This window comes from Lipingzhangella rawalii, from assembly GCF_031628175.1.
Classification (GTDB): domain Bacteria; phylum Actinomycetota; class Actinomycetes; order Streptosporangiales; family Streptosporangiaceae; genus Lipingzhangella_A; species Lipingzhangella_A rawalii.
In genome coordinates this window covers 40,759-98,429 of sequence record NZ_JAVLVT010000009.1, presented here as the reverse complement: position 1 = coordinate 98,429, position 57,671 = coordinate 40,759, and the positions used below count along the sequence as shown (strand labels likewise).

The window sequence follows — 57,671 nt, the reverse complement described above, 5'->3', positions numbered from 1 at the left end:
CGAGTTCGCCACGCTGCACAACGCCCAGGAGGTTCGCCGTAAGGGTGTCCTGATCGGCGACCGGGTGGTACTGCGCAAGGCGGGGGATGTGATTCCCGAGGTGCTGGGGCCGGTGACTGAGGTGCGGTCGGGGACCGAACGGCCGTTCGAGATGCCGGAAACCTGCCCGGAGTGCGGTACGGAACTGCGTCAGCAGAAGGAGGGGGACGTCGACCTTCGCTGCCCCAACAGTCGCTACTGTAAGGGCCAACTTCGCGAACGACTCTCCTTCGTCGCCAGCCGCAAGGCCCTGGATATCGAGGCCCTCGGCTATGTGGGGGCCACGGCCCTGACCCAACCGCTGGAACCGGCGCAACCTCCGGTCCGGGACGAGGGAGATCTGTTCCACCTCACCACCGAGCAGTTGCTACCGATCCGAACCCTGGTCCTGGATCCGGACACCACCGAACCCAAACTCGACCCCAGGACCGGTGAGCCGAAGGTCGTGACCTTCTTCGCGAACAAGGAGGGGGAACCGAAGAAGATCGTCTCCACCCTGTTCGAACACCTTGAAGAGGCCAAACAGCGTCCGTTGTGGCGGATTCTCGTCGCCCTGTCCATCCGGCACGTCGGTCCGACCGCGGCGCAGGCCCTGGCTCGCCACTTCCGCTCCCTCGACGCGATCGCCGCCGCGGACGAGGAGGACCTGGCCGCCGTGGACGGGGTGGGGCCGACGATCGCCCAGTCGGTGGTGGAGTGGTTCAGCGTGGACTGGCACCGCGACATCGTGGCGAAGTGGCGTGCCGCCGGGGTCCGAATGGCGGATCCTCGTCCCGAGGGGGACGCGGAAGGCCCTGGTCCGCTGAACGGCTACAGTGTCGTGGTCACCGGTTCGCTCGGCGGATTCACCCGGGACACGGCCAAGGAGGCGATCCAGGAGCGGGGCGGAAAGGTTACCGGATCCGTGTCCAAACGCACCGACTTCGTGGTGGCCGGTGACAATCCCGGCTCCAAGTACGACAAGGCGCTCCAGCTCGGGGTGGTGGTCCTGGACGAGGCCGGGTTCCAGCTGCTGTTGGACGCCGGTCCCGACGCGGCCCGCGCCAACGCCGAATCCGGCGCAGCCAACGGAGGCTGAGCGCTAGCTGGTGAGCGCTAGCTGGACTGTCCCGCGAGGTGAGGTACGCGGTTTGCGGAAGGCCCGCTGATCGCGGTGAGGCAGAAGGGACGACGGGCCTCCAGGCGCGTCCCGCCCCTAACGCCCCCATCGGCCTTTCCGCACCCTCATGGGCTGGGGGCGTCCCCGAGACGCCAGAGCCGCCGCAACTCCACCCCCGTGGGGTGCAAGAGCGGATGCTGCGTGGAGTGGCGAACTTCGCACACACCCGTGCGCCTACCCAAAGCTGGGTAAAGGTTGCACTGTGCAATCAATCGGCCACAGCGATAGGTTACCCTTGCGTTGACTGTCGCCACGCGGCACGTGCGCGTTGATTGATGACAGGAAGTTTGCTATAGGCGACGGAAGGTAACCGAACTGCGTAAGCTGGAGACGCACCTTCCGCAGTTCACTTGAGGCGGCGATGGGACATCCGACGGGAGCCCGCCCGTTCGGGCCACGGTTCGGGACGCCGCTGTGGCTGTACCTTGCAGGTACCACGGCGGCCGGTCTCGCGTTGCTGGGATTGGCCGTGTACTCGCTCGGCATGGACTCCATGGTGCAGCTCGCCCAACAGCCGCTGCTGTGGGTCGTCCTGTGCATGGTCGTGCTGGGCGAGCTCCGGCCCATAGCCCTGCCGAACTCTCCCCGGGACAGTGGGGCACCGACCTCGCTACCCTTCGCCTTCGCCCTGGTGATCTTCTTCGGCTTGCCCGTGGCCGCGCTTGTCCAGGCCCTGGCCTCGATCACCTCGGGGGTCGTGCAGCGCAGCGGTCCGTACCGGATCGCCTTCACCGTGGCCCAGTACACGCTCAGCCTCGGGGTCGCGGACGGGATTATCCGTGTCCTGTATCCGGCACCGAGCATGTGGATCCCCGAAGGGCCCCAGCTGCTGGTGGTTGCGGCCGCGGGTGCCGCCTACTTCGTGGTCAATCTCCTGCTGGTCGAGTGCGCCTCGGCCATGCACGAACGCGTTCCCCTGCGCCGCACCCTCACCAAGAACCTGGGGCATCGCGTATTCGTGGCAAGCGTGCTGTTGAGCCTGTCCCCGCTCGTCGTGGTGGCGATGGCCCACTCGGTGTGGCTCGTTCCGCTGTTCTTCTTCCCGTTGGCCGCGCTGTACACGAGCGCGACCCTGTCCCTGAAGCGGGAGCATCAGGCCAATCACGACGAGCTCACCGCGCTGGCGAACCGCAAGCTGCTCGTCCTACGGACCGAGGAGGCGCTTGAGGAGGCGCGTCAGCATGGTGGCCGAGTGGGGCTGCTGCTGTTGGATCTGGACCGGTTCAAGGAGGTCAATGACACCCTCGGACATCCCATCGGTGACCGGCTGTTGCGCCTGGTGGCCCAGCGGCTGACCAACAGCGTGCGTCCCGGGGATCTCGTGGCCCGTCTGGGCGGCGACGAGTTCGCGGTCCTGCTGCCACGTATCCGCGACGCCGTCTCGGCTCGGGAGGTGGCCGCCCGGCTGCGCGTGGCCCTGTCCGAGCCGATCCGGCTGGACGGAATGGATTTCGACCTTGAGGCGAGTGTGGGCATCGCGCTGTATCCCAGCCACGCCACGGACTTCGAGCTGCTCATGCAGCGGGCCGATGTGGCCATGTACGTCGCCAAGGAGCGACGTAGCGGGGTCGAACTGTACGCCCCGCACAACGACCGCAACTCCACCGCACGTCTCGGCCTGTTCAGCGAGCTGCGGCGCGCCCTGGTGGAGGAGGAACTGGAGATGCGGTACCAGCCGGCCGTGGATATCGCCAGCCGCCGGGTCGTGGGGCTGGAGGCCCTGGTCCGCTGGCGTCATCCCCAGCGGGGGCTGTTGCCACCGGAGGAGTTCATCCACGTGATCGAGCACTCCTACCTGATGCGTGGCTTCACCCACGAGGTTCTGGAACTCACCCTGCCGCAGGTCGCACGGTGGTGGTCCGAGGGGGTGTGTGTCCCGGTGGCGGTGAACCTCTCACGGCGGGAACTCCTGGATCCGTCCCTGCCGGACATCGTCGCATCGGCCATCCGCCGCCACGAGGTTCCGCCACACGCGCTGCGCTTCGAGGTCAGCGAACGGGTCCTGGTCCAGGAGGCCGAGGCGGTGGTTCCGACCATGGTCGCCCTGGCCAACCACGGCCTGGAACTGTCCCTCGACGACTTCGGTACCGGCTACTTCACCCTCGCTCGTCTGCGAGGGCTACCCGTCGCCGAGGTGAAGCTGGACGAGACCTTTGTCCGTCAGATCGACGAGACTCCGGATGGCCAGGTCATTGTTGGATCGGCCGTGCACCTGGCGCGCACCCTCGGCTTGCGGGTGGTTGCCGAGGGGGTGGAGTCCGGACGGATCGCCAGTGTCCTCGGTTCCCTGGGCTGCACGGTGGCGCAGGGGCGGTACTTCACCGAGCCCCTGGAGGCGACCGATGTCCCGGGCTGGGTTCTGCGCGCCGCCGAGAGCGAACCCGTGCCGCGCCGCCATACTGGATCGGCCAGCTGACGGGCCGATGCGCTGCCCGGACGGCCCACGCCGCGCCGCCCGTAGGATTGGTCTGTCCAGTCGTCGTAGTGGAAACGGTGTCCATCATGCCCGCCATCACCCGCGAGGAGGTCGCCCACCTCGCACGGTTGTCACGGTTGGCGTTGCCGCCGGATGAGCTCGATACCCTCGCCACCCAGTTGGACGAGATCCTCGCAGCTGTGGCGAAGGTTCAGGAGGCCACCGAGGGCAACCCCGACGTTCCGGCGACGTCGCACGTCATGCCGTTGACCAACGTGTACCGGCCCGACGAGGCCCATCCCGGCCTGGACCGGGATGCGGCCCTTGCCGAGGCGCCGGCCGTGGAGGACGACCGGTTCCGCGTCCCGCGGATCCTGGGGGAGGAAGCGTGAGCACCAGCACAGCAGGAACCCTGATCGAACTGACGGCGGCGGAACTGGCCGCTGCCATTCGCAGTGGGGAAACCTCGTCCGAGGAGGTCACCCGCGCCTACCTGGACCGCATCACTCAGGTCGACGACGCTGTTGGTGCCTTCCTGCACGTCGACGCCGAGGGGGCCCTGGCCCAGGCCCGCGGCGTGGACGAGCGCCGGGCCTCCGGAACGGAGCTGGGGCCGCTCGCCGGGGTTCCCGTCGCGCACAAGGACGTTTTCACCACCGCGGGGGTACCCACCACCGCCGGTTCCCGGATCCTGGAGGGGTGGCGCCCGCCCTACGACGCCACGGTGACCCAGCGGCTGCGCGCCGCGGACATGGTCCTGCTCGGCAAGACGAACATGGACGAGTTCGCCATGGGCTCGTCGACCGAGAACTCCGCCTTCAAACCCGCGCACAACCCCTGGAACCTGGACCGGGTCCCGGGAGGCTCCTCGGGTGGGTCCTCCGCCGCGGTTGCCGCGTTCGAGGCTCCCCTCGCCACCGGCACCGACACCGGCGGCTCCATCCGGGAGCCGGCGGCCATGTGTGGCCTGGTGGGCGCCAAACCGACCTACGGGGGATCCTCCCGATACGGCCTCATCGCCTTCGCCTCTTCCCTGGACACCCCCGGACCCTTCGCCCGCACGGTACACGACGCCGCCCTGCTCCACGAGGCGTTCTCGGGGCACGATCCGCGCGATGCCACCTCACTGGACGCCCCGGTGCCACCGGTGGTCGCGGCCAGCCAGCAACCGGACATCGCCGGGATGCGCGTCGGGCTGGTGCGCCAGCTACAGAACGGATCCGGCTACTCGTCGGGGGTCACTCAGCGTTTCACCGAGACCGTGGAGCTCCTGGAGTCGCTCGGCGCGAAGGTGGTCGAGGTGTCCTGCCCGAGCTTCGAGGCGGCATTGGCGGCCTACTACCTAATCGCCCCGAGTGAGTGCTCCTCGAACCTCGCCCGCTTCGACGCGATGCGCTACGGCCTGCGGGTGGGAGATGACGGAACCCGCAGCGCCGAGGAGGTCATGTCGATGACCCGGGCGCAGGGATTCGGGCCGGAAGTGAAGCGCCGCATTATGCTCGGCACCTACGCGCTGTCCAGTGGGTACTACGACGCCTATTACGGATCGGCCCAGCAGGTGCGGACCCTCGTGCGGAGGGACTTCGACGCCGCGTTCGAGAACGTGGACGTGCTCGTCTCGCCGACCGTCCCCACCACCGCGTTCCCGCTGGGGGAGCGGTCCGAGGACCCGATGGCGATGTACCTCGCCGACCTGTGCACCATCCCGGCGAATCTCGCCGGAAACGCCGCGCTGTCCGTGCCGTGTGGGCTGTCTCCCGAGGACAACCTGCCCGTGGGAATCCAGGTCATGGCGCCACCGCTGGCTGATGAACGCACCTACCGGGTCGGCGCGGCACTGGAGGCCGCCTTCACCGAACAGTGGTCCGGGCCCCTGCTGCGGGCGGACCGGATCGCGGTCTGACCCACCGCCAAGCCCGGTCCCGGGGGCCGGAACCGTGGGCGACTCCTGGTGTAGCTCCCCGGGCCGGCCGGATGTGACGCCAGATATGACGGTGCCCCGTCCCTGGGCGGGACGGGGCACCGGTGCGGTTCAGCGTTCACTCAGAACGCCGGAGCCGGGCCGTGCTCAGCTGTCCAGGGCCGCGGCACTGCGGCGCTTGCGGGCCAGGAAGAGCGCGGCGGCACCGCCACCGAGCGCGACCACGGCCGCGGCGATCAGGCCACCCAGCTGGGCGCCCGTGACGGGCAGCTGGTCGTCAGCCTGGTCACCCTCGTCGCCGTTCTCCGGCTTCTTGTCGTCGGCCGGCGGCTTCTCCTCGTCCGGCGGCGGGGTCTTGTCGTCCTCCGGCGGTGGGGTCTCGTCGTCGTCCGGCGGCGGAGTCTCGTCGTCGTCCGGAGCCTTCTCCCAGCTGACCTCGACGGAGCTTTCCGCCTCGACCGTCTCGCTCTGGGCGACGATGAGTGTCTGGGTCTCGAAGTCCTGGTCCTCGATGCCCTGGAACAGCCGGCCGGTCCGTGCCTCGGCCGAGGTCTGGGCACTGACCGTCGCCTCTCCGGGCTCGGCATCCTCGGGAACGTTCAGCCCGAAGGTGTCGCCGTCTGCGAGGCTGTCCACGGCGTTGCCGTCGAGATCCACGATCTCCACGCCCTCTGGCCCGTCGAGCTGGGGGGAAATCTCTTCGGCGTTGGTGTCCACCGTGAACTCACCGATGATCTCACCGGCGTGCCCGGAGGCCTCCTTGGGGTCGAAGCTCAGCGAGGCGTTGGGCTCACCCCCCGACTCCAGCTCGTCGGCGTCCTCGACGAGGTATTCGTAGACCGCGGTGACCTCGTCACTATTACGACGGTCATCTGTGTCCAGGGCAGTGTCGTTGGAGTAGTACCAGATCGCTGCCTGGGTGCCGGCGATCGCGTCCCGTTCATTGAGATCGTCGACGCCGGATTCGGCAGCGAGCTCGTCCAATTCGACATTGGGGTGTGAGTTCTGCAAGATCCAGTGCACCTTGCCGGGCTTGGCGAATTCGCCCTTGCCCGGGTAGTCCGCCCAGTCCCCCTCCACGTACTGCGCGGAGGTCCTGATGTCAGTGTCCGCATCGATGCAGTAGGTCGACAGCTTGGAGCCGTCCTCCAGCTCCAGGGTGAACAGCGAGGTCCCGTAGGTGTTGCCGCCCTCCATATGGACCCGGGGGCCAGAGTCCGCCTGCCCGTTGTATTCGCCGTGTACCGGGTCGGCCGCGGCGGGGGCAGCCAGACCGAAGGCCAGTAGGGCGGCGCTACTCGCGGCCACCGCCGAGAGGCGGGTGCCCGGTCGCGTCATGCGCAGTGTTTTCGTCACGGTATGTTCCCAGTGGTTTGGGGTGCCAGAAATGTCGATCTACGCCGGGGTCATGGCCACAGCTGCCCGACAGTGCTGGTGTGACCGGCGCGTACGTATCTCGGGGGAATGGCGTCGGTGGCGTGGAGCGGGTCAGCCGGTCCGAACGCATCCGGCGGGAGTTTCACACGTGTTCGGCGTCAGTCGGGCACTATAGGGACCAACTCCCGCACCGTCAGATACTAGCGACACATGTGCCTCGTTCCAACCACTCCTGGCAAATGGGTACACACTCGTTCCCGGATCGTCCTGGACCGGTCGACCGCGGTGCACTACCCGGTTTGGACTCGCTAAGCTGCGGGAGGGGCCTCGCCACACGTTCTCGGGACCGATAGGCGAGGCCGGGAACTGGCTCCGAGCGTGGAAACGGTACGAGGCGATGGCAGACGCGGGCACTGTGGCGACGGGGGACGACACGAATACCGGTGCGGCCGGGGGTCGTGGCGCGGCTGCCGACGGTCCGCTGCTCTCCTACGCGGATGCCACCGCGCACTACGCACCCGTGCTCGGTTTGGAGACCCACATTGAACTGGGCACCGAGTCGAAGATGTTCTGCTCCTGCGCCACCGGCTTCGGGGCCGAGCCCAACACCCAGGTGTGCCCGGTGTGCCTGGCCCTGCCCGGAGCCCTGCCAGTGGTCAACGAGAGCGCTGTCGAGGGCACCCTGCGTATCGGCCTGGCCCTGAACTGCACGATCGCCTCCTGGTGCCGCTTCGCCCGGAAGAACTACTTCTATCCGGACATGCCGAAGAACTACCAGATTTCCCAGTACGACGAGCCGCTGTGCACCGACGGCTACCTGGACGTCACCGTGGAGGCCCCCGACGGAAGCCCGAGGGAGTTCCGGGTCGGGATCGAACGGGTGCACATGGAGGAGGACACTGGCAAGACCGCGCATGTCGGCGGCGCCACCGGGCGGATCCACGGCGCCGACTACTCCGTCGTGGATTACAACCGTGCCGGTATTCCCCTGATCGAGATCGTGACCAAGCCGATCGAGGGGGCCGGGGAGCTGGCCCCCGAGGTGGCCCGGGCCTATGTGCGGGAGCTGCGGGACCTGGTCCGTTCGCTGGGCGTGTCCGACGTGCGGATGGAGGAGGGCTCGCTGCGCTGTGACGTGAATGTGTCCCTCATGCCGCACGGCGCGCAGCAGTGGGGGGTGCGCAGCGAGACGAAGAACGTGAACTCGCTGCGTTCGGTGGACCGGGCGGTGCGCCACGAGATGCGGCGGCACGCCACCCTGCTGGTGGCGGGGGAGCAGGTCCGGCAGGAGACCCGCCACTTCCAGGAACAGAGCGGCAGCACCGTCGCGGGCCGCAGCAAGGAGGAAGCGGAAGACTACCGTTACTTCCCGGACCCGGACCTCGTCCCGGTGGCCCCGAGCAGCGACTGGGTGGAACGCCTCCGCAGCGAACTTCCGGAACTTCCCGCGGCCCGCCGGGCTCGGATCCAGACCGAGTGGCAGCTTACCGACGAGGAGCTGCGTGATCTCGTCAACGCGGACGCCATCGATCTGGTTGCGGCCACGGTCTCTGCCGGCGCTCCCTCCACTGAGGCCCGGAAGTGGTGGCTCAACGAGCTTTCCCGACGTGCCACCGAGGCAGACGTCCCCCTCACCGAGGTGGGGATCTCGCCGGCACAGGTCGCTCGGGTCGTACAGCTGGTCACGGACGGCACCCTGACGAACAAACTCGCCCGGCAAGTCGTGGACGGGGTCCTCGCGGGAGAGGGAGAGCCCGACGCGGTTGTCGAGTCGCGGGGACTGCGCGTGGTTAGCGATGACTCCGCCCTCGGCGCGGCGGTGGACACCGCCATCGCCGAGAACCCCGACGCCGCGGAGAAGGTGCGTAACGGTAAGGCCGCCGCGGCTGGAGCCATTGTCGGTGCCGTCATGAAGGCCACCCAGGGGCAGGCCGACGCCGCCCGGGCGCGGGAGCTGATCCTGGAGCGGCTCGGCGGCTGAACCGGTGCGGCGGGGCCGGTGGGCCGCGGCGGTCCGAGCCTCCAGAGGCCTTCGGTGGCCCTGGGTTGTGAATCCGCGACCCAGGGTGCTGATCTGTCGCTGGCTCTCCGCACTCCCTCAATCTTGCCGTGACCTTGTGTGCATAGCCTGAAACGGCACGATGGCACGGAAATCGTCCGTTCCGGCAGGAGCACGCCTGCGGGACACCGTGGGTCGGCGGTGGGTTGGTTGCGTGGGCTGTGTCCAGGAGCGGCCGCGAGCATCGTCCCCTCCCCGTGGGCGGGCGGGTGCGGGCCCGTCAGCGGTATCCCGCGGGAGCCGATGGGCGCCACCTCGTTCCTCCGGGATGGGCAGGTCTGGGACCAGTTCGTGGAGGGCTCGCCTACCGTGCCTGAACCCGGCGGTCGGCCCCGGCCGGGATATCCGGGGATGGCGGGGCGTCGAAACTGAGAGGGCTGTGAATTTGACCGGCGGGATGAGGAAGCCGGGTGGGGATCGCTCGGAACGTTCCGCTCCCGAGGTGCGTGCGCCGACCCGGACTGACCCCTGGTCTTGGTTCGGCGGCATTGTGTTGGTCGTCACCCTGTTGGTTATGGGTACGCTGGTGGGGGTTGGTGGCCAGCCGCTGACTGCCATGGTCGGGGTGTGGCCCTCGACGGTCGCCGCGGCCGTCGCCTGCGTGTCGTTGCTCACCGCGGCGCGGTCCACGCGCTACCCGGCACGCGAGGCCCTGGGGGCCGATGGTGTCACCGCACTGGCCCTCCTCGGGTATGCGGCCCTGGCCTGGACTGTGGGTGGGGTGATCACCGGAGCGACCGGACTGGTCAGTGCAGGCAGCGCCACCTCCGTCGCCCTCTCCTTCGGCGACCTGTTCATTCTGGCGGCCCTGCCGCTCTTCGTGGCGGGATTCCTGCGTCTGGCCCCGTTGCCGCGCGCCCGGCGGCCACTGTTGCGGCATATCACGGACAGCTACGTGTGCGCCGTGGCCGTGTTCACGGTGCTCTGGCTGGTGTTGTTCGCCCCCCTGTATGCGGCGGTCGGTGAGGGTAGCTCGGCGATGGGTTTCGCGCTGCTGCATCCGGTGGCCGATGTCCTGGTTCTGAGTCTGCTGGCGCCACTGGTGCTCACCTCGCCTCCGCAGACGCGGCGTGTGGTGCTGGCTGCGATCGGGGCCTTCGGGATTCTCGCCGGTGCCAATCTCATCGGGGCCATCACTAGCCTGGTCGGGGAACCGGTGGCCGGTGGGTTGGAGCAGCCGGTCCGGGTGCTCGGTTTCGCCGTGCTTGCGGCATTGCCCTGGTTGGTGCGCCAGGACCCTGCGGGCTCCCTGCCCCGGATTACCGGTCGTGGCCTGTACCGGTTCGCTCCCGAACTGGCTGCCATCGCAGCGAGTGCTCTGGCCACCGTGGCGTTGACGCTGGTTGTCCTGCGTATCGGGGGAGTCACTCCGCTTCTTCCGCTGGTGGTCGGATCGGCCGTGCTGGTGTTGCTGGTGCGCATGGCGGGGCTGCTGGACGAGTCGGCCACACTGGCGGAGATGGTGCGGGCGCGGGAACGGCACTTCCACGAGCTGGCGCGAACCAACGGCGATGTGATCCTGGTGGTGGACGCGGACGGCAGTGTGCACTACCTGAGCCCGGGGGCGGCCGAAGCCTACGGATACCGCGAGGAGGAGCTGTTCGGGCAGACCATCGGAACCATCATCCACCCGGAAGATCTGGACTCCGCCCGGACCGTGGTTGATGAGGTCCGCCGTGGTCGGCAGTGCAGTGCCTCGGTGCGGGCACGAGTCCGCGCCGCCGACGGGACGTGGCGCCACACCGAGTCCACCGTGTCCCATTACGCCCAGCCGGGAGAGTACGACCGACTGTTGGTGACCACCCGCGATATCAGTGCCCAGGTGGCCTTGGAGGACCAGGTCAACCATCTGACGTTCCACGACGGCATCACGGGGCTGCCCAATCGTGCCTACCTGGAGGAGCGGACCCGCCAGGTGTTGCGCCAGCGGGGGAGCGCGGAACCGTCCGCGGAGAATGAGGGGGACGTCGCGGTGATCTTCCTCGATCTGGATGGGTTCACCGCGGTGAACGACTCCGCGGGGCATACCTCCGGCGACTTCCTCCTGACCGAGGCGGCTCGCCGACTCCGCGGGAGTGTGGGCGTCACGGACACCGTGGGTCGCTGGGGCGGGGACGAGTTCGCCGTGCTGGTCGAGCACGGCGGCGCGGCCCGGTACGTGGTGGATCTCGCCAACCGGATCGTTCGGGATATCTCCACCGAGGCGTTCCCGGTGGCCGGAGGGGAAGTGCTGCTGTCCGCCAGTGTGGGGGTCGCCTTCGCGGAACCGGGTGTGGACGCGGCGGAGCTGCTCCGGAACGCGGACATGGCCATGGCACGGGCCAAGGAGTGGGACGGCAGCCGTGTGGAGATCTACGCCAGCCACATGCACGACCGTGTGGTGCGCAGACTGGAACTACAGACCCAGCTTCGGCAGGCGCTGGCGGAGGGTGACTTTCTGCTGGAGTACCAGCCCGCGGTCGATCTCAACACCTCGAAGGTCACCGCAGTGGAGGCCCTGGTGCGCTGGCAGCGCGACGACGAGGTCTGGGCTCCGGAGCGCTTCCTCGGTGCGGCCGAGGAGTCGGGTCTGGTGGTTCCCCTCGGGGAGTGGGTGCTGACCGAAGCCTGCGCGCGCGTTGCGGAGTGGCGCCGTCTCTCCTGGGATATCGGCCTGTCGGTGAACCTCTCGGTGCGTCAGATCCTCTCCCCACGGTTCGTTGACACGGTTTCGATGGCGCTGGCCGACAGCGGGCTGCCGGCAGCGGCGCTGACGATGGACGTGGACGAGGACGTGCTCTTGGAGAATCCGGGGGAAGCCGTGGCCCGGCTGGCGGACCTCAGAGCGCTGGGTGTGCGCCTGGCCATCGACGACTTCGGGATGGGCCACGCCTCGCTGGCGCATCTACGTCGTCTTCAGGTCGACACTCTCAAGATCGATGCGTCCTTCGTTCAGGATGTGGACGTGGACAGCACCGTGCAATTGTTGACCCAGTCCATCGTGAGTCTGGGAAAGAACCTCGGGTTGCGGGTGGTCGCGGAGGGGATCGAGGAGCAGGGGCAACTGGAGCGTCTGCGCGACATGGGCTGCACGCAGGGACAGGGTTTTCTCGTGGCGCGGCCGATGTCGGCGGAGGGGATCACCGCCCTCATCGAGGGGGAGGCCGCGCCCGAACGTTAGGGCCTGTTTCCTGGAGTTGGGAGCGAGGTTTGGGCCTGGCCTGGCGACGTCCACCCCGTCCCCGCTTCCGCTGGCCGTCGTGCGGGGGAGAGCACGGTGTCCCCGGCGCGGACATGCCTCCGGCGGCTGAGGTCCACCGCGGCCGCACCGCCCTCGGGAGGGGGACGGGTCGCGGTAATCGCCGATGCGCACACGCCGTCTCGGCCGCCGGCGGCGTCGCGCCGTGGTGGTCCCTGGTGGTGTCCTGTTCCGGGGGCGCTCCCCCGCACGACGGCCAACGGGACGTGGGGGCGGCAGCTTGTGGGGGTACCCCCGTGGCGGGGGCGCCGTGTTGTTCCGCACGACGGACCTCAAGGTGGGGCGGAGGCGGTGCGTGGTCCACCCGGGAGTGTCCTGGCTGGGGGTGCTTGGTTATGGGTCCGCGCCGTGTCGGCCGCCGGCGGCGTCGCACCCCGCGAGATCATCCCCCGCACCACGGCCAATGATCGGGGAGGGCGGCGCGGCTGGTGCGCGCGTCCCCGGGCAGGGTGGTGCGGGCGGTTGCTTCCCGCTCCGGTCGATGATGGCCCCGGGCCATGAGGTGCGGGGTGGGTTTCTGCGTGACCGTGAGGTGTGCACAGCGACCCCAGGTCTCGGTGGTTTGTCGTGTGTATGGTTGTTCAGTCTGGTGAAGCATCCTCAGATTGCTCCGTGTCACGTTCCGCATCCCCGGTCGGTGGTCGTTGTGTGAGGGGTGTGTTCCCTCGGGTAGGGGGATGTGCGGCATGGCCATCGCACCCAGGTCTGGGTGGTTGTCGTGTGTAGTGGCTGTTCGGTCTGGTGGGGCGCCCCCAGGGCGCTTCGCACCCCCCGACCGCTGGCCGTCGTGCGGGGGAGCGCCCCCGGAACAGGACACCACCAGGGACCACCACGGCGCGACGCCGCCGGCGGCCGACACGGCGCGTGCCCATAACCAATCACCGTTCCCCGCACGTTCCCCGGGGAGCGTCGGATGCGGGGGCATCCCCCGCGCCGTGGGCGTTCCCGCACGCCCGGGGCGCTGCCCCAGCCCGGCCCACGGACGGGCACGGGCGCATCCCTCGGGCCTCGCCTGGGCGGATCGGCGCGCATCAGCGCAGCCGACAGCCCCCATGCGGCCTCCGGAGAGAGTTCCCGGCCTGCGACCACGCCCACCGAGCCGGCCCGAGCAGCGTCCCACCTCACAGACACTCCAAAAACCACGACCTGGGGGCGGCTCTGGAACCAGGCCAGGAACTCCATCGGGGAGGGATTGAGGTGGTGTTGGCATCCGGGGTGGCCCCAGCGCATGCGGGCCAGGTAGAGCCGTTGGAGAGCAGGAGCAGCCCCCGGGGTTCTGCGGGACATCACGATCTGCACAGCAGGGCTGGCGTCCTGGTCACCCCCACCGCCGAGCCGGGGGCGCGGTCATGAGCACGCCGGACGGAAGGGGCAAATCGGGCCACAGTGCGAAATTCGTGTCTCATAATGTGAGACAAAATGACCGTTTTGGTTGACGTGGCACGCGGACTCGGCCAATGTTGACACCGTGCGAAGCAACCACCCACGAATTCTCGTACTTGGTCAGCGCGTAGCCAGCTGACTGAGTCAGTCGTCAGTCGCCGACGCTACGCGCTCCCCTCAACCGCTCTGCGGTGAGGGGTTTTTTGTTGCCAGGCACAGTCCATCACCCCTGTAGCAGAAGGACCCCAGTGATGACCGAGCATATGACCGGAGCCCAGGCTCTCATCGCGTCGCTGGAGCAGGTTGGCGTCGACGTGGTATTCGGGATCCCGGGTGGAGCCATTCTTCCCGCCTACGACCCACTCTTCGACTCCCGCGCCGTACGGCACGTGCTCATGCGCCACGAGCAGGGGGCCGGTCACGCCGCGGAGGGGTACGCCTACGCCACCGGTCGTCCGGGCGTGTGTGTGGCGACCAGTGGCCCGGGGGCGACCAATCTCGTCACCCCGCTCGCCGACGCGCATATGGACTCCGTGCCGATGGTGGCGATCACCGGGCAGGTCGCTACCCCGCTCATCGGCACCGACGGATTCCAGGAAGCGGACATCTGCGGCATCACCATGCCGATCACCAAGCACAACTTCCTGGTCCGGTCCGCCGAGGACATTCCGCACACCATCGCCTCGGCCTTCCACATCGCCGCGACGGGGCGCCCCGGTCCGGTTCTGGTGGACATCGCCAAGGACGCGCTCCAGAGCACCATCGCGTTCTCGTGGCCGCAGAATCCCGAGCTTCCTGGATACCGTCCGGTTACCCGCCCACACGGCAAACAGGTGCGCGAGGCGGCCCGGCTCGTCGCCGAGGCTCGACGGCCGGTGCTCTACGTCGGTGGCGGCGTCCTCAAGTCCGGGGCCTCCGCGGAGCTGCGGGTGCTGGCCGAGCTCACCGGGATGCCGGTCGTCACCACGCTGATGGCGCGCGGTGCCTTCCCGGACACCCACGAACAGCACGTGGGTATGCCCGGTATGCACGGTTCCGTCTCGGCGGTCGGGGCGCTCCAGCGGGCCGACCTGATCGTCGCCCTCGGTGCCCGGTTCGACGACCGGGTGACGGGTCGCCTCGACAGCTTCGCCCCCGAGGCGACCATCGTGCACGCGGACATCGACCCTGCGGAGATCTCCAAGAACCGCCATGCCGATGTGCCGATCGTGGGAGACTGCCGTGAAGTGATCGCGGACATGGTCGTGGCGGTGCGCTCGGACCAGTCCGAAGGAAGGGTCGGCGACTATGCCGCATGGTGGGCGCAGCTCGAACGGCTGCGGTCGGTCTATCCCACCGGCTACACCGACCCCGGTAACGGCAGCCTCTCCCCGCAGTACGTCATCCAGCGGATCGGGGAGCTTGTCGGTCCCGACGCCTGCTACGTGGCCGGAGTCGGGCAGCACCAGATGTGGGCTGCCCAGTTCATTGACTACGAACGGCCTGGAAGTTTCGTCAACTCCGGCGGTGCGGGAACCATGGGTTTCGCCGTTCCGGCGGCCCTGGGCGCCAAGACCGCCGAACCGGACCGGACCGTGTGGGCCATCGACGGCGACGGCTGTTTCCAGATGACCAACCAGGAACTGGCCACCTGCGCGGTCGAAGGCATCCCGATCAAGGTCGCGGTCATCAACAACAGCAATCTGGGCATGGTGCGTCAGTGGCAGACGCTGTACTACGACGGGCGCTACTCCAACACCGACCTGCATACGGCTCCCCGCCCCGAGGACCCGGACGGCGCCGAGTCCACGGGCGAGGCGGGGCAGGATCCGCGGCCGGGGCGCATACCGGACTTCGCGCGCCTGGCCGAGGCGTACGGTTGTGTGGGCCTGCGTTGTGACCGCGTGGAGGATGTCGACGCGACCATTGAAAAGGCCATGGCGATCAACGACGCTCCGGTGGTCATCGATTTCACCGTGCACCACGACGCCATGGTCTGGCCCATGGTGGGGCCGGGCACCAGCAACGACGACATCCAGTACGCGCGGGACATGGCACCCGACTGGGACGACGAGGAATAAGGGGCCGAGAAGTTGAGTCTGCACACGCTGTCCGTCCTGGTGGAGGACAAGCCAGGCGTCCTCGCACGCGCCTCGGCCCTGTTCTCCCGGCGCGGTTTCAATATCCACTCCCTCGCTGTCGGACCAACCGAGTACGAGGGACTGTCCCGGATGACGATCGTGGTCAACTGCGACCGCCACCCCCTGGAGCAGGTGACCAAACAGCTCAACAAGCTGGTGAACGTCATCAAGATCGTCGAGATGGACCCCGACGCCGCGGTACGCCGCGAACTGTTGTTGATCAAGGTCAAGGCCGATGTCAACACACGCAGCCACGTGCTGGAGACGGCCCAGCTATTCCGGGCCAACGTGGTTGACGTCGGCCCGGACGTGGTCGTCATCGAAGCCACCGGTGATCCCGAGAAGCTCCAGGCGCTGATCCGCAATCTGGAACCCTTCGGAATCAAGGAGCTCGTCAAGTCCGGGCTGGTGGCGCTGGGACGCGGAGCGAGGTCGATTACCGACCGCTCGCTGCGGGTCGTGGAACGCAGCGCCTAGAGAGTGGGGTGTGCATGCTGGGCATCCGGCTGTCTGGGCGACCGGCGCAGCCAGTCTCGTCCCGGGGCCGCGACCCCGACAGGATGCACACACCACCACCCAGCCCACACCGCAGACACGGGCCGGACCGGGGACTCGCGCCGCGGTCCGGCGAATACACCCCGGAGCGTGTGGTGTGACCCCGCCGGGCCAGCACGCGGCCCGTTCTCTCCTGGACTCTCCTGGATTCCCCTGGAGGCCGCTGCACGAGGGTGCCCCGGAACGGTGCACACGACAGGATCTGGACCAAGAACAAAGGAGTAAGCCGACGTGGCAGCACAGATGTACTACGACGACGCCGCAGACCTGAGCGTCGTCCAGGGCCGCACGGTGGCGGTCATTGGCTACGGCAGTCAGGGCCACGCCCACGCCCTGTCCCTGCGGGACTCGGGGGTGGACGTGCGGGTCGGGCTGCGGGAGGGGTCGGCGAGTCGGGCGCAGGCCGAGGACGACGGGCTGCGCGTGGTCACCCCGAGCCAGGCGGCCCAGGAGGCCGACCTCATCATGATCCTGGCGCCGGACCACTTCCACCGCGACCTGTTCGCCGAGGAGATCGCCCCCCATCTGTCTCCGGGGGACGCCCTGTTCTTCGGGCACGGATTCAGTATCCGCTACGGTCTCATCAGCCCGCCCGAGGGCGTGGATGTGGCCATGGTCGCCCCCAAGGGGCCGGGCCATCTGGTGCGCCGGCAGTTCGAGGCCGGACGCGGGGTTCCGGTCCTGGTCGCGGTGGAGAAGGACGCCTCCGGCCGCGCCTGGGATCTGGTCCTGTCCTACGCCAAGGGCATCGGCGGGACCCGTGCGGGAGCCCTACGGACCACCTTCACCGAGGAGACCGAGACGGACCTGTTCGGTGAACAGGCCGTGCTGTGTGGCGGGGTGTCGGAGCTGATCAAGGCGGGATTCTCGACGCTCGTCGAGGCGGGTTACCAGCCCGAGATCGCCTACTTCGAATGCCTGCACGAGATGAAACTCATCGTGGACCTCATGTATGAGGGAGGCATCTCCACGATGTACTGGTCGGTCTCGGACAACGCCGAGTATGGCGGCTACACCCGCGGCCAGCGGGTCATTACCGAGGAGACCCGTGCCGAGATGCGGCGGATCCTGGCCGAGGTTCGGGACGGCAGCTACGCCCAGGAGCTCATGGCCGAGTTCGACGCGGGCCGGCCGACCTTCCTCAAGCGGCGGGAGGCCGAGCAGGCCGAGCAGATCGAGCAGGTTGGGGCACAGCTGCGTCCCCTCATGAGCTGGCTCAAGGGCTAACCGCTCGATGGTACGGCCCTGACCTGCGAAAATGTGGTCTTCTTGGGGGGTTCCGCATCGCGGTCAGGGCCGGGCGGCTAGACTCGGGCTGGTCGTGTCCCTGCACGGGGCACGGAGTGGTCAGGTCGTCGCGCGGTCGTGCGGCGATAAGCAACTCCCGTAAGGATTAGTTGTGCCCAAGCCAGTTGTTCTGGTCGCGGAAGAACTATCACCTGCTGCGCTCGCGGTGCTCAAGGAGGACTTCGACCTCCGCTACACCGACGGTTCCGACCGTTCCGCGTTGCTTCCGGCTCTTGCCGACGTCGACGCCGTGATCGTGCGCAGCGCAACCCAAATCGACGCCGAGGCCTTGGCGTCGGCCCCGAAGCTCCAGGTCGTTGCGCGCGCCGGAGTCGGGTTGGACAACGTGGACGTGTCGGCTGCCACCAAGGCCGGTGTGCTGGTCGTGAACGCACCCACCTCAAACATCGTGAGCGCCGCCGAGCAGGCGATCAACCTGCTGCTGGCCTGTGCCCGGCACACCGCTCCCGCCCACAACGCGCTGGTGAACGGGGAGTGGAAGCGCTCCAAGTACACCGGAGTCGAGATCTACGACAAGGTCGTCGGCGTGGTGGGACTGGGCCGGATCGGTGTCCTGGTCGCGCAGCGGCTGGCCGCGTTCGGCGTCACCCTGCTCGCCTACGATCCCTTCGTGCAGCCGGCTCGTGCCGCCCAGCTGGGTGTGGAGCTGGTGAGTCTCGACGAGCTGATGCGCCGCAGTGACTTCATCACCGTGCATCTGCCCAAGAACAAGGACACGGTCGGGCTCATCAGTGACGACGCTCTGGCCAAGGCGAAGCCCACCTGCCGCGTGATCAACGCGGCGCGCGGCGGCATCGTGGACGAGGATGCCCTGGTCCGCGCGCTCCAGGACAACCGGATCGCTGGGGCCGGTGTGGACGTCTTCGCCAAGGAGCCGTGCACCGACAGCCCGCTGTTCAACCTGGAGAACGTCGTGGTGGCCCCGCATCTGGGAGCGAGCACCCACGAGGCTCAGGAGAAGGCGGGAACCCAGGTCGCCGAGTCGGTCAAGCTGGCCCTGGAGGGGGAGTTCGTCCCGGATGCGGTGAACGTGCAGGGGGGCGGTGTCGCCGAGGACGTGCGCCCGGCGCTGCCGCTCACCGAGAAGTTGGGACGGATCTTCACGGCCCTGGCCCAGGCCACGGCCAGCCGGGTGGACGTGGAGGTTCGCGGCGAGATCGCGAGCCAGGACGTCAAGGTGCTGGAGCTGGCCGCACTCAAGGGCGTGTTCGAGGGCGCGGTGGAGGAGTCCGTAACCTTCGTCAACGCCCCCCTGCTCGCCGAGGAGCGGGGTGTGGAGATCAACCTCGTCACCAGTTCCGACAGCCCGGACTGGCGAAACGTGATCCGGGTGCACGGCGTGCTGCCCGACGGCCAGCGCGTGTCGGTCTCGGGAACGCTGTCCGGGCCGCGCCAGGTCGAGAAGGTCATTGAGGTGAACGGCTACAGCATCGAAGTTGACCTCGCCGACCACATGGCCTTCTTCTCGTACACGGATCGTCCCGGAATTGTGGGCGTTGTGGGTCAGCTGCTGGGCGATGCCCAGATCAACATTGCGGGCATGCAGGTCAGTCGGAATGTGGGTAAGGGATCGGCCCTGATCACACTGACCGTGGATTCCGCTGTCCCCGATGCGACCCTCGAGGCAATCCGTTCCGAGATCGGCGCGGACAGCTGCCGGGTCGTCGATCTGGAGTAGCACCACGCACATGATCCCCGGAGCGCCTCCCCTGGTTCCGGCGTTGTCTGCCCTGGGGAGAGGCGGTCCCGCGGGGATGGGTATGTCTGGCGGCCCCGGCGTAGCTTGCGCCGGGGCCGCATCCTGTTGGCTGGACCTGGACCTGGACCTGGACCCGGGGCCGGGGCTGCACCGGGACGCCCTCGGTTCTCCGGTGGGGGCGACTGGCGCAATACTTGGACATCCGATATTCTTGGAGTCGCTCTCTGGACGTCCAGTGATCTCCTGCGTCCAGATCGCGCGTGGCGCCGCCCGCATCGACCTGCCGGTCGCGGCGCCGTCCCGGAACGGCGATCCAGCACTGTTCCTCGCGTGAACCGACCGCGACGTTCGTCGCCGCACCCTTGGCAGACGCCGCCGATGGTCGTCATTCGTTTCTTCACTCGACGTGTATGCGAGGATCATCATGCGTTACGACGTTTCGTCGAACGAGGCCGACACCGATGCCGAGACCAACCGTGCCCTCCAGCGGGCCCTGGACCGCCGCGACAACGGTGGTCCCACCGGCCGCTGAGTAGCGAGGTGCCGGGACGCACGGCCGGGGTCGATAGGCTGGGCTGGTCCGTTGGGCCAGCCGCCCGGCCCCGTGCCGTGGCGCCGTCCCGTGGCATCCGGTCACCGCGGCCGTGGCTGCCGGCGACCCCCACAGGTTCCAGGGTTGAAGTGAGGCGCGTGTAATGACGACTCCCAGTGTGCGATTGGCCGTGATTCCCGGGGACGGGATCGGTCCGGAGGTGGTGTCCGAGGGGCTCAAGGTCCTCTCCGCGGTCGGCCCCCAGCATGGGCTCCAGCTGGAGACCACGACCTACGATCTGGGGGCGCGACGCTGGCACGAGACCGGCCAGACCCTCACCGACGAGACCGAAAAGCAGCTCAGCGAGCATGACGCGATTCTGTTGGGAGCGGTCGGTGACCCGAGCGTGCCTAGTGGCGTACTGGAGCGTGGGCTGCTGCTCCGGCTGCGGTTCGCCTTCGCTCACTACGTGAACCTCCGCCCGGTGCGGCTGTACCCGGGAGTGTCCACGCCCCTCGGCGACACGAGCCCGGAGGATGTGGACATGCTCGTGGTTCGGGAGGGGACCGAAGGACCCTACGCGGGTGCCGGTGGTGTGTTGCGCAAGGGCACCGCACACGAGATCGCCACCCAGGACAGCGTCAATACCCGGTTCGGGGTGGAGCGTGTGGTGCGCTATGCCTTCGAGCGTGCCCAGGAACGCCCCCGGAAGAAGCTCACCCTGGTCCACAAGGACAACGTGTTGACCTATGCAGGTGAGCTGTGGCAGCGGGTGGTACGGGAGATCGGCGCCTCCTACCCGGAGGTGTCCGTGGACTATCTGCATGTCGATGCGGCCACCATGTTCTTCGTGAGTGACCCGCAGCGATTCGACGTCGTGGTCACCGACAACCTGTTCGGTGACATTCTCACCGACCTCGGGGCGGCTATCGCCGGAGGTATTGGGTTGGCGGCGAGCGGTAACGTCAACCCGCCGCGGGAGTTCCCGAGCATGTTCGAGCCGGTGCACGGGTCCGCGCCGGACATCGCGGGTCGCGGGATCGCCGACCCCACAGCCACGATCCTGTCCGTGGCGCTGCTGTTGGAGCATCTCGGAGTCCAGGCCGCGGCCCGCCAGGTCGAGGAGGCGGTCAGCGCCGACCTCCAGGTTCGCGCCAAGGAGAACTCCCAGCGCTCCACCTCGCAGATTGGTGACGACATCGTGGCTCGCGCCACCGAGTCTGGTTGAGTGCTCCCGGACCGGGCGTGGCCCGGTCGTCCGATGCGTGGCCGCGTTCCGTCCGGGTTCCGTCCGGGAGTTCCTGTGTGCTCCGGCACCGCCGGCCCGGTCCGCGGTCCTTCCCCCGGCTGGCGGACATCCCGCAGGAAGCCGGTCCCCCGGCGCTTCAGCGGGCTGCTGGTCCTCGTGCTGTCCCTGTGCACACCAGAGTCGGTCCGATGGTGGCGGCGGCCACGTCATCTCCGTCACACTTGAGTTCGTGGGCCGGCACGTGTCGCCGCCGCCGGCCCCAGCTAACCCGAGAGGATCTACGAATGAACAGCACCACCACAAGGGGGTTGGCGTTCGACATCCGTCCCTCCTCCGCGCGGCGGACCCCGCAGGAGCGAGCGGAGCTGATGGCGAATCCCGGGTTCGGCAAGGTGTTCACCGACCATATGGTGACCATCCGATACTCCGCGGAGGAGGGGTGGCACGACGCTCGCCTGGAGCCGTATGGCCCACTGCACCTGGATCCGGCCACATCCGCGCTGCACTATGCCCAGGAGATATTCGAAGGACTGAAGGCCTACCGCCACGCGGACGGCAGCTTTGTGTGTTTCCGTCCGGAGGTCAACGCGCAACGCTTCAACAGCAGTGCCCGGCGTATGGCAATGCCGGAGCTTCCCGAGGAGCTCTTCCTCGGGGCCATCGAGACCCTGTTGGCCCACGACGGGGACTGGATGCCCACCCAGGAGGGGCACAGCCTGTACCTGCGGCCCCTGATGTTCGCCACGGATGTGAGCCTCGGGGTGAACAGCCCGTCGTCCACCTACCTGTTCGTCCTCATCGCGTCTCCGGCCGCCTCCTACTTCGCCGGCGGAGTGAAGCCGGTGTCGGTGTGGTTGAGTGAGGACTACACTCGCGCGGCCCCGGGAGGGACGGGGCAGGCCAAATTCGCCGGTAACTACGCGGCCAGTTTCCTCGCCCAGGCCCAGGCTGTGGACAAGGGATGTGACCAGGTGGTCTGGCTGGACGCGGTCGAGCATCGCTGGGTCGAGGAGATGGGCGGGATGAACCTGTTCTTCGTCTTCGGTTCCGGAGACGATGCCCGGATCATGACGCCGACGCTGACCGGGACCCTCCTGCCCGGAGTCACCCGCGACTCCCTGCTGCGGCTCGCACCGGAACTTGGCATCCCCGCCGAGGAGGGGCGAATCTCCACCGAGGAGTGGCGCAGCGCGGCGATGAGCGGGGATCTCACCGAAGTGTTCGCGTGCGGCACGGCAGCGGTGATCACGCCCGTGGGTCGGGTCGCCAGCACGGCGGGAGAGTTCACCATCGGAGACGGTCAGCCAGGGTCGGTGACCATGCGGCTGCGTGAGGAGCTGGTCGGGATCCAGTTCGGACACCGCCCGGATCCGCTGGGCTGGATCCGAAAGGTTGGCTCCGCCGGCTGATCCGGCCAGGCTGTCGCTGCGGCGGCGGTCGGTGGCTACGTCCAGGACCACCGGCCGCCGTGCGGGGATGTCGGGACCGGGACCGGGACCGGGACACAGCCACCAGTGCTATGGCATACTTGCGGTGTGCCGTATCAGCTGATCATTATCGGCAGGCGCGCTGGCTAGCCCGGACCACGCCAGCGCGCTGACCTCTCGTGTCCACGAGGGGTCTTTTTTGTTTCCGCTGGCGGGGCCCATCCACATTCGACCTGGAAGGCGATTCCCGATGGCACAGACTCAGCTCGACGACAGTTTTCACGTGTTCGACACCACGCTGCGCGACGGTGCACAGCGTGAGGGCATCAACCTCACCGTCGGCGACAAACTGGCGATCGCACGGCTGTTGGACGAGTTCGGAGTCGGCTTCATCGAGGGGGGCTGGCCCGGAGCCAACCCCAAGGACACGGAGTTCTTCCAGCGGGCCCAGACGGAACTCTCACTGCGACACGCGCAGCTCACCGCCTTCGGTGCGACACGGCGGGCGGGCCTGCGCGCCGACGAGGACCCGCAGGTGACCGCCCTGCGAGACTCCGGAGCTTCGGTTGTGACCCTGGTCGCCAAGAGCGACGAGCGGCATGTGGAGCTCGCCTTGCGGGTGTCCCTGACCGAGAACCTCGCCATGATTGCCGATACCGTGGCCCACCTGCGCTCCATGGGACAGCGGGTTTTCGTGGACTGTGAGCACTTCTTCGACGGCTACCGACACAGTCCGGACTATGCCGTGCAGGTGGTGCGCACGGCGGCCGAGGCCGGTGCGGACGTGGTCGTGCTCTGCGACACCAACGGAGGGATGTTGCCCGACGACGTCGCGCGCATTGTCGCCGAGGTAGGCGCACGCACCGGTGCGCGGCTGGGAATGCACGCCCAGGACGACACCGGGTGTGCCGTGGCCAACAGTCTCGCCGCGATCGACGCCGGAGCCACCCACGTCCAGTGCACCGCCAACGGCTACGGCGAACGCGTCGGCAATGCCAACCTGTTCTCGGTCGTCCCGGCCTTGCAGCTCAAACGTGGCCGGCAGGTGTTGCCGGAGGGGTGCCTGGCGGAGATGAGCCGCGTTTCGCAGGCGATCGCGGAGCTCGTCAATATCGCTCCGGCCACCCATCAGCCCTACGTCGGTATCTCCGCGTTCGCACACAAAGCGGGACTGCACGCCTCGGCGATCAAGGTGGATCCGGACCTGTACCAGCACACCGATCCGGAACTGGTCGGTAACGATATGCGGATGCTGGTCTCGGACATGGCCGGCCGGGCCTCTCTGGAGCTCAAGGCACGTGAGCTGGGTCTGGACCTGGGGTCCGACCGCACGGTTCTGGGCACGGTCGTGGACCGGGTCAAGGAACTGGAGCAGCAGGGCTACAGCTTCGAGGCTGCGGACGCCTCCCTCGAACTGCTGCTGCGCCGGGAGCTCGGGGAGTCGGTGTGCTATTTCGAACCCGAATCCTGGCGGGTGATCGCCGAACGCAACGCAGACGGGACGACACTCAGCGAGGCCACGGTCAAGCTTCGAGTCAAGGGCGAACGCGTCATCGCCACCGGCGAGGGCAACGGGCCGGTACACGCCCTGGACCAGGCACTGCGTTCGGCCCTCGCCGGAGTGTTTCCGCAGCTGGCCCTGGTGGAGCTCGTGGACTACAAGGTTCGGATCCTGGAAGGGTCGTCGGGAACCGACGCCGTGACCCGCGTGTTGATCGACTCCACGGACGGGCGGCGCGAATGGACCACTGTGGGGGTGGGGGAGAATGTCATCGACGCCTCCTGGATCGCGCTGGAACAGGCGATCTCCTATGGGCTGCACCAGCACGGGAGGTAGTCGCTGTTCATCCACACGATGCGCCACGTTCCTTGTGTGCCGGTGTCCGCGGCTGATAAGACCTAAGCTACGTGCCACCCGCCTGATCAGTGCGTCGGGCCGTGACTCGGTGTGGACGAAGCGAGAACGAGGTTGGACATGGTGCCGATGACGTCGACGACACCGCATCCCCGGGAGGTCACCGCATGCGGTGTTCGACGTGTCCCGGGCCCAGTTCTCGCTTCGGTGGAACCAGGGGCGGTATGAGGGCTCGGTGGGGACCACGGCCCCTGGCGACCAGTCTCGGTGTGCTGCTGTTACTGACAGTGGCCTGTGACGATGAGGTCAACGGGGCGGTCGACCAGGATCCGGGGACCCCCGGCCCCGAGGTGCTCGACGATCTGGATGATCCGGTTCAGATCTCCTTCTGGCACAGCATGGACGGCACGGCTGGGAACACCCTTGAGGAGCTGGTTCGGGAGTTCAACGAACGAAACTCCGGCCGCGTGTACGTCCAGGAGTCCTTCCAGGGAAGTGAGGACGACACCCTCGCCAACTACCGTTCCGCGCTCCAGCAGGACGCCACGCCCGAGGTGGTGGCGATCAACGAGTTGGGGACCCGGTTCATGATCGATGTGGCCGAGGCGGTTCCGGTGCAGGAGTTCGTCGACCGGGACGACTATGATCTTGGCGCACTCGAAGGGGCGCTCGTGTCCTACCTCACCGTTGAGGACGAGCTGAGGGCGGTGCCGTTCGCACACTCCACCCCGATGCTCTACCTCAATGTGGATGCCCTTGATGAGGCTGGGCTCGATGTGCGCGATGCCCCGGGCGACCTTCCCGCAGTGGCGGAGACCGCCCAGGAGCTGACCCGTAGTTCGGACGGGCAGGTACAGCAGTACGGGTTCGGTGCGGCCCTGTCCGGCTGGTATCTCGAACAGTTCCTCGCGCGTGCGGAACGGCCGTTCTGTACGCGGAACAACGGGCGTAGCGGCCGGGCGGATGCCGTTTTCGTGGACGATCCCGTGGTGGTCGAGGTCGTGGAGTGGTGGAGCGAGCTCTCGGCCGAGGACACCGCCCCCCAGCTGGGGCGGGATCTGGCGGAAAGCCGGTCGGCGTTCACCACCGAACGTGTGGCCATGACTCTGGAGTCGAGCCGACAGCTGTCCACACTCGTCGACCAGAGTGACTTCGAGGTCGCCGGGGCTCCGTTCCCGCTGCCGCGCGCCTCGGAGGCGAGCGGAACCACTGTCGACGGGTCCGCCCTGTGGATCAGTGACCAGGGCCACAGCCCGCGGGAACGTCGAGCGGCGTGGGAGTTCCTGCGCTTCCTCCTGGAACCGGAAACCCAAGAGATCTGGCATGCCCAGACGGGGTATCTCGCAGCGACCCCACAGGCCTATGACCTGCCTCGGGCGCGGGACCGCGCCGAGGAGTTCCCGCAGTTCACGGCCGCGGCGGACCAGCTGGCCGCCGCCGAGGACACGGACACGGCAACGGGATGCATAACGGGGGCCATGTTCGAGACCCGGGCGGCCATGGAGGACGGCTGGGAACGCGCGATCGCCGGCGAGGCGGAACCGGCGGAGGCGATGGCCGACGCGGGAGAATCCGCTCAGGAAGCTGTCGACGAATACAACACTCTTGTGGAGGAGTAGGCCCAGCGGGAAGCACCCCCGATTCCGCCCGTGGGTGGCCCCCGCCAGCTCCCGGTCCACGTGTTCCGCCGCATTGTGCCCCGTCCGTCCGGGGATGGATCAGGGGTGCACCCACCCGTTGGGTTCACAGCCCTGGAGCCCCAGGGTTTGCTGCTGCATCACCGGGGCGGGCTCCCCCTGTTCGGGGCAGTCCACGTGTCCGTGGCCCAGGGCGTGCCCCACTTCGTGATTCACCACATAGATCCGGTACTCCTCCAGATCGTCGTCGAAGTGGTCCACCCCACTGACCCACCGGTTCTGGTTGATCACGGCCCGACCGCCCTGGTGGCACGACAGCTCCCCGTTGGTGCGCAGCGGGGCGCACAGCTCGTCGGTGGTTTCGGGGGAGGCCAGGGTCACCCGGAAATCCACCGGCTCCTCATCAACCCGCTTCAGCGACAGGTCCCCGCCGCCGATCCAACTTCGCTCATCCCCCAGAATCTCCTGAACCGCCCGGGCGAAGTCTCCGGCCGCACCCGGAAGCCCGTCCTCGACCTCGACGAGGTAGCGCTGCTGCGGACCGGATCCGACCGGGTCGCTCTCGCCCGGCACGGGCGAGAGGTCCCCACTGGCGTTGTTGACTTCCGTGGTGACGGAGGTCAACAAGGGATTGTCCGGGCTCGACGTGGACCGTTGCATCCGGTCCGACGTCGGCCGCTGGGTTTGGGTGGCATTCTCCCCGTCCGGAGTTGCCTGCTGCGTGGTGCCCGACCAGTCGGGCACCAGCGGGGTCGCGGTCGTCACCGTGAGAGCACCCAGTCCGGCGGCCACGACGACGAGTCCGAGTGGGACAGCGAGGATGCCGGCCCGCCGCCGTCGCGGGTGCGGGACCGGTGGCCCCGCCGGCTCGCCGTGCTGCCGCGGGCGTCGGATCCGCTGTCGGCGGTGGCTACCCCTGTGCCGTGACATGTTGGACGACGTCGAAGCTCCACAGTTCCGAACCGGAGGCCGCGGGGCGCTGGCCCCCGGAGTGACCACTGGCGAAGGACTGGCTGGCGTACCAGGCCTGGAAGGACTCCTCATCGCGCCAGCGGGTGTAGACCAGGTAGCGGTCTGTGCCCTCGACCGGCCGGAGCAGCTGGAACTCCTCGAAGCCGTCCGCCCCCTCGACCAGGCCGGCCCGCTGGGCGAAGCGCTCCTCGAGGTCCGTGCCGGACCCTTCGGGGACCGTAAGCACGTTGAGTTTCACAACACTGGCCACTGGGATTCCTCCTCGTGTCTGGGATTGTCGGATCGGAGCCGCGACGCTGACCGGGACCACCGAGTGGCGACCGGCAACGGGTGGGAGCCCCTCGGCCAGTCCCACCTTCGGGGATGGGCTTCGGCCAGTCTGCTACATCGGCTGCTGGGCGGCTACCAGGAACACAGCCGTCGACTAGCCTCGACGGGCGGGATGTGATCACGCGATCGGCGCGGGGCCGGTCGCCCAGCGTACTCAAGAGGCGAAGCGCATGCGGATTGCTAGGTTCTCGGTAGACGACGAGGTGTCCTTCGGGCTGATCGACACCGACGAGGACGGCCAGCTGTTCATGGCCCGGATCAGTGGCCATCCGTTGTTGGGCGATATCCAGCTCAGTGGGGAACGTGCCCCGGTGGCGGACGTGCGGCTGCTGTCGCCCGTGCTACCCAGCAAGGTGGTGTGCATCGGCAAGAACTACGCCGAGCACGTGGAGGAGATGAAGGACATCACCGGTCCCGCCACCGAGGACCCTGTGGTGTTCCTCAAACCGTCCACGGCGGTTGTTGGTCCGGACGACCCGATCTTTTACCCCCGGATCTCCGAACGGGTGGACTTTGAGGCGGAGCTGGCCGTTGTGATCGGACGGGTCTGTCGGGAGGTGCCCCGTGAGCGGGCCAAGGACGTGATCTTCGGATACACGGTCGGTAACGATGTCACCGCACGCGACCTCCAGCGGTCGGATGCCCAGTGGACCCGGGCCAAGGGCTTCGACTCGTTCTGTCCCCTGGGTCCCTGGATTGAAACGGGGCTCTCACTGGAGGAGGCCGGCGACCTCCGGGTGACGAGCAGTGTGGACGGCGAGTCGCGCCAGGATGGGCGCACGGCTCAGTTCATGCGGGACATCCCGGATCTGATCGCCTACGTGACCCAGTTCATGACACTCCTGCCCGGGGACGTTCTGCTGACGGGAACGCCCGCCGGGGTCGGCCCCCTGGAGGTCGGACAGCGAGTCACGTGCGCTGTGGAACGGATCGGGGAGCTCACCAACCCGGTTCTGGAGCGGGACTGAGACCAGCGCTCTCGATTCGCGAGCACTGCATGTGTCCGCTACAGTAGTGTCCCGTTGGGAGCGAGCGGGCCCCGCAGCCCGGCTCGGTTCCACGGCATTGGGGTATGGTGTAATCGGCAGCACGACTGATTCTGGTTCAGTTAGTCTAGGTTCGAGTCCTGGTACCCCAGCTGGACTTTACGGTCCGTCTGGCCCCCGTCGTCTAGTGGCCTAGGACGCCGCCCTCTCAAGGCGGTAACGGCGGTTCGAATCCGCTCGGGGGTACGTCCCGCATCCATGTCGATGCGGGTTTGGCCTGTGGGCCCACGCCCCTGTCGTCTAGTGGCCTAGGACGCCGCCCTCTCAAGGCGGTAACGGCGGTTCGAATCCGCTCAGGGGTACGCAGTCTCGTCACGCCACACGATCGTGTGGCGTTTTTTGTGGAACCGGCGCCCAGGTGGGTGTCGTCCCAGCGACCGGACCCGTGTTCCTGGTCGCGAAATGGATGATCACTATGTCAGTACTGCCCGGTTCCATCCTGCTCCATGGTCTGCGTAAGCCGGCGCTGGCCGCGGCCACGGCCGTGGCCGCCACCGGTCTGCTCGCGGGCTGCGAGTTCCACAGGTACTCGTGTAGCGACGGACAGTGTGAGCTCACCAGTAACAGTTACTACGAGGAGGATCTCGACAACGGTGACGTGTTCGAGCTGGTGGAGATCGTTCCAGACGAGTCGGTGACCGTGCGGGTGGAACGCACCGAGGAGGCCCGGCTCTCTCCGGGGGAGTCCGCGGACGTGGGCGGGCACACGGTAACCCTGACGGACCTCTCCGGCGACACCGCCGAACTCCACATCGACGCGCGCCTGGATACGTACGACCCCGACCGCGGCCCCGACCCGTTCGACTGACCCCCTGCCGGCTCGGCGACGACCGTGGACGACGTGGGGGATCCGCGCCCCCGGCGTGGGGATGCGTCGCTAGGCTGGGACGCGGATCGTTCTTCGTGGAGAGGCTGTGGCAATGCGACGTTGGATGGTTCTGCCGATATCCGGTGCGCTGCTGACCAGTGTGGCCTGCACCGATGCTGGCGGTCCGCCATCCGCTGACGACCCGGAGGGCGCCGACCACGAGGACCGGGAAGAACAGGTACAGCGTTCGGCCGGTGAGCCAGAGGTTCTGACCACCGACCTGGAGACCCCCTGGGGCCTCGACTTCCTCCCGGACGGGACCGCGGTCGTCACCGAGCGGGATTCCGCCCAGCTGCTGCGGGTGGACCCCGACGGCACCGTTCGGGAACTCGCCACGATCGAGGAGGCCGAACCCGGAGGCGAAGGTGGACTACTCGGGGTCGCGGTCTCTCCGGACTTCGTCACTGACTCGCTGCTGTACCTCTACCACACCACCCCCGAGGACAACCGGATCGTGCGGATGACCTACGAGGAGGAGGCCCCCGGCGACGACGGGCCGGATATGGGGGAACCAGAGGTCGTGCTGTCCGGGATTCCCCAGGCTGCGAACCACAACGGCGGGCGGATCGCTTTCGGTCCGGACGAGATGCTCTACGTGGGGACGGGGGACGCTGCCGAACCCGAGCTCGCCCAGGACACCGACTCTCTGGCGGGGAAGGTACTTCGGATGACGGCTGAGGGGGAACCGGCCCCGGACAACCCCTTCGACAACCATGTCTACAGCTACGGGCACCGCAATGTGCAGGGCCTGGCCTGGGACGACGAAGAGTTGTATGCCGTGGAGTTCGGGCCGGACGTCGATGACGAGGTCAACCGGATCGAGGCGGGCCAGAATTACGGCTGGCCCGAGGTAACCGGGGTCGCCGAGCAGGAGGACTATGTTGACCCCGTCCTGGTGTGGGAGGACGTGGCCGAGGCGTCTCCGAGCGGAGGCACTGTCGTGGGCGGGTCGATCTGGGTTGCCGCCCTGCGCGGGGAACGGTTGTGGCAGCTGCCGTTGACGGACGGGGCCGCGGATGCGGGGGAACTGTCGGCCGAGGACCACTTTGTGGGGGACTACGGCCGGCTGCGATCCGTTCAGCCCACCCCAGAACAGGACGCCCTGTGGGTGATGACCAGCAACCGGGATGGCCGCGGTGATCCGGAGACGGACGACGACCGGATTCTGCGCATCCCCCTGGAGTGAACGAGGGGCCGCAGCGCAGCAGACCCGACCCAGGGCGGGATGCGGGTGGCCACGGTAACCGCGCCCGGAGTGGGTGACTGGAATTGCCCTGCCCGGGTTGTCATCCTGGAGAGATGCGGGTCATCGTCGTAGGCGGGGGAATCGTTGGGGCCAGCGCGGCCTTCCACCTGGCTCGGCGCGGCGTCGACGTCACCCTGGTGGATGCGACCCGGCCGGGACAGGCCACTGCGGCCGGAGCCGGTGTGGTGTTCCCATGGCCGTTTCCCTGGGACGCACCTCCGGCACGTGCCTTCGCGTTGCGTGCCGCCGCGCACCTGCCCGGCCTGGTCGCCGAACTGACCGATGACGGGGTGGATCCCGGCTACTCCGTGGTGGGCGGGATCTCGGTGAGTACCGACACCGCCGCGTTGGATCGGGACTACGGGCTGATGACCGAGCTGTCCCGCCGTCGCGGGTACGAGCGGCTTGGGGCGGTGCGGCGGCTGGAACCGGGTGAACCCGCCGCCCGGTTTCCGCTGTTGCCCGACAGCTATGCCGGGGTTGAGGTCGCCGGCACGGCCCGGGTGGACGGGCGGATGGCGCGGGCCGCGTTGGTCAGCATGGCCAAGGACTACGGCTTGACCCTCGTTTCCGGGTTTGCCGAACTCACCGGAACGGCGGGCGACAACGCCCGGGTGCGTGGGGTGCGGGTCGCTGGGGACGAACTTGAGGCGGACGTGGTCGTGGTCGCGGCGGGTGTGTGGACGGCCCCCCTGCTGGAGCCGTTCGGCGTTGCGGTGCCCGTGCGGTCCGTTCGCGGACAGATCGTGCACACGGCCCTACCGGGCTACTACACCCGGGACTGGCCGGTGCTGCGGTTTCCGGCCGAGGAGTGCCACATCGTTGCCTTCCCCCCGGACCGCCTGGTACTCGGCAGTACTTGGGAGCCCGGATCGGATCTCGAACATCGGGTGACGGTGCGGGGACTACACGAGGGGCTCAGCGCGGGCATCCGGATGCTGCCGGGCCTCGCGGACGCCACGGTCGTGGAGACCCGGGTTGGTTTCCGTCCGTCCAGTGCGGACGGACTCCAGATTTTGGGGCCTCTGGCGGAGTTGCCGGGAGTCGTCGTGGCAACGGGGCTGGGATCGATGGGCTTGACCCTGGGGCCCTACCAGGGGGTGGTAGCCGCGACCCTGGCGCTGGGGGAGGAGCCGGACGTGAATGTGTCGGCGTTTCGCCCGGACCGACCTGTAGCGGACTAGGCGGCGCCTCCGGCAGGATCGGCGTGGAAGCCAGGCCGGGACGTGAGGAGAGAGCAGTGACGGACCGTACCCACAGCAGCACTGCAACCGAGATCGTCAGTATCGACCCGCGGACCGGCGCGACCGTGGGCACGGTGGCGCGGACGACTACGGAAGAGCAGCTCGACCAGCGCTGTCGAGCGGCGGCCGAGGCCGCTGGGACCCTGGCCAGGAGTGGGCGGTTCTGGCGAGCCGAGCTGTTGCGGACGATGGCCGCCGGCCTGGAGGAGCGCCGAGCCGACATCGTGGCTGTTGCCGATCGGGAGACGGCGCTCGGGGAGGGCCGGCTGAACAGCGAATTGACGCGGACCTGCTACCAGTTCCAGCTGTTCGCCGAGGCCCTGGAGGAAGGCTCGTTCCTGGAGGCCGCCATCGACCACGCGGCCGAGACCCCCATGGGGCCACGGCCGGATGTGCGCCGCCTCCTGGTGCCGCGCGGGCCGGTGGCGGTCTTCGGGGCCAGCAACTTTCCGTTGGCCTTCTCGGTGCCGGGCGGGGACACAGTCTCCGCCCTCGCGGCGGGCTGCCCCGTCGTGGTCAAGGCCCACCCGTCCCATCCGGAGACCGCGGAGCTGTGCGGCGCGGTCCTGGGCGCAGCAGCGGAACGCAGCGGCGCGCCGGTGGGCACGCTGGCCCTCGTCCACGGGCAGGATGCGGGCGCCCAACTGGTTCAGCATCCCGAGATTCGCGCGGTGGGTTTCACCGGTTCCCTGGGTGGGGGGCGGGCGCTGTTCGACCTGGCCGCGGGCCGACCAGATCCGATCCCGTTCTACGGAGAACTCGGCAGCCTCAACCCGCTCGTTGTGACGCCCGAGGCGGCAGCCCGGCGGGGTACGGAGATCGCCGCGGGCATCATTGGTTCCGTCACCCAGGGGGCGGGACAGTTCTGCACCAAGCCGGGGCTGGTGTTCCTCCCGGGCGGCCCCGACGGCAGCGCCATGTTGGACGCCATGGCCGACCAGGTCAGCGACCGGGAACCCGCCATCCTGTTGAACGATGGGGTGCGGCAGGGCTACCTCCGCACGTCCTCGGCTCTCGCCGGCGAGGACGGGGTGCGGCTGGTCGCCGAGGGTGCCCCGCCGCAGGCGCAGGGATGGAGCGTACCGGTGCGGCTGCTCGCCACGGAGACGGCCCGGCTCGGTCCGGGGGTGCTGGAGGAGTGCTTCGGCCCGGCAACACTGGTGGTCACCTACAGTGAGCCGCAGGATCTGCTCGACGCCCTGCGGGAGGTCCCCGGATCTCTGGCCACCAGCCTGTTCGCCGAGCCCACCGAAGGTGAGCTTGCCACGGCCGTGTCCGGGCTGGCGCAGGAGCAGGCGGGGCGGATCGTCTTCGATGGCTACCCGACCGGAGTCGCGGTCACCTGGGCGATGCAGCACGGGGGCCCTTGGCCCGCCACCACGGACGCGGGACACACCTCCGTTGGCGTCACCGCGATCCGACGGTTCATGCGCCCGATGACCTGGCAGAACGCGCCGGAGCACCTACTTCCCGAGGAACTGCGAGACGCGCCCTCCCAGCCGGTGCCGCGTCGGGTCGACGGTGAGTTGACCCTGGGCTAGCCCCGGTGGTTGCGGTGTCGGGGTGTTGGGGCTGTTTCCGGTGGGTGCTCGTGGCATATGGGGTGGCCCTCAGTGCACGGGGGCTGGACACTGGGGCCATAACGGCCCGATGGGGAAGCACGGCCACATCGGGATGACCGCCGCAGGTGGCGGGTGCGGCCCAGCGGCCCGCGTCCTCGAGGGCGTCTCCCGCGTCGTGCGGGGCCTGCGCTCGGTCCGATGCTGGACCGGACCGAGCGGCGTTCGGGGCGGGTGTGCCGGACCCGAGCCTGTGCTACATGCCGCTGGTGTGCTCGGGGCGCACATAGACCACGAGCCGCTGCTCGCCGGGCGCTCCCCAGGGGTATACGTCGAGGTCGAGATACTTTTTCGCCATCGCGTTGATGAACGCCTTATCGGGGTCCTCGTCGACGCGTTCGACGCGGCCCCGGACTTCCACGTAGTGGTAGGCGTTGTCCGGATCGATCATGGACAGCGATACGCGGGCATCGCGCTGGAGGTTGCGGTACTTCTGCCGGGTCGTGGTCTGGCTGAACTTGAGGAACTCTCCGTCCCAGTCGATCCACACGGGACTGGAGTGCGGTTCCCCCCGGGGGCCGATCGTGGCGACATGGGCGAAGGTTCGCTTGGCCAGAATCGCGGCCTGGTCCGTAGAGACGACGGACATGATCCTCCTCGTGCCGGAATGCGCAATGGCGAAACCGTAAACTATGGGCGCGGCTCCCGTCACTGGGCCACGCCGGTGCGTTACGTGGCTCGGGTCGGGCCTGAGCTGTGCGGGCCGAGTCTTGCCGAGTCTTTTGAAGGAGTGTGCACGGCACGGGATGACCCCAATCCTCGTGGGCCTGGGCCTGTCCGCCGCGGCCGGGCTGAACGCCTATATTCCGCTGCTCCTGCTCGGCCTCGTCGCCCGCTACGGTGAGCTGCTCCCACTTCCCGAGTCATGGCAGTGGCTGGAGAGCCCGGTGATGTTGGGTGTCCTGGGAGTGCTGTTGTTGCTGGAGCTGGTGGCGGACAAGGTCCCCGGGGTCGATACCGTCAACGATCTGGTGCAGACGGTGGTTCGCCCCACCTCCGGCGGTATCACCTTCGGCGCCGGGGCATCCGCGGCCACGGTGGACGGAACACCGGAGAGTGGAAGCCTCGGGCCAGTCGTGGCGGGGGTTCTGGTCGCGCTCGCGCTGCACGGTGTGAAGTCGCTGGCACGGCCCGCCCTGAACACGCTGACCCTGGGAACCGCAGGGGTAGTGGTGAGCACTGTGGAGGATGCCGCCAGCCTCACCCTCACCCTGGTGGCGCTCCTGATCCCGATCCTCATCGTGGTGGCGGTGCCCGTCCTCGTCCTGCTCGCGGTGTGGGCGGTGCGTCGGGGCCGGACCGGGCGGCGTCGGAGCCGGCGCGGCCGCGGGGGCGGGGCCGGCGAGTCCCCGAACACCGCTGCCTGACGAAGCCGCAGCGCGTTGGGTGCGGCCTGTCGCGTGCGCGGGGGCTACGCGTCGGCGACCAGGGCGCGGGCCGCGGCCCAGGCCCCGGCCCGGCTGTCGCCCAGGGTCCACACCACGCGTGGATACTGGGTCTCGGCGGGGCGGGGCCAGCCGGTGACCACGAGGACCGGCTGGCCCGGCTGGGTAGCGTCGCCAGTATCCGGGCTCGATTCCGACTCCGCCGACTCCGCCGAATCCGCCGAATCCGCCAGCTTTGCCAGCTCCGCATGGACGTGGGGTTGTTCCGCGTCATCGGTGAGGACCACGACAGGGAGTGTCTCGTCGTCCTGGTGGGAGGTGGGGGCGGCGTGGCTGGCCCTTGTGCTCACGTGCAGCCGTATTCCCAGGTCCCTGAGGGCAGTGGCGAGCCAGGGCGGGGGGCGTTCGATGACCGTGCTGGTGCGCCGCAGGTCGACCAGGTGGGCGTGGTTGGCGCCGGCCAGCTGACCGACCGGCCCGCGAACGCCCAGCGCCCGTTGGGCCACTCTCGCACCCAGCCGGACTCTCGCGGGAGGGTCCACCGCCTCCGCAGCGGGCCCGTTCCCGGAGCTGGCCGTTGACGCGGGGGAAGCAGTCGCGTCGGCCGCGGTGGTGCTCCGGATGTGCTCGCTTCGGGCGGCCAGGGCGGTGATTCGGGCACTCGCCTCGGCCAGCCGCGTCAGGGGAACGTCCCCACGCGCCACCGCGTCCCGCAGCGCCGCCATCGCGGTGCCGAAGACCAGGGCGTCCGTGCCGGTGGGCTCCAGGTTGGGATTGCCCAGGCACAGCAGGTCCGCACCGGCACGCAGCGCGGCCACGGCCGCCTCGGCGATCCGTCGGGCAGCGGTGCTCCCCGCGGGGGCGAGGTAGCTCAGGGCGCGCATGTCCAGTGCGTCGGTGACGGTAGGGCCGTCGAAACCCAGTTGCCCGCGCAGCAGATTGTAGGCGCGGGGATTGACGCTGGCCGGGGCCTCGCCGAGCGCGGGGATGCGGATATGTCCGGGCATGACCAGGCGGGCCCCGGCGGCCACACCTGCCGCGAACGGCACCAGCTCACGTTCGGCCAGCTCGGGCACGGAACGGTCGATGACCGGAAGCCCGCGATGAGAGTCGGTGTGTGTATCCCCGTGCCCCGGGTAGTGCTTGAGGGTGGCGGCGACGCCGGTGCTCTGGAGTCCCTGGACGAAGGCGACGCCGTGCCGCTGCACCGTGTCTGGATCGGCTCCGAACGCACGTACCCCGATCACTGGATTGTGCGGGTTGACGTTGACGTCGACCGGTGGGGCCAGGTTGATGTCCACCCCCGCGGATCGCAGATCGGCGCCGATCGAGCGGGCGACCTCGTGGGTGGTTGCGGGATCGTCGATGGTGCCGAGCGCGGCGTTTCCGGGGTAGGGCGAGCCAGTGCCCGCGTCCATACGGGTCACCGGTCCGCCCTCTTCATCGGAGGCGATGAGCAGGCGCGGCTGGTGGGCATGCAGCCGGGTAGAGAGGGGTTCGGCGCCCGTGGCGAGGTTCGGGGTGAAGTACGCGACCCCGCCGAGGCCCTCGTCCAGGGCGCGTAGGAGCCAGTCGGGAAGGGTGTCGGCGGTTCCGCTGAATCCCGGCATCAGGACGGTGTGCAGCATGCGCACCACGCTCGGGTCGCGGTCTGGGCGGCGCCCGTGACTGGGGGAGGTGTGCTGGGTGCGGGTCATTCGGTCACCCCTTTACCGATCCGGCGACGAGCCCGCTGGCGATGCGGCGCTGGATCATCAAGAAGAAGACGACGGCGGGCAGGGTGATCAGCGTGGAGGCGGCCATGACGCTGCCCCAGTCGGTGGTGTACTGCCCGAAGAACTGGCGTAGCCCCACGGCCGCGGTGTAGTTCTCGCTGTGCGTCATGAACGTGAAGGCCAGAATGAACTCGTTCCAGGCGAGGATGAAGGCGAAGACACTGACGGCCACGAGCCCCGGAGCGGTCAGGGGCAGCAGGATCGAGACGAACATGCGCCCCCAGGAGGCGCCGTCGATGTAGGCAGCCTCTTCGATCTCCGTGGGGATCGCGGCGACGAATCCGCGCAGCATCCACACGGCGAACGGCACCGACAGGGCGATGTAGACGATGGACAGGCCGAGCAGGCTGTTGAGCATCCCCAAGTTGCTCATCTGGAGGAACAGGGAGATGACCAGGGCCTCCAGCGGGACCATTTGGATCACCAGGATCATTACCAGCACGGTGGTGCGCATCGAGAACCGGAAGCGGGCCACGGCCACCGCGGCGAGCAGCGCCAGGATGCCGCTGCCCACGACCGTCACCAGCGCCACCAGTAGCGAGTTGCGCATGTAGCGCAGGAAGCCGGCTTCCGTCAGCACGAACTCGAAGTGGCGCAGGCTCAGGGCGTCCGGGAACAACGCATCGGTTCCGGTCGAGACCCGCTCCGCCAGCGCGCTGCTCACCATGAAGTACACGGGAAACAGCGTGAACACCAGCACGCACACCACGGCCAGGCCCTTGCCCAGCAGGCGCAGTGTGCGGCGGCGCCGCCAGTAGTTGTCCGTATGCACGCCACTCACAGCTTCTCCTCCGCAAACAGGGTCCGCAGGTAGACCAGGGTGATGAGAAGCAGCAGCACGGTGAGGACGACGGCGATCGCGGCGCCGTAACCGTACTGGTTCTGTGCGAAGGACTCGACGTAGGACCAGACTCCGAAGTTCAGCACGTCCCGGTTGGATCCCGAGCCGCCCGGCATCAGGTAGACCTGCGCGAACACCTTGAAGTCCCAGATCGTGGACATGATGGTGACCACCGCGAATACGGGTCGAAGGGTTGGGACGGTGACGTCCCAGAACCGCTGCCAGGCGTTGGCGCCGTCGATCATCGCCGCTTCGTGTAGCTCGCGCGGGATGGTAGTGAGACCGGCGAACACTGTGATCGCGACGAACGGGAACCCGTTGTGCACGATATTGAGCGTCACGATCGCGTAGAAGGGCAGCCGTTCCCGGAACCAGTTGTAGCCGTCGGCGGCGAGGTAGTCGCTGGTGGCCGCGGAGTCGCGGAGCCACTGCGGCCCCCAGGCCTCGATCCCGGTACGCAGGCCGTCCAGGAGCTGGCGCACGATGCCCTGGTCGACGTCGAACACCCAGATCCACACGTAGGTGCCCGTGACCGCGGGCATCGCCCAGGCTACGAGGATCGCCGTGATGATGACGGTGCGCCACAACCAGCCGCAGGCGTTGAGGAGCAGTGCGACCAACGTTCCGACCACGACGGTCCCCACGACGGCTACGGCGGCGAACACCGCGGTGTTCGGCAGGGCCGTGGTCCACAGGAAGCTGTCGCTGAGCAGCTCGGTGTAGTTGTCCAGGCCGATGTAGTCGGTTTCTCCGGAGCGGATGTTGCCGAGGTCGTAGTCCTGGAAGGACAGCCACACCACCCGGCCGAGGGGATACCACAGCAGCAGCGCAATGATGATGAGTCCGGGGGCCAAGAGCAGCCACGGACGCGCGGGGCTGTGGAGGGACCCACGACGGCGGGCCGGGCGGTGCCCGACCCGCCGTCGCTGAACCGAGGCCGAAGGCACGCCTAGTCGTCCTGGTTCAGGAACTCGTCAAGTTCCTCGGCCGCGGTCGAGGTCGCCTCCGCGACAGTGGCGTCCTCGGAGAGGATGTCCTGCATCATCCGGGGGAACACCTCGTCGCCTTCCACATCACCCCAGGCCGGAGTTACCGGGTAGACGGCGCCCGCCTGACTCATCTGCTGGGCGAACGGGGCCACCAGGTCGTCGTCGGACTCCTCGAACTGGGTGAGCTGTTCCCGGTTGGGCGGAAAGTAGCCGGACTCCTCCGACCAGCGCACCGAGTACTCCTCCTCGGTGAGGAGCTCGATGAACTCCCAGGACAGATCCTGGTCCGCCCCCTCGAACACCCCCAGGTGCGAGCCGCCGACGAAGGAGGGGCTGGGTTCACCGTCGGGGCCGGGAATCATGAACGCGCCGATCCGGCCCTCCAGGTCCGGATTGTCCTCGAGAATCGCCGGGATGGTCCAGCCACCCTGCACCGTCATGGCGACGTTCTCGTCGTTGAAGTTGTCCAGGATGTCGGTTTCCATCCAGGTGGTGGCCCCGGTGGTGGAGACGTCGTCCTCCAGGGCGAGGTCGGCGAGGTACTGCAACCCCTCCTGGGACTCGGCACTGTCGATGTGGATGTCCCAGCTGCCGTCGGGGTTCTCGGTGGCGAAGTCACCACCGGCTCCCCAAATGAAGGCACTGATGCTGTGTGTGGCGTGCCCGGGCACGGGGAAGGCGGTCTCCTCCCAGGCCTCGGACTCGTCGATGGCTATGGCGGCCGCGCGGAGTTCGTCCCAGTCCTGGGGCTCGTCCAGGTCCAGGTCCTCGAAGATATCCGTGCGGTAGATGATCGAGCGGACCGCGGCGTGCCAGGGCACACCGTAGATCCCGTCCTCGACCTCGGCGGCCTCGATCAGTTCCGGAACATAGTCGTCCGGGTCGTCGATGCGGTCGGTCAGATCGGCCATCGCCCCGGTTTCGGCGAATTCGGGGGTCCAGGTGGTGCCAACCTCGGCGACGTCCGGAAGCTCGTCCCCGGCCATGCCGGTGACGAACCGGTCGTGAGCATCGGCCCAGGGGACGAATTCAACGTTGACCTCGGCTCCGGTCTGCTCCTCGAAGTCCGCGGCGACGTCGTCGAAAAAGTCGGAGGCGTCGGGGTTGGTGCCCTCCATGATCCAGACGTCGAGTGCGTCGGCGTCGTCGGTCGCACCGTTGCACGCGGTCAGGACCAGCGCGCCGGCGGCTGTGAGCGCCGCGACGGAGACAGTGAGTGATCGGGGTGATCGGCGCATGATGCTCTCCCTCGTGTGGGGGCTCCCATGGCTCATTCGTATAGGAGGGACCGGGGTGGTCGTCAATAGTCTTCGCAGTATTGAGTTCTATTGGAGATAACTTTCAGACATACCGGTCTATATGGAGTTGCCGTGGCGGCCGGGTGCCGGTGTGTCCCGGAGTGACCGCCCCCAGCACCCGGGGGCCGACCGCCCCCGTGGTGCTCGGCTCAGTCGCCGCCCAGCCCTGCACCGAGAGGAAACCCAGCACCGCGAAGGCGTAGGCTTCCTTCAGATCCGGGTCGAATCCCAGCTCCGCGGTATCGCGGACCTCGAGGCCGGTTCGGGTCCGCAGCGCCGCCATCAGGCTCCGGTTATGCGTTCCCCCACCGGACACTCGAAGCTCGGTCACGCCGTACGGACGCAGCGCCGCAGCGATCGTGCGTGCGGTGAGTTCGGTCAGGGTCGCCAGGACATCGGCGGGTTCGGGGCGTTGCCCCGCCAGCGCTCGCCGCAGGTAGTCGCCGTGGAACAGCTCCTTGCCCGTCGTCTTTGGTGCCGCACGCCGGTAGTACGGCTCGGCCAGCAGCCGCTCCAGCAACTGAGGTAGGACCGTCCCCGACCGCGCCCAGACTCCGTTCTCATCCCGATCCAGAGCACCGGAGCTGAAGTGGTGTGCCGCGGCGTCGAGCAGTGCGTTCCCCGGACCCGTATCGAAAGCGACAGCGTCTCCGTTCCCGTCCAGCACGGTGACATTGGCGATTCCCCCAATATTGACCAGCGCCACCCGCCCGGGAAGCCCGCGTAGCAGCATGGCATCCACCAGTCCCACCAGGGGCGCACCCTGACCGTTCGCAGCGACGTCCCGGGAACGCAGGTCCGCCACGACGGGTAGCCCCGTACGTTCGGCGATCCAGGCGGGTTGGCCCAGCTGGAGCGTCCCCCGAGTCTCGCCGTCCTGCACCCAGTGAAAGACCGTCTGCCCGTGGGAGGACACCAGCGTCGCCCTGCCGTCCGCGATCCGGGTATTCGCCGTCACGGCCGCGGCGGCGAATTCCTGCCCGATCCGGGTGTCCAGCTCACACACTGTCCCCAGATCGACGAGCGCGGGCGGCAACGCCGCCCGCAGAGCCGTTCCCAGCTCGGGGGAGTAGGGGTGTGTCAGCCCACCGAGCGGGCGCAGCACCAGGGCACCGTCCCGGACATCGAGATCGGCTACAGCCGCGTCCACCCCGTCCAGCGAGGTGCCCGCCATCAGCCCGATCGTGCGCATACAGCCTCCTTGTCACTCCGGGATCCGGATCTGGCACGCGCCACACCCGCCCCGCGCATGGTCAGATGATCATCCGGGAACACTAGAGTGTCGCCCGGCAGAGGTGTGGACGTCCCGGCACCCAACCGGGACAAGTGGGGCAGGGATCGTGGCGCAGCAATGTGTGTGGGTGGGGGGCTACACCCCGGACTCGGAGCCCGCCGGGACGGCACAGGGCATCTACCGGGTGTGGCTCGACGACAGTTCCGGGCGGCTCACCCCTGGTGGTGTGGCCGCATCCACCTGCGGCCCCTCCTTCCTCGCCGTGCATCCCTCGCGAACGCGTCTGTACGCCGTCAACGAGCACACCCGCGGGGGTGTGGCGGCCTTCGCGATCACAGCGAGCGCGGAGCTGTCTCCGCTCGGGCGGGTGGCCACGGGAGGCGCGGCCCCGTGCCACATCCACGTGCTGCCCGGCGGGCGGGAACTCGCGGTCTCCCACTACGGGGATGGAACCGTTGCCGTGGTGCCCCTCACTCCCCACCACGACGTAGCACCCCCCGCCGCGCCGGTGGACCATGGGGCTCACGTCGGCTTGGGGCCGGACCCCGAGCGTCAGGACGGCCCGCACGCGCACTGCGCCCGCCTCGCCCCAGACGGTCGCCACCTGCTCGTCACCGACCTCGGTACCGACGAGCTGCGCTGCTACGTGCCCGACCCGGTGCTGCGCACCCTGGAGTACACGGGGTCCGTGCGCCTCCCGCCGGGAACGGGGCCGCGTCACCTTGCCGCCGGACGGGACGGGCGCATGTATGTGGTGGGCGAGCTGGACGCGCAACTACACGTGCTGCGCTGGCGGAGCGCACGCCACCGGGACGTCGGGGCCACGGTCACCCGCGCCGAGGGAGCCGAAGCCGGGATCCTCGCTCCGGCGCGAACGAGCCTCCACGGAGTGGTGCACGAGGACACGCTGCCCGCCGTACGAGGCGACCAGCCGCGTAGCTATCCCGGCGAGGTTGCCGTATCCCCGTGCGGGCGGCACCTGTACGTCAGTAACCGGGGGGCCGACTGTGTGTCCACCTTCGCACTGGACGGCCCGACCCCCCGACACCTCGCCGACGTGGCCACAGGGGGCGCCTGGCCGCGGCATTTCGCCCTGGTCGGGCCACACGGGCAGTACCTGGTCGTGGCGAACCAGTTCAGCGACCAGCTCACCGTGCTACGCCGGGACCCGGACACTGGGATTCCCGTCGACACCGGGCATCGTCTGGATGTGCCGAGCCCCGCCGTGGTGCTGCCATGAGGACACCCGCCGGCCCCGCACAGGCCGGGGTGCACTGCGGAGTTCCACAATTCTTCGCCGTCCGACCTTGTGGAGCAGAACCCAGCTGACCTGGAATCTTGCGGGACACAATGGACAAGGCTCCCGAAGGGGCCTGCTGGGAGTATCCAGTCATTGTGATCCGTCACGTACAGGAAGGCAGCATGTCCTCGACCTCGTCCCCCGACGCGTCCTCCGGCCCACCCAACGCTGGAGCGGCCCAACGCTACCGTGGAATCACGGCCCGCGACATCGCCTTGATCGCGGTGTTCGCAGCCATCATCGCGGTGCTCAGCATGCCGTTCGCGATCCCCGTCGGCCCGGTACCCATCACCCTGCAAACGCTCGGTGTCATGCTCGCCCCCAGTGTGTTGGGCGCCAAGCGAGGAACCCTCGCGGTGCTGGTCTTCCTCGCTCTCGCCATGGCGGGGCTCCCCCTGCTGGCCGGTGGCCGGGGTGGACTCGCACCGTTCCTCGGCGTCACGGCCGGCTACCTCTACGGCTTCGTCCTCGGAGCGCTCGTCATCGGGCTCATCGTGGACCGCATGGTCAAGTATCGAATGACCTGGGGCATCCTGGCCAACCTTCTCGGTGGCATCCTCGTGGTCTACCTCGTCGGAGTGCCCTGGATGGCAGTCGTGACCGGGGACGCCCTCCTGTCCGCAGTCGTGTCGGCGGGCGCCTTCCTCCCCGGTGATCTCGCCAAGGCCGTGGCCGCCGCCGCGATCGCAGCGGGCGTGCACCGTGCCTATCCCGTACCGCCAGCCGGGCGCCCCGTCCCGGAGGTGAACCGGCAGTGATCGAGCTGCGCAAGGTGAGCCACAGCTACGGCGACCGTGCTGTGCTGCGGTCGGTGTCGCTGCGGCTCACCGAACGTCGTATCGGCGTGATCGGGGCCAACGGCTCCGGGAAGTCCACCCTGGCCCGACTGATCAACGGGCTCGTCCAACCGGACACCGGACAGGTGCGGGTTGCGGGGCTGGACCCGGTCCGCGAGCCCCGAGAAGTGCGGCGGCGCGTGGGCTTCGTCTTTCCCGACGCCGACGCACAGATCATCATGCCCACGGTGGCAGAGGACGTTGCTGCCGGGCTGCCGGATCGGACCTCGGACACGGCCCAGCGGCGGGTCACGGAGGTTCTCAACCGGTACGGCCTCGGCGACCACGCCGACCATCCGGCCCACCTACTGTCCGGTGGTCAGAAGCAGCTGCTCGCGCTGGCCTCGGTACTGGTCACCGAGCCGGACATCCTGGTCTGTGACGAGCCCACCACCCTGCTGGATCTGCGCAATGTCACCCTGCTTCGCCGCACTCTCGACGAACTCGACCAGCGCGTCATCCTGTTGACCCACCACCTGGAGACCCTCCGGGACTTCGACCGGGTTCTGGTCATGGATGAGGGGCGCGTCGTTTTCGACGGAGCACCCGAGGCCGCCACGAGCTACTACCGCGAGCTTATGGCGACCCCATGGTGAGGCGCGCGGCCGCCGTGTCGCGGATGTTCCCCCGAGTGTCCCCGGTGGCCGGGATCGGCACCTACGTCCCTGGGGCGACCCTCGTGCATCGAGCCCCCGCCGGACTCAAACTCGCCCTCCTGATCATCGTGGTTACCGGGGTGGTTGCCAGCCAGCAACTGTGGGCGGCCCTCACCGCCGTGCTCGTTGCGGGGGCGCTGTACCTCGTGGCGGGCGTGGGACCACGACACATAGCACCGGTCCTGGTGCCACTAACACCATTCCTGGTGCTGATCGGGATCTTTCACACCCTCAGCGCCGATGTGCACAGCGCGGTACGAGTTTGCGCCCAGCTAACGGCGATGGTGCTGCTGGGCGGGCTGGTGACCTGCACCACCCGAGTGTCGGCGATGCTCGCCCTGTTCGAGTGGCTGCTGGGGCCGCTGCGCCACCTCGGCCTGCGTCCTGAGCGGGTAGCACTGGTGCTGGCGTTGACGGTCCGCAGTATCCCGCTGGCCGCGACCGTGTGGCGGACCTCGCGCGAGGCCTACCTCGCGCGCGGCCTACGAGGCCGCCCCCATCGAATGGTCGTCCCGGTGCTGGTGCGTCTGATCCGTTCCGCGGAGTCGACTGGTGAGGCCCTGGCCGCGCGCGGCTTGGACTAGCTCGTGGGGACGGGCCTGCCGGTGGTTCGAGTTCCCGGGCGGGGGTCGTTCCGCGGATCCCCGGGGCGTTGATTTGGTGCGCGTCCGGTGAGCGATGCTGTCTGCGGCCGGTATCTGCCGTGCGGGGAGCGAGGGTCACTCGGGGTGGGGTGCCTCGGGCTCGGGGCGTGGTGGCGGTGGTTGGTTGATTACCCCCGCCGTGTCGGCCGCCGGCGGCGTCGCGCCCTGGGGGCGCTCCCCCGCACGACGGCCAGCGGGGGTGGGGGTGGGTGCTTCTCGGGGGTCTCGCTGTGGGTGTTCATTTCCCCGTGGCGTTCCTGTCGCGCGCCATGTCGAACACGGGTGGGGGCCGGGGTGCGTGTCGGGCCTCCCCGTTCGTGGTGACCGCCGGCGGGTGTCGGGCGCGGGGCGCCCGTTGTCGCACGACGGCCAGCGGGTGGGGGCGGCGGTCGTGGGACAGATCTCCGTGGCGGGAGCGGCGTGTTCGTCTGTGCGGGGGCTAGCCGGGTGGGGGTGATCGGAGTGCGCGCGCGGGTTTGCCATGGCTGAGTCGACTCAGAGGACTCTGCCGGCTCCGGGGAGCGATGTCGCGTTATCCGGCAGGTTGGGTATGGTCTTGCGGGCTGTCCGCGCGCTTGCTCCGCCGCGAGGGGAACGAGCGCCCGCACCCCAGATACCCGCTGGCCGTCGTGCGGGGGAGCGCCCCCAGGGCGCGACGCCGCCGGCGGCCGATACGGCGCGTGCCCACAACCAACCACCGCCACCATTCTCCGCCACCGGCCACCATGTTCGCGGTACCGGTCGCGGTGGGTCACGGGTCTCGGTCAGGTCCGCTGCACCATTGCACCGTGTGTGCGCCTGGTCGGTCACCGGGGCCGTGGTTCCCCACGGCCCCGGCCCTCCGGGGCTCGTCGTGGCTCCAGGGGGCCGGGGCCGGGTCGGGGTGTGGGTCAGTCCTTCGGCCCACCCGCCACGTAGATCACCTGGCCGTTGACGAATCCGGCGTCCTCCCCGGCGAGGAAGGCGATGGTGGCGGCGATGTCGTCCGGCTTTCCGGTGCGGCCGGCCGGGATCTGCCCAGCCGCGGCGGAGGTGAAGTCCTGGAAGTCCACGCCGATACGTTCGGCGGTGGCCTTGAGCATGTCGGTCTCTGTGGTCCCCGGGGCCACGGCGTTGGCGGTAATGCCGTACTTGCCCAGTTCGATCGCCAGGGTCTTGGTGAGTCCCTGGAGTCCGGCCTTGGCGGTGGAGTAGTTCGCCTGGCCGCGGTTGCCCTGGGCGGAGGTGCTGGACAGGTTGATGATGCGTCCCCAGCCGGCCTCACGCATGTGTGACTGCGTTTCGCGGCTCATCAGGAAGGCACCCCGGAGGTGCACGTTCATGACCGCGTCCCAGTCGTCCACCGTCATCTTGAACAGCAGGTTGTCCCGGATAATCCCGGCGTTGTTGACCAGGATGGTGGGCGCACCGAGCTGTTCGGTGATCTTCTGTACGGTTGAGCGAACCTGGTCTTCGTCGGACACGTCGCACTCGAGGGCCAGGGCCGAGCCCCCGGCGGCGGTGATCGCCTCGGCGGTCTCCGTAGCGTCGGCACGGTCGACCGCTGCGACCGCGTTTCCGTTGGCGGCGAGTCGGCGTGCGGTCTCGGCGCCGATACCGCGGGCTGCTCCGGTCACGATCGCGACACGGCTGGTTTGCGACATTGCTCAACCTCCACTCTTGGGCGCGGATGCGTGCCGCGCATCTTAGTACGGACCCCGAAGCAGTTTGCGTCAGGGGTAGAACGCAGGTGGTTGGGGAAGAACAGAATCATCTGCATGAGGCGCATGCACGTGCATCAGGCTCTTGCATTTGCATGCGACACAGGAGATACTGTCGATCGTGCGTCTGGTGGATACGAGCGATCGAGGCGACTGCAAGGGGATCGCGGTGAACGGACATTCAACCCGGAGTTCGGTGGAGTGGGACAGTCGGGTGGATTGGACGTCTCCCGCGTCGACCTCGAATCCAGCGTGGTGGATACCCGCGTTACGAGCGGCTGCCATCAGTTGGGGGAGTTCGGTGGCCCAAGTGGGGCACACGTGCGCGCGCTGGCATCTGGAGGCCGACCTCCGCTCGGTCAAGATCGCTCGGGAGCTGACCCTCGCGGTGCTGCGCGAATGGGATCTCACTCGAATCCACAGTAACGTTGAGCTGGTGGTGTCCGAACTGGTGACCAATGCGCTGCGCCACGCAGGGGGGAGCCAGGACAGCAGAGAGGACATCGAGCTGAGTGTCCTGAGTCGGGATGGCCAGTTCGTATGTGCCGTACGGGACACCAGTGACGTCCTGCCCGCCGCGCGGGAACCGGACTTCATGTCGGAGTCCGGCCGAGGGTTGCATCTGGTGGCGTGCTTCAGTGACCGCTGGGGCGCCGTACCATCCGTCCCATGCGGTAAGTTCGTATGGGCATTGTTCAGCTGAGCTCAGTTTTGCCAGGATTGACCTGTCCCGGACCCGTCGATGTCCTGAGTCACACCCTGTCGACGGAGCCACAGGTGCACGTTCTGGGGCCGTAGATCGAGGCGCATATGCCGGTACAGTGGGTACCCCTGTAGGGGAGGGGATCCTTGCCGCTCCACGTCATGGGAGCTGGGGAGGGAGCAGCGGTGAGCATGGCTCAGCCTGGTAGCGGTCCGACCGTCCGGCGGATCCTGCTTGGGCACCAACTTCGCAAGCTCCGCGAGGCCAAGGGGATCAGTCGTGAGGACGCCGGCTACAAGATCCGTGGCTCGGAGTCCAAGATCAGTCGACTGGAACTGGGGCGGGTCGGCTTCAAGAAGCGCGATGTCGAGGACCTGCTCACGCTGTACGGAGTGACCGCCGCTGAGGAACGCGAACAGCTCCTACATCTGGTCGAGGAATCCAATAAGCCGGGTTGGTGGCAGCAGCACAGTGAGGCACTGCCCAGCTGGTTCCCCGCCTATGTCGGTCTGGAGGAGGCCGCCACCCGGATCCGGACCTACGAGGTGCAGTTTGTTCCCGGCCTGTTGCAGACGGAGGACTACGCCCGACACGTCATCCGGAGCGGCGATCCCGAGGCCGACGAGCACGAGGTGGAGAGCAGGGTCACCGTACGGATGACCCGGCAGCGTCGGATCTACGAGAACCCCGAAGTGCGGTTCTGGGCCATCATCGATGAGGCCGCACTGCGTCGTCCCATGGGCAGTGCACAGATCATGCGCAATCAGCTGGACTTCCTGCGGGAACTCACCGACCATCCCAGCATCACGATTCAGATCGTGCCGTTCCGTGTCGGCGCCCACGCCGCGGAGGGTGGGCCGTTCACGATCCTGCGTTTCCCCGAGTTCGACCTGCCCGACATCGTCTACCTCGAACAGCTCACCGGTGCCCTGTACCAGGACAAGCGCGAGGACGTTGACATCTACACCATGGTCATGGAGCGGCTCAGCGTGGCGAGTCAGACTCCGAGCAAGACGCCGGACGTGCTCACGGCCATGATCAAGGACCTGTAACCCCACGGTCCGGGCCCGACCGCTCGTTCCTGCCGCGGCAGCCCCAGCGGTGGGCACCCAGCTCTGTGGTGTCGGTGCTGTCCATGCTGCTCAGGCAGTTCATGCTGTCTCGCGGCTCCAGCGGTTCGCGCCGAGTCCCGAGCCCACCGCGGCGTGGCCGGGCTCTGGGCCGGGGCTCCTGCGCGCCGGGGCTGGGAGGAGGGGCGGCGCGCAGGAGCCCCCGCTGGTGGTAGGGGAGCCCCACCCCCCGACATGACGCGGAGCTCCCCGGATCGTGGGCTGCCCTATTGCAGCATGTTGTCGAAGTCGCCGTCCTTGGCGCCACGGATCAGGGCATCAACCTCGGCTGCGGTGTAAACGAGCGCAGGGCCGTCCGGGAACCGGGAATTGCGCATGGCCACCGAACCGTCGTCCAGCTTGGCCAGCTCTACACAGTTGCCCCTGGAGTTGCTGCGGCGGCTCTTCTGCCATGCGACACCGGAGAGCTCAGTGCTCGCAATGCCGTTGTAGACCATCGAAGAGACTCCATTCACTCAGCGGAGTTGTCGTGTAAGCCAGTGCGGTGGTGCAGGCGCGCGGGACGTGGGGGCGTGCGACCGGGGGCCGGGGCCATGCCCTCGCCGTGGTTCGTGAACTACACACATCTCACTGCATATCCAAATGCACGTGCGTTTGCATCGTACTTTGAACAGGATAGCGCACGTGCAGGGAATTGCGAAGCGTGGTCCGTGGCTGCGGCGGCACAGATTGGGCGGGTAGCAGGTGAGGAGGGATCCGATCGCCGGATCCGGCCACCTCGTCACCCTCGGTTATCCTGGCCACCCCGGTTCGGGGGAGTCGGCGGTGTGGGACGAGTGGGACGGCGGGGGTGCTCAGCTCCCCGAGCAGTCGAGAGCGCCGGTGAGGGCGTCTAGGTTCGCGCGCATGATGCTGGGGTAGTCGTCTCCCGGCGAGTCCTCGGCGAGCCCTTCCAAGGCGTCCAGAACCTCCACGGAGACGCCGGTCTCGGCCGCGATCGTCTCGGCGACCTGTGGGCTGACCAGGACCTCGGTGAAGATGGTAGACACCCCGGAGTCGTTCACGAGGTCGGTGACTTCCCGCATGCGCGCAGGGGAGGGTTCGGTCTCCGGCTCGATGCCGGAAATGGAGATCTGTTCCAGGTCGTAGCGGTCGGCGAGGTAGCCGAAGGCCGCGTGGCTGACCACGAAGGTTCGCAGCTCGCAGTCGGCGAGGCCGCGTTGGTACTCCTCGTCGATGTCGTCGAGCTCGGCGGAGACTTCCTCGGCTGCTCCGGTGAGGTCATCGGCGGCGTCGGGGTGCGCCCCCGAATCGACGGTCGCTGCGAGCTGGTCCGCGAAGGCCTCGGCGGTCGTCGCGAACAGCTCGGGGTCCAGCCACATGTGGGGGTCCTCGTCCCCCTCCTCCGCGCCGGTGTTGGCGACGTCCACGGTGCGCAGTTCGACAATGTCGGCGACATTCAGGGCGGTACTGCCGGTGCCGTCCGAGGCGTCTGTCTGCTGTGCCACGGCGTCATCGACGGCTGGCTGCATGCCCTCGATATAGAAGACCAGGTCGGCATCGCCGATCTGGCCAACCTGACGCGGGCTGAGTTCCAGGTCGTGCGGGTCGAGGCCGGGCTCGGTGAGATTGGTGACCGAGATGTCGGCCTCCGTGTTGGCCACGATCTCCTCGGCCAGCCACTCCAGGGGGTACACGCTGGTGACCACGGTGACGTCCGCGGAGTCGGTGTCGCTGCCGCATCCGGCAACGGCACCCACCAGTAGGCCACTCGTCAGGAGCCGGGCTGTGACTCCCGGCTGGCGCTGTCCCCCGAATCGCATGGGTCCATGATCTGCCGGGTGAAAATGATTGTCAATTTGTTCCGATGGGGCAGGACTCAGTCTTGCTCCGCGAAGTGCTCCACGTCCTTGGTCTTGCCGGCGATCATGATGATGTCCCCCTTCTGCGGCACGGTTTCGGCGGTGGCGTAGGTGAACTGCTCGCCGTGGCGCTTGATGCACACGACGGTGATCCGGTAGTTGTTTCGGATCCCCGACTCGCCCAGCGCCTTGCCGATGATCTCGCGGGGAGCCCGCGTCTTGCCGAGGGCGAAGTCTTCCTCGATTTCGATGAAGTCCAGCATCCGCCCGGAGACCAGATGGGCCACCCGCTCACCCATGTCGTGCTCGGGCAGGACCACATGGTGTGCGCCGATCTGCTGGAGGATGCGGCCGTGCCGGCGGTTGACCGCCTTCGCCCAGATGTGCGGTACCCCCATATCCACCAGGAGTGAGGTGGTCAGGATGCTCTCCTCCAGGTGGGACCCGATCGCGACCACGGCACGGGTGAACTCGTGCGCGCCCACCTGCCGGAGTGCCTCGTCGTCGGTGGAATCGGCGATGACCGTGTGCGAGAGGATCTCGCTGAACGCCTGCACCCGGCGGCTCATGGAGTCCATCCCGAGCACGTCCCAGCCGTGGGTGACCAGCTCGGTCGCGAGTGAGCCCCCGAAGCGTCCCAGACCAATCACGAGCACCCGCTTGTCGTGGCTTCGCTGGCGCGCCATTTCTTCCTCCTGGATGGTGGGGTGGTCTCCGCCCGGTCGGTGGTGGTCAGCCGATGATAGGTCGGCCTTCGGGCAGGTCGTATCGGCGTGTGCGCTCGCGCAGGGCGAGCGCCGAGGCGAAGGTGATCGGCCCGATACGCCCGGCGAACATGATCATGACGAGGAAGCCCTGGGCGAAGGGAGGCAGGTCCCCGGTGATGCCGGTAGACAGCCCGACCACGCCAACGGCCGAGGTCGCCTCGAACAGCACCTGTTCCATCGGGAAGGGGGTGAGTGCCAGCAGTACGACCGTGGTCATCGCCAGCATGGTCATGGACAGGAAGGTCAGGCTCAGCGACTGCCGGATCACTCCGCTGGACAGGCGCCGATTCGAGGCGTGTACGTGGGGGTGGCCCCGCATCTCCGACCAGAGCACGATCCACAGCACAGCGAATGTGGTGACCTTGATCCCTCCGGCGGTTCCGCCGCTGCCCCCACCCACGAACATCAGCATGATCGTGGTGAACAGGGAGGCTTCGGTCATGGCGCCGGTGTCGATGGCATTGAGTCCGCCACTGCGGGGCATGACTCCGTGGAAGGACCCGGCCAGGAGTTTCTCACCCAGGCCCATTGGCCCCAGAGTGTCGGGGTTGTTCCACTCCAGGGTTGTGATGGCCGTGATCCCGCCGACCAGCAGCACCAGGGTGGTGTACACGGTCAACTTTGTGTGCAGGCTCCACAGTTTGGGAGAGCGGGCGTGCCGCCACAGTTCCAGCATCACCGGGAAGCCGATTCCGCCCAGGATGACGCCGATCATGGCGGGCAGCAGCATCCAGCCGTCCGCCGAGTAGCGGGACATACTGTCGGCGAACAGGGAGAAGCCGGCGTTGTTGAAGGCGGAGATGGCGTGGAACACGCCGATATACAGGCCACGCCAGAATGACTCGTCGTAGTGCGTCCACAGTCGGGTGACCATGACGGCGGCGAGCGCGGCCTCGATGGTCAGACTCATCAGCAGGATCCGGCGTGCGATCCCGCTCACGTCGGCCACCTGGAAGGTGCGGGTCTCGGTCTGCAAACTGAGCTGGAGCCGGATACCGAAGCGGCGCATCACCACGATGCCGAGCAGGGTGGCCAAGGTCATGATGCCCAGCCCGCCGGCCTGGATCAGCCCGAGAATGATCAGTTGGCCGGTCAGGGACCAGTGCGTTCCGGTGTCGACTACGACCAGGCCCACCACGCACACCGCGGACGTCGCGGTGAACAGCGCTTCGACGAAGGAGGTCGAGCTTCCCGGAGCCTGGGCCACCGGGAGCATGAGGAGCCCCGCACCGAGAAGAATAACGATGGCGAAGCTGCCGACCACGGCCTGAGCGGGACGGGTGTAGTGCCGCCGTCGCACGTCGGGGGAAGTGCGCGGGGTGAATCGCCGGCCACGGTGCATGATGCGCAGGATCCGGCTCGGCCAGCTGGGCCACACCAGCCAGGCACGCCAACCGGCCCAGGATAGCCATGGTCGGGACGAGGTCACGGAGTACGAAGGTAGCGCTGCCGCGTGAGCACGTCCAATCTGGGGTCTCGGCGTGCTGCCGGTTGGTTCGCGATCTCGTCGATCCCCTCATCGGCTTTTCCCGGCCCCCATGGTCTGAGGGTCCACCCCCGGATGTCAGAAGCGCCGTAACCCCACCCCCACCGGCGCCCGGCAGCGCAGTCGCCGGGGTCCTAGTAGTGGTTGGCCCGTTCGTGCTCGGCGTGGCTGGGCGGCTCCACCTGGAGGGTGGAGTGCTCCACGTCGAAGTGTCCCTGGAGGCAGCTGCGTAGGTCGTCCAGGATGCGGCCGCAGTCGGCGAGACGGTCCTCCTCCACGACCACGTGTGCCGACATCACCGGAACACCGGAGGTGATGGTCCAGGCGTGCAGGTCGTGGACGTCGCGGACTCCCGGCTGGGCCAGCAGGTGATCCCGCACCTCATCCAGGTCCACATTTCGGGGCGTGGCCTCCAGCAGCACGTGTACCGCCTCGCTGAGCAGGTTCCAGGCGCGCGGCACGATGAAGGCCGCGATCGCCAGGGAGATCACCGAGTCGGCGCGCTCCCAGCCGGTGGTCCAGATCACCAGGGCGGCCACGATCACCCCGATCGAGGTGAGCATGTCACCGAGGACCTCGAGGTAGGCGCCACGTACGTTGAGGCTCTCCTTCTGTCCCTGCCGTAGGAGGAGGAGACCGACGATGTTGGCCACGAGTCCCACACTGGCGGCCGCCGCCATGATCGGGCCGGTGACCGGTTCGGGGTTGGCCAGTCGCTGCACCGACTCGTAGGCGACGAAGGCACACAGCCCGAACAGGACCAGGGCGTTGGCCGCCGCGGCGAGAATTTCCGCCCGTTGGAGGCCGAAGGTGCGTTTCATGGAGGCGGGGCGGCCCGCGAGCCATACTGCGAACAGCGCCAGCACGATACCGAAGGAGTCGGTGAGGGTGTGGCCCGCGTCGGCGAGCAACGCGAGGCTTCCGGAGGCCACACTGCCCAGCACCTGGACCACCGCCACGGACAGCATCATGCCGAGCACCGCGACCAGCCGGCCGCGATGCGCCTGAGCCGCCGTGCGATGGCCGTGGTCGTGACCGCTTCCCACCGGTGCCTCCCGATCATGGCTGGGTTGGGGTGGGGATAGCCGCGCGCGGTGTCCGGTCCCGCGCACACCCCCGAAACAGTTCAGTCACTGCTGTTTATACAGCCCACACTGTCTATACAGCAAACGCTGTAAAATGATTGTCATGTTGACTTCCGATCAGCGCCTGGATGCGATCCACCGACTCGGCCGAGCCCTGGCCGATCCAACCCGGTGCCGGCTCCTGTTGGCCCTCGTGGACGGCCCCACCCACCCCGCGGATCTGGCTCAACAGCTGGGTCTTACCCGGCAGAACGTGTCCAACCACCTGTCGTGTCTACGTGAGTGCGGACTGGTAGCCACCGCCAGCGAGGGGCGCAGGGTCCGCTACACGCTCGTGGATGCCCGGCTCGCGCACGCGCTGGACGACCTGCTGGGCGTGGTCTGGGGTGGGGCGACCGAGCATCAGGAGGAGACCACCCCCACACATCCGAATCGGGGGCAGCCGGCCCCCACGGTCCATGAGCCGGGATGAATGCCCATATCCTGGGTGACGCGTGCCCGGAAGTATGCGCGGTGGGCACCGACGCCCCCGCGCCAGAACATCAATCACCCCTGAGGAAACGCGTCATGCCCAGCTCCGCTCGGAGTTCGTCGTGCCTGCGTGGGGAGGAGGGCGCGTGGCCCGCCTAGCACAGCTCTCCCTGCGCAACCGAGCACTCATTCTGCTGCTCACCCTGGCCGCGTTGGTGTTCGGTGGTGTTGCGACCACCACGACGGACCGGGAACTGTTCCCGCCGCTCGACGTGCCGATGGTGATCGTCACGGCCGAGCATCCCGGCGCCTCCCCCGAGGTGGTCGAGGAAGAGGTGACCGCGCCGCTGGAGGAGGCGGTGCGGGGCGTGTCCGGCGTCACGGACTACACCGCTACCTCCAGCACCGGTACGGCAACGGTGATGGCGGAGTTCGACCACGGCGACGGTACCGACGAGGTCGTGCGCGCCGTGCAACTGGGCGTGGACCAGGTCGGCCCGATGCTGCCCGAGGACGTGGATCCCTTCGTCATGTCCTTCGGGGTGGACGACATTCCGGTTGTGATGCTCGCAGCCAGTGCCGGCAATGGCGAGGAACAGCAACTCGTCGAGCCACTGCGGAACCAGCTCGTGCCCGAGCTGGAGAGTATCGACGGGGTACGCGGCGTCCAGATGATGGGCGAGCGAGAACGATCGGTCGTCGTCACCCCCGACCCGGACGAGCTGGCCGAGCATGACCTGTCCGTTCCCGAACTTACCCAGGCCCTGGAGAGTAGCGGTGTGATCACCCCCGGGGGTGAGATCACCGAGGACGGCGAGACTCTCTCCGTGACGACGGGGGAACGGCTGGAGTCGGTCGATGAGGTCGGCGAGCTGTGGATCCAGCCGGGCGCGGAGCAGCCCGCGGCTGCGCCCGAGCCGGGGGCACTGGAGCCGGGCCCCGCGGCCGCACCCGAGCCGGTACAGGTGTCCGAGCTGGCCGAGGTGGACAGCGAACTGGCCGAACAGACCAGCATCACCCGCACCGACGGCTCGCCCAGCCTCGGCATCATGGTCACCAAGACGCCGGAGGGCAACACGGTCACGATCTCCGAGGCGGTCCATGAAACCGTCGCCGAGGTCGAGCCAACCCTGGGCTCGGACGCCGAAGTGTCGGTGGTTTTCGACCAGGCCCCGTTTATCGACGACTCCATCGAAGCCATGGGTCAGGAGGGCGCGCTCGGGCTTACCGCCGCCCTGCTGGTCATCCTGACTTTCCTGTTGTCGATTCGGTCCACCCTGGTCACGGCGGTGTCGATTCCCGCCTCCCTCCTCGTCGCGATGCTCGGGGTCCAGGTGTTCGGCTACACCCTGAACATGCTGACCCTGGCGGCGATCACGATCTCGGTCGGGCGGGTGGTGGACGACTCGATCGTGGTCCTGGAGAACATCAAGCGGCACCTGGGCTACGGCGAGGAACGCATGACCGCCGTCTACAACGGTGCCCGCGAGGTGGCCACCGCGGTCAGCTCCTCCACACTGATCACGATCGCGGTCTTCCTGCCCGTCGCGTTCGTCGGTGGCGAGGTTGGGGAGCTGTTCCGCCCCTTCTCCGTGACCGTCAGTATCGCGCTGGCCGCATCCCTGCTGGTGGCCCTCACCATCGTTCCGGTGCTGGCGTACTGGTTCCTGCCCCGTCGCTCGGTGGCCCCCGAGGAAGCCGAACGCGTCCGCGCCGAAGAGCTGCGGCGGGAACGGCGCACTCCGCTCCAGCGTGCCTACGTCCCGGTAATCCAGTGGGCCACGCGTTGGCGGTGGACCACCCTGGCCGGCGGGGTCGCGATCTTCCTCGGCACGATCTCCCTCGTGCCCCTGCTCCAGACCAGCTTCCTGGACGACACAGGGGACAACAGTCTCTACGTCACGCAGGAGCTGGAACACGGCACCAGCCTGGACGAGGCCGACGCCGAGGCACAGCTCGTCGAGGAGGAGCTGGAAGGGCTCTCCTGGGTTGAGTCCTACCAGGTGTCGCTGGGCGGCGATCCGGTTCAGGCCTCCATGGGCGGGGCCGGGCCGACCACCACCCAGTTCACCATCACCACCGACCCGGACGAGGATCAGGCGGAGCTGCGGGACAAGCTGCGGCATGTCCTGGACGGGGTGGACACCGACACCGAGCTGGGCATGGCCGACCCCAGTGGGGTGGGCTCGGACCTGGAAGTCGAGGTGCGGGCCGAGACACTCGCGGCCCTCCAGGAGGCCACCCCCGAGGTGCGCGACGCCGTTGCGGACGTGGATGGCCTCGAGGATGTCGAGTCCGACCTGGACGCGGAACGGCCTCAACTGCGGGTCGAGGTCGACCGCGAGGCCGCGGCGGAGGAGGGCCTCACCGAAGCCGAGATCGGCATGGCGGTGCGGGAAGCGTTCCAGGGCCAGTCCGTGGGAACCGTGTCCATCGAGGAGCGCCAGCGCGATCTTGTCGTGCGGGCCCAGGACCAGCCCCAGGACGTTGCCGAGCTGGAGGAGGTCGAGCTCACCACGCCCGGCGGCCAGATCCTGGAGGTCGGTGATGTGGCCGAGGTGGTGCAGACCGCCGAACCGCCGGAACTGACCCGCAGTTCGGGCCTGCGCGTCGCGACCGTCGCCGCGACACTGACCGCGGCCGACCTCGGCGCCGTTACCGCCGATATCGAATCCGCCCTCGCCGATGTGGACATCCCGGATGAGGCGACGGTGGAGGTCGGCGGCGTCAGCGCAGAGCAGCAGGAAGCCTTCGCCCAACTGCTGCTCGCGATGCTCGCTGCGGTGCTGATCGTCTACCTGATCATGGTGGCGACGTTCAAGAGCCTGCTCCAGCCACTGATCCTGCTGGTGTCGATCCCGTTCGCGGCCACCGGCTCCATCGGCATGCTGCTGCTGACCGGGACCCCCCTGGGGCTGCCCTCCCTGGTCGGCATGCTGATGCTGATCGGCATCGTGGTCACCAACGCGATCGTGCTCATCGACCTCGTGAACCAGTACCGTGACTCCGGTATGGAACTGGGAGAGGCCGTGGTCGAGGGTGGCCGACACCGGCTGCGCCCCATCCTGATGACGGCACTCGCCACGATCGGGGCGCTCACCCCGATGGCGATCGGTATTACCGGCGGCGGTGCCTTCATTTCGCAGGGGTTGGCCCTTGTGACCATCGGTGGCCTGGTAAGTTCCACCGTGCTGACCCTGGTGCTGGTGCCGGTGCTGTACACGATGCTGGAGCGTCGCAAGGAGCGTTCGGCCGAGCGCCGCGCCCGCCGACGGGCTCAGCGGCGGGCCGCTGCCACCTCTGGCGATGACGCAGGGTGACATGCGGTACGTCGATTTGTGACACCTGCCTGTAGAAAGGCAAGCTGCCGGCATGGAACCAACGAAGCGAACAGACAGTGACGGAGACATCGCCCTGGATGACCTGGTTCGCGAAGAACTGGGGGACGAGCCCTCCCAGGAGGCGATCGACTACGCCAGGGAGCTGTACGAGCGCTACCGTCTGCCCACCGAGGAAGAGAAGGAGGACAGCTGAACCGGGGTCCAGGCTGGGGTGGGTGCGCCGTTAGGCGGCATCGTCCGTCGCGTCGGCGTCCCAGGTGAGCTCGAACCACACGATGTGACCGAGGCCGTCCGCGCGAAGCTCGGCCTCCCACCGGGTGGCCAGGGCGGCAACCAGGTCGAGCCCTCGCCCGTGTTCGTGGACGTCGTGCGGTTTGCGATGCATGGCCTGTGGGGTCTGCCCGGAGCCAAGGTCGCGTACCTCGACACGGAGCCAGCGGCGCCCCACCCGAACCGTGACCTCGAACTTGCCGCCACTGTGCCCCGAGTTGGTGTGGGTCACGGCGTTGGTCGCCACCTCGCTGGTCAACAGGACCGCGGTGGTGAGTTCCGGAATGTCGCCGACACACCGCGCGACGAAGGTGCGGGCGTGTTTGATCTGGCTCGCTAACCCCGGAAATCGCCGCTGGTGCACAGCTGGCTGCTGGGCCGGTTGCGACGACTGCGGCTCGGACGGCTCCGGAGCGGGCCCTGAATCGGCAGCGGTGGTACTCAACTTCCCTCCCCTGGGGTGCTGCGCTGCGACTGACGCTCGGGGGACGGGGATGCGCACGGGCGGTGACGGTCCGTGGCCGTCGGAACCGTCACTCCCTGGCTGAGGATACGTGCTCTTCATCTGGGCCCGGGCCGGGAGATGTATGTCGTGACCCACCCCTCAACTTGACGTTGAACCTGCTTGCGTGTTCCCGAGCTGCTTCTTCGTGTCCGTT

Annotated in this window: 45 protein-coding genes and 3 tRNA genes (1 of these 48 running past the window's edge); 32 read left to right on the top strand and 16 right to left on the bottom strand. The window is 68.1% G+C overall.

Features of this window, described 5'->3' with window-relative positions; translation table 11 throughout:
- The 4 genes from ligA to gatA form a co-directional block, all read left to right on the top strand.
- Positions 1-1,117, top strand: partial view of an NAD-dependent DNA ligase LigA gene (gene ligA, locus RIF23_RS17100; RefSeq protein ID WP_310913571.1) — the 3' portion only. The gene continues 1,058 nt to the left of window position 1, outside the view; 1,117 of the gene's 2,175 nt are visible here — the last part of the coding sequence; its start codon lies beyond the left edge, outside the window; its stop codon occupies positions 1,115-1,117.
- Positions 1,118-1,559: 442 nt separating this feature from the next.
- Positions 1,560-3,614 (top strand): putative bifunctional diguanylate cyclase/phosphodiesterase, encoded by a 2,055-nt coding sequence (locus RIF23_RS17095; RefSeq protein WP_310913570.1) that lies wholly within the window; start codon positions 1,560-1,562, stop codon positions 3,612-3,614.
- A gap of 86 nt (positions 3,615-3,700) precedes the next feature.
- Positions 3,701-4,006 carry an Asp-tRNA(Asn)/Glu-tRNA(Gln) amidotransferase subunit GatC gene (gene gatC, locus RIF23_RS17090; protein WP_310913569.1) on the top strand — a complete coding sequence of 102 codons (306 nt, stop codon included), beginning with the start codon at positions 3,701-3,703 and terminating at the stop codon, positions 4,004-4,006.
- Positions 4,003-5,517, top strand: coding sequence for an Asp-tRNA(Asn)/Glu-tRNA(Gln) amidotransferase subunit GatA (gene gatA, locus RIF23_RS17085; protein ID WP_310913568.1), 1,515 nt, complete (start codon positions 4,003-4,005; stop codon positions 5,515-5,517). Before gatC ends, gatA begins: the two co-directional genes overlap by 4 nt.
- A gap of 165 nt (positions 5,518-5,682) precedes the next feature.
- On the opposite strand, the gene RIF23_RS17080 is transcribed toward gatA, so the two are convergent.
- Positions 5,683-6,891 carry a thioester domain-containing protein gene (locus RIF23_RS17080; RefSeq protein ID WP_310913567.1) on the bottom strand — a complete coding sequence of 403 codons (1,209 nt, stop codon included), beginning with the start codon at positions 6,889-6,891 and terminating at the stop codon, positions 5,683-5,685.
- Between the two features lie 418 nt (positions 6,892-7,309).
- On the opposite strand from RIF23_RS17080, the gene gatB reads away from it, so the two are divergent.
- The 10 genes from gatB (at position 7,310) to RIF23_RS17030 (ending at position 25,956) form a co-directional block, all read left to right on the top strand.
- Positions 7,310-8,893, top strand: coding sequence for an Asp-tRNA(Asn)/Glu-tRNA(Gln) amidotransferase subunit GatB (gene gatB, locus RIF23_RS17075; RefSeq protein WP_310913566.1), 1,584 nt, complete (start codon positions 7,310-7,312; stop codon positions 8,891-8,893).
- A gap of 592 nt (positions 8,894-9,485) precedes the next feature.
- Positions 9,486-12,131 (top strand): putative bifunctional diguanylate cyclase/phosphodiesterase, encoded by a 2,646-nt coding sequence (locus RIF23_RS17070; RefSeq protein ID WP_310913646.1) that lies wholly within the window; start codon positions 9,486-9,488, stop codon positions 12,129-12,131.
- A gap of 1,667 nt (positions 12,132-13,798) precedes the next feature.
- Positions 13,799-15,652 carry an acetolactate synthase large subunit gene (locus RIF23_RS17065; RefSeq protein ID WP_310913565.1) on the top strand — a complete coding sequence of 618 codons (1,854 nt, stop codon included), beginning with the start codon at positions 13,799-13,801 and terminating at the stop codon, positions 15,650-15,652.
- 12 nt (positions 15,653-15,664) lie between these two features.
- On the top strand, positions 15,665-16,189 hold the full coding sequence (ilvN, locus tag RIF23_RS17060; protein WP_310913564.1) for an acetolactate synthase small subunit: 525 nt from the start codon (positions 15,665-15,667) through the stop codon (positions 16,187-16,189).
- A 309-nt stretch (positions 16,190-16,498) separates the two neighbouring features.
- The gene (ilvC, locus tag RIF23_RS17055) at positions 16,499-17,494 is read left to right on the top strand and encodes a ketol-acid reductoisomerase (RefSeq protein ID WP_310913563.1); all 996 of its coding nucleotides are present in this window, start codon (positions 16,499-16,501) and stop codon (positions 17,492-17,494) included.
- Between the two features lie 172 nt (positions 17,495-17,666).
- Positions 17,667-19,253, top strand: a complete 1,587-nt coding sequence (serA, locus tag RIF23_RS17050) for a phosphoglycerate dehydrogenase (RefSeq protein WP_310913562.1) — start codon at positions 17,667-17,669, stop codon at positions 19,251-19,253.
- A gap of 716 nt (positions 19,254-19,969) precedes the next feature.
- The gene (locus tag RIF23_RS17045; RefSeq protein WP_310913561.1) at positions 19,970-21,034 is read left to right on the top strand and encodes a 3-isopropylmalate dehydrogenase; all 1,065 of its coding nucleotides are present in this window, start codon (positions 19,970-19,972) and stop codon (positions 21,032-21,034) included.
- 305 nt (positions 21,035-21,339) lie between these two features.
- Entirely contained in the window at positions 21,340-22,464 is a 1,125-nt protein-coding gene (locus RIF23_RS17040) for a branched-chain amino acid aminotransferase (protein WP_310913560.1), read from the top strand.
- Positions 22,465-22,732: 268 nt separating this feature from the next.
- A complete protein-coding gene (gene cimA, locus RIF23_RS17035) occupies positions 22,733-24,319 on the top strand; it encodes a citramalate synthase (RefSeq protein ID WP_310913559.1) in 1,587 nt (528 codons plus the stop codon).
- A gap of 242 nt (positions 24,320-24,561) precedes the next feature.
- A complete protein-coding gene (locus tag RIF23_RS17030) occupies positions 24,562-25,956 on the top strand; it encodes an extracellular solute-binding protein (protein WP_310913558.1) in 1,395 nt (464 codons plus the stop codon).
- 99 nt (positions 25,957-26,055) lie between these two features.
- Here RIF23_RS17030 and RIF23_RS17025 read toward each other — a convergent pair whose 3' ends face one another.
- Together RIF23_RS17025 and RIF23_RS17020 are read right to left on the bottom strand one after the other, a co-directional pair.
- Positions 26,056-26,739: a DUF3152 domain-containing protein gene (locus RIF23_RS17025; RefSeq protein WP_310913557.1), complete on the bottom strand. Its 684-nt coding sequence runs from the start codon at positions 26,737-26,739 to the stop codon at positions 26,056-26,058.
- Positions 26,740-26,884: 145 nt separating this feature from the next.
- Positions 26,885-27,196 carry an antibiotic biosynthesis monooxygenase family protein gene (locus tag RIF23_RS17020; RefSeq protein WP_310913556.1) on the bottom strand — a complete coding sequence of 104 codons (312 nt, stop codon included), beginning with the start codon at positions 27,194-27,196 and terminating at the stop codon, positions 26,885-26,887.
- Positions 27,197-27,446: 250 nt separating this feature from the next.
- Here RIF23_RS17020 and RIF23_RS17015 point away from each other — a divergent pair, with 250 nt between their 5' ends.
- The 8 genes from RIF23_RS17015 to RIF23_RS16980 all read left to right on the top strand — a co-directional run bounded on the left by RIF23_RS17015 (position 27,447) and on the right by RIF23_RS16980 (position 33,221).
- A complete protein-coding gene (locus RIF23_RS17015) occupies positions 27,447-28,244 on the top strand; it encodes a fumarylacetoacetate hydrolase family protein (RefSeq protein WP_310913555.1) in 798 nt (265 codons plus the stop codon).
- 98 nt (positions 28,245-28,342) lie between these two features.
- A tRNA-Gln gene (locus tag RIF23_RS17010) sits at positions 28,343-28,414 on the top strand.
- 21 nt (positions 28,415-28,435) lie between these two features.
- Positions 28,436-28,508: transfer RNA gene (locus tag RIF23_RS17005), tRNA-Glu, on the top strand.
- A gap of 43 nt (positions 28,509-28,551) precedes the next feature.
- A tRNA-Glu gene (locus RIF23_RS17000) sits at positions 28,552-28,624 on the top strand.
- A 113-nt stretch (positions 28,625-28,737) separates the two neighbouring features.
- Positions 28,738-29,130, top strand: coding sequence for a hypothetical protein (locus tag RIF23_RS16995; protein ID WP_310913554.1), 393 nt, complete (start codon positions 28,738-28,740; stop codon positions 29,128-29,130).
- Between the two features lie 112 nt (positions 29,131-29,242).
- Positions 29,243-30,376 carry a PQQ-dependent sugar dehydrogenase gene (locus tag RIF23_RS16990; RefSeq protein WP_407659499.1) on the top strand — a complete coding sequence of 378 codons (1,134 nt, stop codon included), beginning with the start codon at positions 29,243-29,245 and terminating at the stop codon, positions 30,374-30,376.
- A gap of 113 nt (positions 30,377-30,489) precedes the next feature.
- Positions 30,490-31,620 carry an NAD(P)/FAD-dependent oxidoreductase gene (locus RIF23_RS16985; RefSeq protein ID WP_310913552.1) on the top strand — a complete coding sequence of 377 codons (1,131 nt, stop codon included), beginning with the start codon at positions 30,490-30,492 and terminating at the stop codon, positions 31,618-31,620.
- A 56-nt stretch (positions 31,621-31,676) separates the two neighbouring features.
- On the top strand, positions 31,677-33,221 hold the full coding sequence (locus RIF23_RS16980; protein ID WP_310913551.1) for an aldehyde dehydrogenase (NADP(+)): 1,545 nt from the start codon (positions 31,677-31,679) through the stop codon (positions 33,219-33,221).
- 274 nt (positions 33,222-33,495) lie between these two features.
- Here RIF23_RS16980 and RIF23_RS16975 read toward each other — a convergent pair whose 3' ends face one another.
- A complete protein-coding gene (locus RIF23_RS16975) occupies positions 33,496-33,888 on the bottom strand; it encodes a PPOX class F420-dependent oxidoreductase (protein WP_310913550.1) in 393 nt (130 codons plus the stop codon).
- Between the two features lie 157 nt (positions 33,889-34,045).
- Here RIF23_RS16975 and RIF23_RS16970 point away from each other — a divergent pair, with 157 nt between their 5' ends.
- Positions 34,046-34,666, top strand: coding sequence for a DUF4126 domain-containing protein (locus RIF23_RS16970; RefSeq protein ID WP_310913549.1), 621 nt, complete (start codon positions 34,046-34,048; stop codon positions 34,664-34,666).
- A 44-nt stretch (positions 34,667-34,710) separates the two neighbouring features.
- On the opposite strand, the gene RIF23_RS16965 is transcribed toward RIF23_RS16970, so the two are convergent.
- The 5 genes from RIF23_RS16965 to RIF23_RS16945 all read right to left on the bottom strand — a co-directional run bounded on the left by RIF23_RS16965 (position 34,711) and on the right by RIF23_RS16945 (position 40,779).
- Entirely contained in the window at positions 34,711-36,381 is a 1,671-nt protein-coding gene (locus tag RIF23_RS16965) for a glycoside hydrolase family 3 protein (RefSeq protein WP_310913548.1), read from the bottom strand.
- A 4-nt stretch (positions 36,382-36,385) separates the two neighbouring features.
- Entirely contained in the window at positions 36,386-37,231 is an 846-nt protein-coding gene (locus tag RIF23_RS16960) for a carbohydrate ABC transporter permease (protein WP_310913645.1), read from the bottom strand.
- Between the two features lie 5 nt (positions 37,232-37,236).
- Positions 37,237-38,247, bottom strand: coding sequence for a carbohydrate ABC transporter permease (locus tag RIF23_RS16955; RefSeq protein ID WP_407659495.1), 1,011 nt, complete (start codon positions 38,245-38,247; stop codon positions 37,237-37,239).
- A 2-nt stretch (positions 38,248-38,249) separates the two neighbouring features.
- Positions 38,250-39,527 (bottom strand): sugar ABC transporter substrate-binding protein, encoded by a 1,278-nt coding sequence (locus RIF23_RS16950; protein ID WP_310913547.1) that lies wholly within the window; start codon positions 39,525-39,527, stop codon positions 38,250-38,252.
- Positions 39,528-39,630: 103 nt separating this feature from the next.
- The gene (locus tag RIF23_RS16945) at positions 39,631-40,779 is read right to left on the bottom strand and encodes an anhydro-N-acetylmuramic acid kinase (protein ID WP_310913546.1); all 1,149 of its coding nucleotides are present in this window, start codon (positions 40,777-40,779) and stop codon (positions 39,631-39,633) included.
- Between the two features lie 148 nt (positions 40,780-40,927).
- On the opposite strand from RIF23_RS16945, the gene RIF23_RS16940 reads away from it, so the two are divergent.
- From RIF23_RS16940 to RIF23_RS16925, 4 genes are all read left to right on the top strand, one after another.
- A complete protein-coding gene (locus RIF23_RS16940; RefSeq protein WP_310913545.1) occupies positions 40,928-42,061 on the top strand; it encodes a lactonase family protein in 1,134 nt (377 codons plus the stop codon).
- A gap of 182 nt (positions 42,062-42,243) precedes the next feature.
- Positions 42,244-42,879, top strand: a complete 636-nt coding sequence (locus RIF23_RS16935) for a biotin transporter BioY (RefSeq protein ID WP_310913544.1) — start codon at positions 42,244-42,246, stop codon at positions 42,877-42,879.
- Positions 42,876-43,553 (top strand): energy-coupling factor ABC transporter ATP-binding protein, encoded by a 678-nt coding sequence (locus tag RIF23_RS16930; RefSeq protein WP_310913543.1) that lies wholly within the window; start codon positions 42,876-42,878, stop codon positions 43,551-43,553. The genes RIF23_RS16935 and RIF23_RS16930 overlap by 4 nt, the downstream gene beginning before the upstream one ends.
- The gene (locus tag RIF23_RS16925; protein ID WP_310913542.1) at positions 43,547-44,197 is read left to right on the top strand and encodes an energy-coupling factor transporter transmembrane component T family protein; all 651 of its coding nucleotides are present in this window, start codon (positions 43,547-43,549) and stop codon (positions 44,195-44,197) included. The genes RIF23_RS16930 and RIF23_RS16925 overlap by 7 nt, the downstream gene beginning before the upstream one ends.
- A gap of 950 nt (positions 44,198-45,147) precedes the next feature.
- Here the strand turns inward: RIF23_RS16925 and fabG are convergent.
- Positions 45,148-45,900, bottom strand: coding sequence for a 3-oxoacyl-ACP reductase FabG (gene fabG, locus RIF23_RS16920; RefSeq protein WP_310913541.1), 753 nt, complete (start codon positions 45,898-45,900; stop codon positions 45,148-45,150).
- 367 nt (positions 45,901-46,267) lie between these two features.
- Here fabG and RIF23_RS16915 point away from each other — a divergent pair, with 367 nt between their 5' ends.
- Entirely contained in the window at positions 46,268-46,660 is a 393-nt protein-coding gene (locus tag RIF23_RS16915; RefSeq protein ID WP_310913540.1) for an ATP-binding protein, read from the top strand.
- A 191-nt stretch (positions 46,661-46,851) separates the two neighbouring features.
- Complete coding sequence (locus RIF23_RS16910) at positions 46,852-47,712, top strand: helix-turn-helix domain-containing protein (RefSeq protein ID WP_310913642.1); 861 nt, start codon at positions 46,852-46,854, stop codon at positions 47,710-47,712.
- Between the two features lie 284 nt (positions 47,713-47,996).
- Here RIF23_RS16910 and RIF23_RS16905 read toward each other — a convergent pair whose 3' ends face one another.
- The 5 genes from RIF23_RS16905 to RIF23_RS16885 all read right to left on the bottom strand — a co-directional run bounded on the left by RIF23_RS16905 (position 47,997) and on the right by RIF23_RS16885 (position 52,891).
- A complete protein-coding gene (locus RIF23_RS16905) occupies positions 47,997-48,227 on the bottom strand; it encodes a DUF397 domain-containing protein (protein WP_310913539.1) in 231 nt (76 codons plus the stop codon).
- A gap of 357 nt (positions 48,228-48,584) precedes the next feature.
- Entirely contained in the window at positions 48,585-49,553 is a 969-nt protein-coding gene (locus RIF23_RS16900) for a metal ABC transporter substrate-binding protein (protein WP_310913538.1), read from the bottom strand.
- Positions 49,554-49,609: 56 nt separating this feature from the next.
- Positions 49,610-50,278, bottom strand: coding sequence for a potassium channel family protein (locus tag RIF23_RS16895; RefSeq protein WP_310913537.1), 669 nt, complete (start codon positions 50,276-50,278; stop codon positions 49,610-49,612).
- Between the two features lie 46 nt (positions 50,279-50,324).
- Positions 50,325-51,701 (bottom strand): TrkH family potassium uptake protein, encoded by a 1,377-nt coding sequence (locus RIF23_RS16890; protein ID WP_310913536.1) that lies wholly within the window; start codon positions 51,699-51,701, stop codon positions 50,325-50,327.
- A gap of 278 nt (positions 51,702-51,979) precedes the next feature.
- Positions 51,980-52,891: a cation diffusion facilitator family transporter gene (locus tag RIF23_RS16885; RefSeq protein WP_310913535.1), complete on the bottom strand. Its 912-nt coding sequence runs from the start codon at positions 52,889-52,891 to the stop codon at positions 51,980-51,982.
- A gap of 133 nt (positions 52,892-53,024) precedes the next feature.
- Between RIF23_RS16885 and cmtR the strand changes: the two genes are divergently transcribed.
- The 3 genes from cmtR to RIF23_RS16870 all read left to right on the top strand — a co-directional run bounded on the left by cmtR (position 53,025) and on the right by RIF23_RS16870 (position 56,935).
- Complete coding sequence (gene cmtR / locus RIF23_RS16880; protein ID WP_407659494.1) at positions 53,025-53,402, top strand: Cd(II)/Pb(II)-sensing metalloregulatory transcriptional regulator CmtR; 378 nt, start codon at positions 53,025-53,027, stop codon at positions 53,400-53,402.
- Between the two features lie 145 nt (positions 53,403-53,547).
- On the top strand, positions 53,548-56,721 hold the full coding sequence (locus tag RIF23_RS16875; RefSeq protein WP_310913533.1) for an efflux RND transporter permease subunit: 3,174 nt from the start codon (positions 53,548-53,550) through the stop codon (positions 56,719-56,721).
- Between the two features lie 52 nt (positions 56,722-56,773).
- Positions 56,774-56,935: a hypothetical protein gene (locus tag RIF23_RS16870; RefSeq protein ID WP_310913532.1), complete on the top strand. Its 162-nt coding sequence runs from the start codon at positions 56,774-56,776 to the stop codon at positions 56,933-56,935.
- 30 nt (positions 56,936-56,965) lie between these two features.
- Here the strand turns inward: RIF23_RS16870 and RIF23_RS16865 are convergent, their stop codons facing one another.
- Positions 56,966-57,457, bottom strand: coding sequence for an ATP-binding protein (locus RIF23_RS16865; RefSeq protein WP_407659493.1), 492 nt, complete (start codon positions 57,455-57,457; stop codon positions 56,966-56,968).
- Positions 57,458-57,671 lie beyond the last annotated feature (214 nt).

Coding starts and splice junctions, on each gene's coding strand:
- RIF23_RS17095 (WP_310913570.1), top strand. CDS start 1,560: ATGGGACATCCGACGGGAGCCCGCCCGTTCGGGCCACGGTTCGGGACG.
- gatC (WP_310913569.1), top strand. CDS start 3,701: ATGCCCGCCATCACCCGCGAGGAGGTCGCCCACCTCGCACGGTTGTCA.
- gatB (WP_310913566.1), top strand. CDS start 7,310: ATGGCAGACGCGGGCACTGTGGCGACGGGGGACGACACGAATACCGGT.
- RIF23_RS17070 (WP_310913646.1), top strand. CDS start 9,486: ATGGGTACGCTGGTGGGGGTTGGTGGCCAGCCGCTGACTGCCATGGTC.
- RIF23_RS17045 (WP_310913561.1), top strand. CDS start 19,970: ATGACGACTCCCAGTGTGCGATTGGCCGTGATTCCCGGGGACGGGATC.
- RIF23_RS17040 (WP_310913560.1), top strand. CDS start 21,340: ATGAACAGCACCACCACAAGGGGGTTGGCGTTCGACATCCGTCCCTCC.
- cimA (WP_310913559.1), top strand. CDS start 22,733: ATGGCACAGACTCAGCTCGACGACAGTTTTCACGTGTTCGACACCACG.
- RIF23_RS17030 (WP_310913558.1), top strand. CDS start 24,562: ATGAGGGCTCGGTGGGGACCACGGCCCCTGGCGACCAGTCTCGGTGTG.
- RIF23_RS17015 (WP_310913555.1), top strand. CDS start 27,447: ATGCGGATTGCTAGGTTCTCGGTAGACGACGAGGTGTCCTTCGGGCTG.
- RIF23_RS16995 (WP_310913554.1), top strand. CDS start 28,738: ATGTCAGTACTGCCCGGTTCCATCCTGCTCCATGGTCTGCGTAAGCCG.
- RIF23_RS16990 (WP_407659499.1), top strand. CDS start 29,243: ATGCGACGTTGGATGGTTCTGCCGATATCCGGTGCGCTGCTGACCAGT.
- RIF23_RS16985 (WP_310913552.1), top strand. CDS start 30,490: ATGCGGGTCATCGTCGTAGGCGGGGGAATCGTTGGGGCCAGCGCGGCC.
- RIF23_RS16975 (WP_310913550.1), bottom strand. CDS start 33,888: ATGTCCGTCGTCTCTACGGACCAGGCCGCGATTCTGGCCAAGCGAACC.
- RIF23_RS16970 (WP_310913549.1), top strand. CDS start 34,046: ATGACCCCAATCCTCGTGGGCCTGGGCCTGTCCGCCGCGGCCGGGCTG.
- RIF23_RS16965 (WP_310913548.1), bottom strand. CDS start 36,381: ATGACCCGCACCCAGCACACCTCCCCCAGTCACGGGCGCCGCCCAGAC.
- RIF23_RS16950 (WP_310913547.1), bottom strand. CDS start 39,527: ATGCGCCGATCACCCCGATCACTCACTGTCTCCGTCGCGGCGCTCACA.
- RIF23_RS16945 (WP_310913546.1), bottom strand. CDS start 40,779: ATGCGCACGATCGGGCTGATGGCGGGCACCTCGCTGGACGGGGTGGAC.
- RIF23_RS16935 (WP_310913544.1), top strand. CDS start 42,244: ATGTCCTCGACCTCGTCCCCCGACGCGTCCTCCGGCCCACCCAACGCT.
- RIF23_RS16925 (WP_310913542.1), top strand. CDS start 43,547: ATGGTGAGGCGCGCGGCCGCCGTGTCGCGGATGTTCCCCCGAGTGTCC.
- fabG (WP_310913541.1), bottom strand. CDS start 45,900: ATGTCGCAAACCAGCCGTGTCGCGATCGTGACCGGAGCAGCCCGCGGT.
- RIF23_RS16910 (WP_310913642.1), top strand. CDS start 46,852: ATGGCTCAGCCTGGTAGCGGTCCGACCGTCCGGCGGATCCTGCTTGGG.
- RIF23_RS16905 (WP_310913539.1), bottom strand. CDS start 48,227: ATGGTCTACAACGGCATTGCGAGCACTGAGCTCTCCGGTGTCGCATGG.
- RIF23_RS16900 (WP_310913538.1), bottom strand. CDS start 49,553: ATGCGATTCGGGGGACAGCGCCAGCCGGGAGTCACAGCCCGGCTCCTG.
- RIF23_RS16895 (WP_310913537.1), bottom strand. CDS start 50,278: ATGGCGCGCCAGCGAAGCCACGACAAGCGGGTGCTCGTGATTGGTCTG.
- RIF23_RS16890 (WP_310913536.1), bottom strand. CDS start 51,701: ATGCACCGTGGCCGGCGATTCACCCCGCGCACTTCCCCCGACGTGCGA.
- cmtR (WP_407659494.1), top strand. CDS start 53,025: ATGATTGTCATGTTGACTTCCGATCAGCGCCTGGATGCGATCCACCGA.
- RIF23_RS16870 (WP_310913532.1), top strand. CDS start 56,774: ATGGAACCAACGAAGCGAACAGACAGTGACGGAGACATCGCCCTGGAT.